39 protein-coding genes (2 of these 39 running past the window's edge) are annotated in these 57,671 nt (G+C 41.7%); 19 read left to right on the top strand and 20 right to left on the bottom strand.

Translation table 11 applies throughout. The annotated features are described in order from the left end of the window. The 7 genes from WC743_RS08125 to WC743_RS08095 all read left to right on the top strand — a co-directional run. A protein-coding gene (locus WC743_RS08125; RefSeq protein ID WP_373011407.1) for a hypothetical protein crosses the window boundary here: on the top strand, positions 1 to 45 show its final stretch. Its footprint begins 930 nt before the window's first position; the window shows 45 of its 975 coding nt (coding positions 931-975); its start codon lies beyond the left edge, outside the window; the stop codon is at positions 43 to 45. A gap of 4 nt (positions 46 to 49) precedes the next feature. Next, on the top strand, positions 50 to 3,649 hold the full coding sequence (locus WC743_RS08120) for a hypothetical protein (protein ID WP_373011406.1): 3,600 nt from the start codon (positions 50 to 52) through the stop codon (positions 3,647 to 3,649). A gap of 13 nt (positions 3,650 to 3,662) precedes the next feature. Beyond that, positions 3,663 to 5,330: a hypothetical protein gene (locus WC743_RS08115; protein ID WP_373011405.1), complete on the top strand. Its 1,668-nt coding sequence runs from the start codon at positions 3,663 to 3,665 to the stop codon at positions 5,328 to 5,330. Next, positions 5,327 to 7,249 (top strand): hypothetical protein, encoded by a 1,923-nt coding sequence (locus WC743_RS08110; RefSeq protein WP_373011404.1) that lies wholly within the window; start codon positions 5,327 to 5,329, stop codon positions 7,247 to 7,249. Before WC743_RS08115 ends, WC743_RS08110 begins: the two co-directional genes overlap by 4 nt. A gap of 329 nt (positions 7,250 to 7,578) precedes the next feature. After that, complete coding sequence (locus WC743_RS08105) at positions 7,579 to 9,399, top strand: tail fiber domain-containing protein (RefSeq protein ID WP_373011403.1); 1,821 nt, start codon at positions 7,579 to 7,581, stop codon at positions 9,397 to 9,399. A 23-nt stretch (positions 9,400 to 9,422) separates the two neighbouring features. Further along, positions 9,423 to 11,201 carry a tail fiber domain-containing protein gene (locus WC743_RS08100; RefSeq protein WP_373011402.1) on the top strand — a complete coding sequence of 593 codons (1,779 nt, stop codon included), beginning with the start codon at positions 9,423 to 9,425 and terminating at the stop codon, positions 11,199 to 11,201. Positions 11,202 to 11,283: 82 nt separating this feature from the next. After that, positions 11,284 to 11,520, top strand: a complete 237-nt coding sequence (locus WC743_RS08095) for a hypothetical protein (RefSeq protein WP_373011401.1) — start codon at positions 11,284 to 11,286, stop codon at positions 11,518 to 11,520. Between the two features lie 214 nt (positions 11,521 to 11,734). Here the strand turns inward: WC743_RS08095 and WC743_RS08090 are convergent, their stop codons facing one another. Together WC743_RS08090 and WC743_RS08085 are read right to left on the bottom strand one after the other, a co-directional pair. After that, on the bottom strand, positions 11,735 to 13,639 hold the full coding sequence (locus WC743_RS08090; protein WP_373011400.1) for a hypothetical protein: 1,905 nt from the start codon (positions 13,637 to 13,639) through the stop codon (positions 11,735 to 11,737). Between the two features lie 374 nt (positions 13,640 to 14,013). Beyond that, positions 14,014 to 16,755: a substrate-binding domain-containing protein gene (locus WC743_RS08085; protein ID WP_373011399.1), complete on the bottom strand. Its 2,742-nt coding sequence runs from the start codon at positions 16,753 to 16,755 to the stop codon at positions 14,014 to 14,016. A 353-nt stretch (positions 16,756 to 17,108) separates the two neighbouring features. On the opposite strand from WC743_RS08085, the gene WC743_RS08080 reads away from it, so the two are divergent. The 6 genes from WC743_RS08080 to WC743_RS08055 all read left to right on the top strand — a co-directional run bounded on the left by WC743_RS08080 (position 17,109) and on the right by WC743_RS08055 (position 27,632). Beyond that, positions 17,109 to 18,437: a sugar porter family MFS transporter gene (locus WC743_RS08080; protein ID WP_373011398.1), complete on the top strand. Its 1,329-nt coding sequence runs from the start codon at positions 17,109 to 17,111 to the stop codon at positions 18,435 to 18,437. A 1-nt stretch (position 18,438) separates the two neighbouring features. After that, positions 18,439 to 19,377: a carbohydrate kinase gene (locus WC743_RS08075; RefSeq protein WP_373011397.1), complete on the top strand. Its 939-nt coding sequence runs from the start codon at positions 18,439 to 18,441 to the stop codon at positions 19,375 to 19,377. Then, positions 19,378 to 22,518, top strand: coding sequence for a SusC/RagA family TonB-linked outer membrane protein (locus WC743_RS08070; RefSeq protein ID WP_373011396.1), 3,141 nt, complete (start codon positions 19,378 to 19,380; stop codon positions 22,516 to 22,518). An 11-nt stretch (positions 22,519 to 22,529) separates the two neighbouring features. Next, a complete protein-coding gene (locus WC743_RS08065) occupies positions 22,530 to 24,236 on the top strand; it encodes a RagB/SusD family nutrient uptake outer membrane protein (RefSeq protein WP_373011395.1) in 1,707 nt (568 codons plus the stop codon). Positions 24,237 to 24,420: 184 nt separating this feature from the next. Continuing rightward, positions 24,421 to 25,983, top strand: coding sequence for a glycoside hydrolase family 172 protein (locus WC743_RS08060; protein WP_373011394.1), 1,563 nt, complete (start codon positions 24,421 to 24,423; stop codon positions 25,981 to 25,983). Continuing rightward, positions 25,980 to 27,632 (top strand): glycoside hydrolase family 32 protein, encoded by a 1,653-nt coding sequence (locus tag WC743_RS08055; protein ID WP_373011393.1) that lies wholly within the window; start codon positions 25,980 to 25,982, stop codon positions 27,630 to 27,632. Before WC743_RS08060 ends, WC743_RS08055 begins: the two co-directional genes overlap by 4 nt. 317 nt (positions 27,633 to 27,949) lie before the next feature. Here WC743_RS08055 and WC743_RS08050 read toward each other — a convergent pair whose 3' ends face one another. Further along, a complete protein-coding gene (locus WC743_RS08050) occupies positions 27,950 to 28,300 on the bottom strand; it encodes a winged helix-turn-helix transcriptional regulator (protein ID WP_373011392.1) in 351 nt (116 codons plus the stop codon). A gap of 110 nt (positions 28,301 to 28,410) precedes the next feature. Between WC743_RS08050 and WC743_RS08045 the strand changes: the two genes are divergently transcribed. The 5 genes from WC743_RS08045 to WC743_RS08025 all read left to right on the top strand — a co-directional run bounded on the left by WC743_RS08045 (position 28,411) and on the right by WC743_RS08025 (position 32,550). After that, positions 28,411 to 29,163 carry an SDR family NAD(P)-dependent oxidoreductase gene (locus WC743_RS08045; protein WP_373011391.1) on the top strand — a complete coding sequence of 251 codons (753 nt, stop codon included), beginning with the start codon at positions 28,411 to 28,413 and terminating at the stop codon, positions 29,161 to 29,163. Between the two features lie 64 nt (positions 29,164 to 29,227). After that, positions 29,228 to 29,851 (top strand): NADPH-dependent F420 reductase, encoded by a 624-nt coding sequence (locus tag WC743_RS08040; protein ID WP_373011390.1) that lies wholly within the window; start codon positions 29,228 to 29,230, stop codon positions 29,849 to 29,851. A 192-nt stretch (positions 29,852 to 30,043) separates the two neighbouring features. Next, positions 30,044 to 30,466, top strand: coding sequence for a nuclear transport factor 2 family protein (locus WC743_RS08035; protein ID WP_373011389.1), 423 nt, complete (start codon positions 30,044 to 30,046; stop codon positions 30,464 to 30,466). Between the two features lie 300 nt (positions 30,467 to 30,766). Next, the gene (locus tag WC743_RS08030; protein ID WP_373011388.1) at positions 30,767 to 31,354 is read left to right on the top strand and encodes a Crp/Fnr family transcriptional regulator; all 588 of its coding nucleotides are present in this window, start codon (positions 30,767 to 30,769) and stop codon (positions 31,352 to 31,354) included. Positions 31,355 to 31,791: 437 nt separating this feature from the next. After that, complete coding sequence (locus tag WC743_RS08025) at positions 31,792 to 32,550, top strand: SDR family NAD(P)-dependent oxidoreductase (protein ID WP_373011387.1); 759 nt, start codon at positions 31,792 to 31,794, stop codon at positions 32,548 to 32,550. Positions 32,551 to 32,847: 297 nt separating this feature from the next. On the opposite strand, the gene WC743_RS08020 is transcribed toward WC743_RS08025, so the two are convergent. Genes WC743_RS08020 through WC743_RS08010 form a run of 3 tightly spaced genes read right to left on the bottom strand, consistent with a single transcriptional unit; the run spans position 32,848 to position 34,143 of the window. Next, positions 32,848 to 33,288, bottom strand: coding sequence for a VOC family protein (locus tag WC743_RS08020; protein ID WP_373011386.1), 441 nt, complete (start codon positions 33,286 to 33,288; stop codon positions 32,848 to 32,850). 46 nt (positions 33,289 to 33,334) lie between these two features. Continuing rightward, positions 33,335 to 33,826 carry an SRPBCC domain-containing protein gene (locus WC743_RS08015; protein ID WP_373011385.1) on the bottom strand — a complete coding sequence of 164 codons (492 nt, stop codon included), beginning with the start codon at positions 33,824 to 33,826 and terminating at the stop codon, positions 33,335 to 33,337. After that, positions 33,823 to 34,143 (bottom strand): ArsR/SmtB family transcription factor, encoded by a 321-nt coding sequence (locus WC743_RS08010; protein WP_373011384.1) that lies wholly within the window; start codon positions 34,141 to 34,143, stop codon positions 33,823 to 33,825. Before WC743_RS08010 ends, WC743_RS08015 begins: the two co-directional genes overlap by 4 nt. Before the next feature lie 249 nt (positions 34,144 to 34,392). Between WC743_RS08010 and WC743_RS08005 the strand changes: the two genes are divergently transcribed. Beyond that, positions 34,393 to 35,094 (top strand): hypothetical protein, encoded by a 702-nt coding sequence (locus tag WC743_RS08005; RefSeq protein WP_373011383.1) that lies wholly within the window; start codon positions 34,393 to 34,395, stop codon positions 35,092 to 35,094. Here the strand turns inward: WC743_RS08005 and WC743_RS08000 are convergent. The 14 genes from WC743_RS08000 to WC743_RS07935 form a co-directional block, all read right to left on the bottom strand. After that, the gene (locus WC743_RS08000; RefSeq protein WP_373011382.1) at positions 35,056 to 37,377 is read right to left on the bottom strand and encodes an alpha-L-rhamnosidase C-terminal domain-containing protein; all 2,322 of its coding nucleotides are present in this window, start codon (positions 37,375 to 37,377) and stop codon (positions 35,056 to 35,058) included. The two genes, WC743_RS08005 and WC743_RS08000, sit on opposite strands and share 39 nt — an antisense overlap. Continuing rightward, positions 37,355 to 39,238 carry an FAD-dependent oxidoreductase gene (locus tag WC743_RS07995; protein ID WP_373011381.1) on the bottom strand — a complete coding sequence of 628 codons (1,884 nt, stop codon included), beginning with the start codon at positions 39,236 to 39,238 and terminating at the stop codon, positions 37,355 to 37,357. The genes WC743_RS08000 and WC743_RS07995 overlap by 23 nt, the downstream gene beginning before the upstream one ends. 101 nt (positions 39,239 to 39,339) lie before the next feature. Continuing rightward, positions 39,340 to 39,918, bottom strand: a complete 579-nt coding sequence (locus tag WC743_RS07990; protein ID WP_373011380.1) for an RNA polymerase sigma-70 factor — start codon at positions 39,916 to 39,918, stop codon at positions 39,340 to 39,342. A 132-nt stretch (positions 39,919 to 40,050) separates the two neighbouring features. Then, positions 40,051 to 40,974: a DUF5017 domain-containing protein gene (locus WC743_RS07985; protein WP_373011379.1), complete on the bottom strand. Its 924-nt coding sequence runs from the start codon at positions 40,972 to 40,974 to the stop codon at positions 40,051 to 40,053. A gap of 24 nt (positions 40,975 to 40,998) precedes the next feature. Continuing rightward, entirely contained in the window at positions 40,999 to 42,558 is a 1,560-nt protein-coding gene (locus WC743_RS07980; RefSeq protein ID WP_373011378.1) for a RagB/SusD family nutrient uptake outer membrane protein, read from the bottom strand. A gap of 24 nt (positions 42,559 to 42,582) precedes the next feature. After that, positions 42,583 to 45,963, bottom strand: coding sequence for a TonB-dependent receptor (locus WC743_RS07975; RefSeq protein WP_373011377.1), 3,381 nt, complete (start codon positions 45,961 to 45,963; stop codon positions 42,583 to 42,585). A gap of 154 nt (positions 45,964 to 46,117) precedes the next feature. Continuing rightward, a complete protein-coding gene (locus WC743_RS07970) occupies positions 46,118 to 47,299 on the bottom strand; it encodes a FecR family protein (RefSeq protein WP_373011376.1) in 1,182 nt (393 codons plus the stop codon). 344 nt (positions 47,300 to 47,643) lie between these two features. Further along, positions 47,644 to 48,426 carry a hypothetical protein gene (locus WC743_RS07965; protein WP_373011375.1) on the bottom strand — a complete coding sequence of 261 codons (783 nt, stop codon included), beginning with the start codon at positions 48,424 to 48,426 and terminating at the stop codon, positions 47,644 to 47,646. Positions 48,427 to 48,726: 300 nt separating this feature from the next. Continuing rightward, the gene (locus tag WC743_RS07960; RefSeq protein WP_373011374.1) at positions 48,727 to 49,308 is read right to left on the bottom strand and encodes an RNA polymerase sigma-70 factor; all 582 of its coding nucleotides are present in this window, start codon (positions 49,306 to 49,308) and stop codon (positions 48,727 to 48,729) included. Positions 49,309 to 49,365: 57 nt separating this feature from the next. Beyond that, positions 49,366 to 50,481, bottom strand: coding sequence for a glycoside hydrolase family 105 protein (locus tag WC743_RS07955; protein ID WP_373011373.1), 1,116 nt, complete (start codon positions 50,479 to 50,481; stop codon positions 49,366 to 49,368). Between the two features lie 34 nt (positions 50,482 to 50,515). Beyond that, on the bottom strand, positions 50,516 to 52,330 hold the full coding sequence (locus WC743_RS07950; RefSeq protein ID WP_373011372.1) for a beta-L-arabinofuranosidase domain-containing protein: 1,815 nt from the start codon (positions 52,328 to 52,330) through the stop codon (positions 50,516 to 50,518). 68 nt (positions 52,331 to 52,398) lie between these two features. Then, positions 52,399 to 54,483 carry a glycoside hydrolase family 2 TIM barrel-domain containing protein gene (locus WC743_RS07945; protein WP_373011370.1) on the bottom strand — a complete coding sequence of 695 codons (2,085 nt, stop codon included), beginning with the start codon at positions 54,481 to 54,483 and terminating at the stop codon, positions 52,399 to 52,401. A gap of 23 nt (positions 54,484 to 54,506) precedes the next feature. Then, positions 54,507 to 56,072 (bottom strand): glycoside hydrolase family 28 protein, encoded by a 1,566-nt coding sequence (locus WC743_RS07940; RefSeq protein WP_373011369.1) that lies wholly within the window; start codon positions 56,070 to 56,072, stop codon positions 54,507 to 54,509. Between the two features lie 58 nt (positions 56,073 to 56,130). Continuing rightward, positions 56,131 to 57,671, bottom strand: the 3' portion of a protein-coding gene (locus WC743_RS07935) for a BNR-4 repeat-containing protein (RefSeq protein ID WP_373011368.1). It continues 820 nt past the right edge of the window; 1,541 of the gene's 2,361 nt are visible here — the last part of the coding sequence; its start codon lies beyond the right edge, outside the window — the gene reads right to left on this strand; its stop codon occupies positions 56,131 to 56,133.

Genomic DNA, 57,671 nt, shown 5'->3' with positions numbered 1-57,671 from the left:
TCCAAGCCCCTAAAAACCAAACTTAAAATCATTCGCAATCAATAAAACAATGGCTACAGTTGATAATTCTTTAAACCTGCTTGTACCCATCCATCTGGAGGCGATGGTGGTTAATAATAACAATACTTACTGGAAAAACACCTCGCTCGATTTAACAAAGCTTGCCGTTAACCGTTATCCTATCAATGGCGCGCTGGGGTACTATCTCGAAAGAAATATAAACGATATCCCGGTTAAAGACGACGATGCGACGATACTGGATACAGGGGTGCACCTGCATTGGGTAATGCCGGATGCACTGCGGAAGGGAAAGCATGCAGCTGATGGGACGTTTGATTTTCCGGCCGTGCCCAACAGGTGGCTGGTTTTACGTACAAATGAAGCCGGGGAGTTTAAAAGCTGGGTAGTGCAAAGCGATTGCCTTAACACAAGTGCATCTGCCAAATACAATTACATAAAAGAAGACGGTAGAGACAACAGCCTGAAACCGATAAAACTGGGTAAAGACAAAGAGTTGCAAGGTTGGGAAGAAGACTTGAGCAAAAAGGCTATTGATAAGCTTACTATAATGGCACCGGGCAACCCCGAGTTTGCGGCATCGTATTTAAATTGTAAAGGCGTGTTTGGTTATCATGATAAAATGCTTGATGAAAACGGCAACTTTCCAGAAAACGGGGCCGAATTTAGCTACCAGGTTTACGGATGGTATGCTGATAAAGAAAATCAGGACCCATTGCGCGGTGTAACAAACCTGTTTATGCTTAATGCGAGGTTGAAGGAACTGGCATGGGCGCTGGACGATGTTTCGGCATTAAAAGGAGAAGTTACAGGCAGCACCGTATGCTACGCCATGGTAAACACGGTAATATGGAAAACCCCCGAAAGCCGGATACCGGATACCGGCATAAAAGTGGGTATAGGCAATACCGCCTCAGAGGCGCTGGCTTCATTGCTAACAGGCGAAACCAAAACTATCAGCTCAAACATCCCTGAAAAACTCCTTGCTGCTTATCAGTTTAAATCATTGTCTGATAATGGCGTGGAGAGTAACGGATTGGATATTTTATTGAAAAAAGTACATGCAAAAACCTTTTTGCCGGTTGAAGCAGGGGTACAATGGGTGGTACAGCCGCCCGAAAGAAAGGCGGGAGATAACTCAAAAGAAACAAATGATAAAAGCCTGGAGCCGTTCGATCCGGCAGTATCCAACAATTTGCAGGTATTAAACCGATTACAGGATGAATATAACAGGATGGCGGATGAACTCGCATCGCAGCAGGCCGAACTTTACGCATTAAAATTTAAGCTGGTATTCAGTGGTACATCAGAAAGCGACGAGCGCAGCTATGAACCGGTAAAGTGGACTGCAATAAAGGAAAAGATAACCGCAGATATCTCCGGCACTAAAGCCGTCATAAATAAACTGATGGAAACACTGGTGTCATACTTAGGTATAGCTGCCGGCAAAAAGGGAAAAGTAAATGATGCTGTTTGGCCGGTCGATTACACAGGCAGCATTACCACGCAATATAATAAGTTGTTAAAATCAATAGAGGCTGCCGGAATGAAGGATTTTGAGGTGAAAAAAATAGCCGCCCCTCACTATTACGAACCTGTTGACCCTGCTATAGTAATAACCGGCCTGGACCGGTCAGAATCAACCATAAAAAGAAGCTTAGGTAATTTGAAAGCCGAGAACGATGCGAAAAATGCATTGAAATGCCGCACACGGCGCCTGCTGGCCAATAAATTATTGCTTACTAATAATCAGTTCATCAGCGCGGGGGATATATTTTCTGCAGCAGTTAGCACTTTGTTTAGCCGGTTAGATGCAAAGAAGATCCCTGCCGGCATTAAGGACCTGATCAGCGAATCGCTGCTGTTAAACCCGCTGATGGCGCGCCAGATAATCGACGTATCCAAATCGGGTATTAAAATAAAGGATCTTAAGCAATTAATAACAAAGTACAGTGTAAACGCTGCGAAATACAAGCATACCGATGGTGCGGACCTGCCCGCCTGGTTACCGCCGGCTGCTGCTGTTTCATCGTGGCAGCAACCATGGAAACCCCTTTACCTGGAGTGGGCGATAAATTGGCAAAACATCCAACGACCGGGGCGGGAGGCATTATTAGACTGGAAATTTGGCGATGCCAAAAACCGTATCGACTTTAAATACAAGGGGTCGTTAAAAAACTACAAAGGCGGTGATAATGCTACAGCCTATTATGGCCGTACTTTACTTTCTTCGCAATTTTCTGATAAGGTAAAAAGCCTTAACGCAACTATTAAAAACCTTTTTCACGAAGACCTTTTTAACGAGTTTAGGCCAATGGCGCAATCATTGGGCGGGTTTACCACGCAACTTATACAACGTTACAATGGCGTACAATTGCCTATTGTAGATATTGAAGCGGAAAAACTAAAGGTAAATAGCGATTATAGGCTAATGGGTAATCAAAACTCGTGGCGGCCCATGATAGTGAACCAGCCTTTTATACCGTTGCGCTGCGGCTTAATGCAGGTTACCATGCTGCGTGTGATAGACGCCTTTGGGCAGGCGTTAAACGTGTGGCCGCCCAATAAACTAAGGGGGTTAAAAAACCAGGTGTTTAAAAACTCGGCGGGTTTAAGGCGGGGCGGGGATATCAACAAGTTTGAGCTGGAGCCACGTATTATACAGCCTTCGCGTTTGAGGTTTGACTGGGTAAGTGCAAACGATGCCACAAGGGTTACAGATTCTGACCCGGCCACCAGCCCGGTATGCGGCTGGCTGTTATATAATGACCTGGATAAAAATATTGTGATGTACGAGCAATCGGGCGTTGAGGTGGGCTATTTTGTAAAAAGGGATAACGAAACTAAAGTGCGCTTTATAGAACCAACAAAAAGCCACCCTATTAGTGATACTTTATGTAAGATCAAAGACTTTATAAAATCGAACCCTAATAATTTTAAAGGCATTTGCACGCAAATAGATTTGGTCACCAAAAGGATCCAGGCAAAATATTCGCGGCAGCAGTTAACCATGGCTTTGCCTACAGGTTTCCCAATGGCAATTGTTAGCGCACAGTTCCTGATCGAGCTGAAAGGGCGTGCCGCACACGACCAATCGTGGCTGGGCGGCGAGCAATCGTTAAAATTCGAACCTATCAACTATGATATAACGGTGGGCAATGCAGCCAGTAAAACGGATGGCCTTGTGGGATATTTTCTGAATGGTAATTACTCTAGCTTTATGGTACCGGCGGGCGAAAAAAACGTGCCGATTAAATTTAAGAACTCAACGGGCCAGAAGTTTTTAATAGGCGAAACGCAAAAGTTAACCATCCTGATGGACCCGCGAACAATGATCACCATCACATCGGGCTTGTTGCCAATGGGTAATTATGAAATGCCGCAACACGCCATTTCAAAGGCTTTGAAGAACATCAACATCAGGATCCTGGCTGCGCCGATACTTACCCCGGTAGGCAAATTAAAAATGCCATTACTAAAAAGCAACGATGTTAACTGGGACTTTATAAGCCCGCTTAAAACCCAGCTGCCCTTAGTTGCAGAGGAAGCTACAAGCCCGCTAACCTATGAAGAAATACAGGCATCTGAAGGCTGGTTAACACTTGTAAACAAAAACCCCGACTCGAATTAATAAGCCACAAGCTATGAACGAACCAAAAGTTGAGATATCAACAGATCAAAAAGAATGGGGAAGCTCCGTAAAGTTTATCAAGAACCAACAGGTAGTTATTTATTACAGGATAACATCCTGCGACATAAATTCAATAAAGATACTGGTGCCGGTGATAGGGCTTGATACCATAACCGATGCCAACGGTATAATGACCGTAGAAGGCTGGAAAAATTTGAAGATAAGTATTGTAAAGAAGGCAGATGACCCGGACGATTTTACAGTAGAGAAAGAGAGAACACCGGGCAAAACCGGCGTTAACATTGTGATATTTACAGATGAGCCCTGCATTTTTTCAATGGCTTTTAAAATAGCAAACAACTCGTTAACAACAGATTTCGGGTATGAATATAAGGATGGCAGTACCCTAATGCCAAAGCCTGTGCCGGGGCAATTTTCCATAGTAATAAGTAACGAGCCTGTATGCCCCACCATTACCAGGTACACCACTACCAGCGCAGCGTTGCTTACCAACGAAGAATACAAGCTTTCGTGGGAGGTGGCCGATGCCGACAACCTGTATATTATTGATGGAGGTGCCAATAAGCAGGACGCCGATCCAAACAAAATGTATCATCCTAGTTCGGGGGAAAAGGAAGTAACATTACTTGCCACCAGTGGTAAAAAAGATAATCCGGCCTTCTCCGCCAAAAAAACCATAACTATTTTAGGGTTGGAACGAACCGGGATTAACCCGGTGCCCGAACCTTTTAACGGTGGTATGCTTTTAAACCTTATTAAAAAAGATGAGCAGACCATGTATGGCCTGGTAATGAACAAAGATACCGGTGTTATATGGCTATGGGAAACCAACGATGGTGTAATATGGACTAACAAGGAAATAGCTTTTAATGATAAGATACCAGCGGTTGCAGCGGGCAGCAGCGGTATTTACTATAACGGGAATATATACCTTATTGCAGGTAGCAGGTTTGACCCTAATGAGAAAAGCTCAAGTGTATATTATTTGAATTTTACTAACAGGCAGTGGCAGGAAATTCCAAACACCGTGTTTACCGAACGCATGGGGCAGGCGGTTGTGATTGTAAAAGATAAACCCGAAGACGTTGGAGATATTTATATGTTGGGCGGGTATGGGCCGGAAGGAACGCTGAACGAAATATTCACCTTTAATATCGCCGATGGTTGGAAACGAGTATTTAACATGAGCCAGCCCCTATGTATGCACACCGCAGTTTTTAAAGACCGGCAATTGCAGATTTTTGGCGGCAGTACCGATGGGCCAAGCAATGCTAACCAGCGCATGAAAGATGCCGTGGGCAGCGCTATCTTATCCAACGATAAAAGCTGGAAGAGCCTTGGGTTTGAAGATTCGCAAATGGTTGAGGCGCTTAAATACAACATTGTTAGCTGTGCTATGGATAAATGTAAAAGTGATACCTTCTTTTTTGGCGTTTACCAGTTAGGCAAATTCTTTTTAAACGTTATTTCACAAATTGAGGGGAGTAAATTAACATCAGTTTTGAGTGGAAAATTTTTAGAATCAGAATATTGCTCCAGCTTGCAGGTAATTGACTTTAAAAGAGCGATTTGGCTTTGCAATGTGTATAATAACAATGCCCTCACCAGCAGTGGCCTAAGATATTTCTTGTTTCAACCCACTAAACCATCCGCACCATGAAAAGCCTTTTTGCCAGCAAAGCGTCCCGTTATTTCTTGCTATTTGCCCTGTTTATTTGTCAGCATGCATCGGCCCAAATTAAAACCGTAATACCGGCAAATAACAAAGACAATATAGTGCCCTCCACTACAGATGGTGTAGAACTGACCTTTAACCTGAATACCCTGCCTGCAAATTGCGAAATTAAATCATGCCAGCTGCAGCTAACTTGCGAAGTGCCGATGAAAGATTACTCACCGCAACTCATTGTGTCATCTGCAACTGGTAAAATGATAACCAACCGTGCACTTAAACCGCTCGAAACTACTAAGGAAACGGTTATCTCTTTAACAATAGGAACTGCCTATTTGCCATCACCCGGCGATACAGGTTACCGGTTGTGGTTAAGGCTTAGCCACTCTATAGCAACAAGCGCCACCTTTTTTTCTGCAAAGGGCACATTGGGCAACAGGCAGGGGTTTGCACCCCGGCTGGTAGTTACCTACAATTATAAGGACGGGGAAAAACCGTCACCCGTTGCCGACTGGGCGTCTCTTTATTCAAATTACCAGCATACTTCGCAAACACCCGTATACATGAAAGGCGGGGCACCGCGAAGTTTTGAAAAAACAGAAGTTGGCGGTATGGGGAAGGTGATGCAAAACCTGGTTATGTACCGCGATCATATTTATATTATTGGCGATAACGGGCCAAATGTATACTCGGTAGATCTTACTACACTAAAAACTGCGGTTGTATCATCAGCGCTTTCGGGCGATAAAAACAACAGCGCGCCGGTTATCGATCAGTTTGGGCACCTGTATCATGCAGCGTTAAACGAATTTGCAGTAACCGATCTTAATAATAACCAATACTCGGGCGCCAGGCAGGCGGCCGGTAATATTAATAACGGGCTTACCGCAGGGCCGGATGGGAGCCTGTATGTTCCCTGCGATAATAGTATCAGCGCTTATACCCCATTTCCGCAAAATGCTTTGATGTGGGATGTGTATATAACAAGTAAAAAAAGCGCGGTAACACTGAACAATGCCGGTACCATTGCCTACGTTTTAACCTATAATAGTGGCAGAACGGCAAGATTGCTCGCTTTTAATGCCAATACCGGTAAACAGATCGGTAATGCGGATATCACCCTTGATGAAGAACCCGGCAGCGACGAATTTTTACCCGCCCCGGTGGTTGATGATAACGGGTACGTTTATATAGCTAATAAAGTAATAGGGGCCAGGCATTTGTATATACTTAAAGAGGGGTTAACTCAATTTAAAGAACAGATAGCCGGCCGGGTTTCAATGCCTGCCGCTATGATAGATGATCACCTTAAAATAAAGGGCATGTATTTTATAAAGGACGATGCCCTGTTTAAGTATGATTCTGATTCTTTAAAAGCAACGCGTTTGATAACGGTTGAAGAAAATCCTCAACAGCTGTTTTCAGTACGCTCATTTATAACCGATCAAAGTAACGGTATTTACTACTGCAGGGTTGGTGAAGCTGCTTTTTACTATAAGCCCGCAACTTCAAACACCTTTGTCAAAACAGAAGTGCCCGGTATTAACTTCGAAAAAAACTTAACGATAGGTGTTGATGGTAGCTTATACACTGCCGTAGGTAACAGTTTGATAGCGGTAAAGGCAACATCATACCGCAATAGCTACGAGCTAAAAACGCCTGGTGAGGACCAATACCGCAATAACATAAGTTTCACCGGAAATTACCTCACCATCCAGGATGAATTCATCTTTAGTAACTACAAATATTTAAAAGCGATAAACGGCATTACTTTTTTAGGTAAGACAACGCTTACTAAAAATGCCGAAGTATTATTAAAAGTTGGGAAAGGTGGCAGCGGCGTTAGTTTCGGCAACAATTTTACGGTAAACAAAGGAGCTGTTTTACAAATAAAAACCAGTAACTGATAATATTGAGGTTAGGGCGTTTTACGCCCGCCAATATAAAATTTGCTTTACGGGGCATGTGTTATTGTGCCCGATTATAAAAATATCCAATTAAATAAATCCAAGATGGAAAAGTTCGCGCTCAAAATGGCCGATGGGTCCGTGTTACTCGCAGGTAAACTCACCTTTATCGTATTAGTAATACTACTATAAGCCGGCACATCATCGGCGCAAAAAAAAACGCCTTAAAAGTAGTAATGGCACGCCTGCAAAAGGCAGAAGATATAAATTACAAACTACACAGCAGGTGGTAGCATCTGTAAACAAATAATAAGCAATCCCTTCGTTTTATGAAAAAGTTATTGTCAACCTCATCTGTAACAGCTGCAAAATCTGCGGCAGGCCTTAAATTTTTTATCATCGTTTTACTGATGGCGATGCAGTGTACAATTGTGTTAGGCCAAAAAAAGCCTGTAAAAGGTGCTTTAAAAGCAGTAAACGACGATGGTAAGCCGACGCTTTATATTAGCCCTGCCGGTAATGTTGGTATAGGCACCAGCGGGGCACAGCAAAAACTCGCCGTAAACGGCGATGTGGGCTTAATGGGCAATGCTTTATATTTTAACGAAGATCAAGGTGATCATAGTTCATTTATAAAAGCTAACTATGTTAATGAGCATACACAATTAACTGATTACCACTTAAGCATTGGCGGGTTTAACGGCGTTAACGTGGGTAATTTCTCCAGTAATAGCGGCCAATACTTCCCCTTTTTAAAAGTAGGCACTGGCAGGCAAAGCGGCGTGGTTGATATTATGACCGATAAGCGCGTGGGCGATAGCCACCCTACGGGCCTGATGCTTTACGCAACAGGCAATATGGAGAAAGGCCGTGGAGTGGAGTTTAGGACCACTGATGCTTCTGAGGGGGTGGGCTTTAGCAAAAATGCGATGTATCAAACCGGGATTGGCAGAAGCCTTAATTTTATGGTAAACGGCGATGGCAACGTGCTTTTTTTTACACGCGATGCCGAGCGGATGTTTATAAACAGCAACGGCCTGGTAGGCATAAAAAATGACCTTAATGTTGCCGGCCATCTGTCGTTGGGGGGCAAGATCTATTGGGACTGGCCCGACCGGTCAATATCACAGGTTACAGGTTTAGGGGGAGCGGCATATATTAATTTCTCAAATTCTAATGCCAATACAGGTAACAGCGATGGTGGTTTCAGGTTTAGCGATCATGGTGTAGCAGCGCCGGCAATGCGCATCAGGAACGGTTTCGTAGGTATCGGTACCGACGATCCGCAATTCCCGCTGGAGGTAAGAGGAGAAAGAAAAAGTGGTACCGGATATGCCGGAAAAGAATTTACCAGGTACGGTGTAAGTGATGTTATGAGCGGTAGGGGCTTTGGAACCTGCAGCGTTTTTGCCAGCGGTGATTTTGTTACACGGAATGCTTTTGTAGGCTCGTACAACAGCGATTTTTCTGATATCCGCCTAAAAAAAGATATTCATAAAAGTTCTTCGCAGCAGGATCTGGCAACGCTGCGACGTGTAGAGGTATCTGACTATAAGATGATCGATACCATCAATAACAACCACTCGTACAAAAAAGTGATAGCCCAGCAAGTACAGCATGTTTACCCGCAAGCGGTAGGCGTTAGCTTCAATACTTTGCCCGATGTATTTCAAAACGCGGTTTCGGTAACGCATCAGCAGGATAGCCTTTATCTCATCACCGTTGCTAATCCTCAGCATTTAAAAGCAGGGGATAAGATCGAACTAAAGTTTGCCGAACTGGCCGATGCAAATGTATCGGTTACCAAAATTAACAGCGATAGAAGCTTCACTGTGGCCTCGGCCATTGCGCTTGATCAGCAAAAAGGTGTCTTCGTTTACGGCCATCCGGCAACAGATGTATTAACAATTGATTACGACGCCATCAGTATGCTTAACGTATCTGCCACGCAACAACTGGCCAAAACTATTGATGAGCAGCAAAAAGAAATTGCACAGCTTAAAGCGCAAAACACGGCAATTATGCTGGAGAATGAAAAGCTTAAAAACGACCAGGCCGCAACAAAAGTCACAGTTAATGATGTGCTGGCCCGGTTAGCCAAAGTAGAAGCACTGAGCGCTGCTAAACAGGCAATGGCCCAGTTAAAATAAAATAAATATTGATTTAAAATAGCATGAAGGAATTTCTATTCGTTTTGCAGCAGGCATCAGTTAAGTTGTTGCTTGTTGCTTTGTTGTTGGGTTTGAGTGTGGCGGTAGTTTCTGCGCAAACTAATAAGAAACCGCTTAAAGCCAAAGGAGGAGCCCCGCCCGCCGCACCCGCATTATTCATTAAGGCCGATGGTAACGTGGGTATCGGTGTTGAAAACCCGATTAATAAACTCCAGTTGGGCGGCGACCTCCACATGAACGGTAACACTATTTATTTCAGGGAAAATGCCTCCGATAAATTTAATTACATCAGATGGAACAACCCGGATACCACATGGGTAAAGCGTGATGATAAAATGGATGTGGCTGGCTTCAAGGGTGTGCGCCTGGGCGATGTTTATGATAAGCGTAGTTTTTTCCCGGTGTTATCTGTTGGCAGGTGGCGCAACTTTAAAGGTAAAGATGAGCGGACGCCGGCGGTAGAAATTCAGGCAGAAGCAAGAACAGAGGGTAACCGGCCGGGCCAGCTGGCTTTATACGTATCAGGTAATTTTGAGAGCCGCGGGCAGGGAGTAGAGTTTAAGAATACCACAGGTACGTCGGGTATTGGGTTTACTAAAAACACCATCTACACCGCAGGTACTAACAATGGACAGGTAATTGACCAGGAACTGAATTTAGAAGTATTAAGAAACGCCGACATGAGATTTAAAACAAACGGTATCGAGCGGCTGCGGATAGACGGCAGCGGCAACATATGGACCAATGGCGGCGCTGTTTACCTGCGTGGTGGGTTTGATGATAAAAACCAATACGTTAAATGGAAACCCTATTTAAATAATACTGAAATACCAACTAACGACAGGCTGCAAATTGGCGGCTGGAACGGCGTAGAGATAGGCTCGAGCCGGGACAATGTAAATAATATAATGGTTGTGGATCAAAAGGGTTTTGTAGGTATTGGTGAATCAGAACCTCAGTTTCCGCTTCATGTAACCCGCCAGCGGGGAGGGGAAAGCAATCTTATTCGCGGCGGCGAATATGGTTATACCAGCAGTGGGCCAACAAACCAACGGTATTATACCAATGTGTCAATTTTGGCCGGCGGGCATATTGCAACCCATAATGCGTTGATATCAGCGTCAAACACCAATTATTCGGATATCAGGCTCAAGAAAAATATAACTGCAACATCCTCCCGCGACGACTTGGAGAAACTGAGAAGTATAGCGGTGATGAACTATAAAATGATTGATACCGTTAGCGACAATAACCAATATAAAAAAGTAATAGCCCAGCAGGTACAAAAGGTTTATCCGGATGCAATCAACACTACATTTAACACCCTGCCCGATGTTTATCAGCATGCTTTATCGGTAACAAGCCGCGTAGACAGCTTGTACATCATAACACTTGCAAAAGCTGCCCCGATAAAGGCAGGAGATGTACTGGAGTTTAAATGCTCGAAAACAAATGATGCCAGGGGGACCGTTATTAATGTTAGCGACGGCGGGAAAACATTCACCATACACTCTGCAACCATACTAACGGGCCAGAAAGATATTTTCGTTTACGGCCACCCTGCAACGGATGTGCTTACGGTTGATTACGATGCCATCAGCATGCTTAACGTATCGGCTACCCAGCAACTGGCCAAAACCATTGATGAGCAGGAAAAGCGAATAGCGGCGCTTGAAAAACAGGTGGAGCAGCTTTCACAAATGGTTACCGCGCTTATCCCGAAAACAAAGGATAGTAAAACTGAAATTGCCGCGCAGGTAACTGCATCTGTTCCCAAATAAATTTGGCCTTCAAAATAAACTGACCCCATGAAAAGAGACAACATCAGACGCAAAAAGGTCACAAAGAACAAAAGCAATAGGCATGCATTTGGAAGAAATGCTATTTATCACCTCGCATCAGATGCGTAAGCCAGTTGCCAACATCCTGGGAATTATTGAGATAATCAACGGTGATTGTGCCTGTCTTTCGGTGGCAGAATTAAAAAAGCGAAGCAAGTACTTTCAATCTCCAGCTGAAGAACTGGACGGGTATGTGACAAACCTTAATGGCTTTATCGAGCAAGCGGGACAGGGCTATCACTTAAAACAGATGAGTTAAAATTGGTGAGTCCTAAAAATCTCAAATCCACTCACTGGATTACGCACTTCTTTATGCGGTTCGGTGGCTTTTATGTCGTTTTGATATCAAACTTGGCGGAGAGCTAGGGACTGCAATCGAACACTTTATATCCTTTTTAATATTTTTGAACGACTCAATTTATGCGCAGACACGGGGAACACAGATGCGGAGGCCAAACCGAATGTGGCCTAATTCATGGAGTACTTTTTATAAGAATTAGGTTTTTGGTAACGGTTATTTTTAAATCGGTATCGATAAATTTTTCAAACTCGCCTATGGTTAGTACCCGAGGAAGTTTATCGTTTAACCAGTACTGATCATCCCAAGAAGGCATAAATTCTGTAAATGGGGATACCGTCACCCCAAGAATATATTTAAAATGGGAAATATTATAATTCGTTCCTTCTTGGTGCGTTAAGAACCATTTTACTTTTTCGTCAACATCATTAAGACCTTTATGAATTACGTTCTTTAATCTATGTTGGAGAGCTTTCGTTTGACCGCCAAAAATTCCAAATGAACGGGCTACAGCTTTACACTCTATTAATATTAAAATATCACCTTTGGCAACTGAAAAATCGACCTGCTTTGATGTGCCGTCCAATCCTTTTGACTCTGTTGTTGGAAGGTAGCTTTTTTGATATTTTAAAGCATTTTCAAGTAGCTCGCCTTTAAAGTTGCGTTCTTTTAGAGGTAAGCTATAAAAAAGATTATAAAGAACATTGCCAATGATAGAATGGTCTACAAAAATATCTTTTACGTCTTGCGCAGGAATGAAAACACGTAGCGGGCCAAAGTTATCCAAAAATATCTCGCGCCTGTTTACCTCACTTAAGGTTAAGAAATTAAAAGCTTTCTCGATCTCTGTATTATCATAAGGGATAGCCATATTTAAATATTGAGTGGTAACGGCCCAGTTTTCTTTGATTCCGTTCATGTACTCAGCCAAATGATATATTCTATAGCTTTTAAACATAAGGTTCGCTGCTGTTACCAAATCTTTATCATTGATGATTTCAACATTAAGGGTGCTACCGATATCTGTAATCAGGGCTATAACGTATTCGAGCTTTGCACCCCACCTGGTATGAAAATCATTTGCAAATTCAAGATGCGCTGACAAATAAGTTTTTATATCGAAAACATTAAACCCAAAATTCGGAATGCCGCCATCGATAAACTCTAACCCCAATAATTCTGTAATAGGGTCTGAATAGCCTTCCTTAGTCCGATCAGCGATTATTTGTGTCAAAAGAATCAGACCTTTACCCGAAGATTCGGGTATTTTAAACACAGTTCCAGTTGCAGAAGCTGTCATGGAATTGGATCGACTGTCATAGTTTTCGATTAGGCTTTCCAGTTCTCTGCTTCGGTCATCTAATAAGATTTTATCATTTTTGTGATCAACCACTAAATTAGCACCTTTGGCAGTGATACGGCTTTTTGATCCGGTAAGCCAAAGTTCATAAGCTAGTATCTCAAGTTCATAATACTCTAATAAGTTCTGTTCGTCAAATTTGGTCAAAACCAATTGAGAGGGAAGCTCCAAAAATCGTTGTTTTTCCGTTTCGAATTTCGGCTGCATAAATAAGCCGTTAAAGACATCATCCACTTCGATATCTGTAGATAAAGAAATGTGGTCGCATTTTTTCATTAATCCATATTTCTGGATGGCGGCTACAATAATATTTCGACATACCATTATTGTTTCAGGGCGGTGGTCATCACCTAAGGTATTTGGCGCAACTCGTCGAGTAACATGTAGCCAATAATATATGGAATATTTTTCAACGATAGTTTTCATTTTCCCTTCTATAAAGGATTTGAAATCTTGCAAATATTGCGAGGCTTCATCAAATGAGTAAATGCCGTCAGGTATTTGTTGCCAAAATTCTTTTCGATATTTATTTGATGGTCTAATTAAATGGCTAACTATTGCGTGAAAATAATGAAAAGCTAAAGTATGATAATTGTATAAAAACGTTTTGGGAACATTTTTATACCTCATTCGCTCTTCAAGTCGTTCACGATAAGTTTTTGGGCGCTCTGTTAAACGCCTAGCAATCGTTTTAGGTTGTTTTTTTCTTTTTTTAGTCATTTTATATGACGAGATATTTTTAGTTCTCGCGAAAATAAATACAAGCTACGATTCGTGTCTTATCATAAGAACGGTCATTGCTTATATTTTGCTGGTGATAAAAGAAATATATTGTTATTTTTTAGAAAAAAAGGGATAATCATACGATTATCCCTTCAGCGGAGAGGGAGGGAACAATGATGGATGTCAAATTCCTTATAAATCAATGCTTTATATATCTGCATTTTCCAAAGGTCACCGAATAGGTCACCTGAAAATAGTTCAATTATCGCTAATGTTTATAGTGTGAATTTCGATGACTTTTTACAACATTTCCAAATTAGTGGCTTAATTTCTTTTAAAAAGGCATCCGCTTACATTGTAATTTTTTCCAATCACACTACTTTATTCAAGTTCTTAAACTCAGTTGGAGGACAGCCATATTTTGCTTTAAAAGATGTGGAAAAATAATTAGCACTGGAAAATCCTACCATATATGCTATTTCGGATACAGGTAGATTTTCATTATTTAACAAATACACCGCCTTTTTAAGTCGGCGGTCCAATAGGTAATCATTGACAGTGTAACCTAATAGTGCTTTAACTTTTCTGTACAATTGGATTCGGGATATGCCGATGCTCCTGCAAATATCATCTACGCTGAAATTTTCATTGGATATGTTCTTTTCTACAATCCCGGAAAAATCATTAACGAATTTTTTATCAATTGATCTCGATATACCGGATTTCACCGGAATAGGCAGGTCACTGGTAAAATGCTCCTTTAATATCTTTCTGTTTCGAATAAGATTATTTACAGCAGCCAGTAAATAATCAAACTGAAAGGGCTTGGAAACATAAATATCTGCGAGCGATTCTAAACCGGAGATCTTTTGATCGTTACTTGATTGTGCGGTGAGCATAATCACCGGAATATGCGAAGTCCTCAGGTCGGTTTTTAATTGTTCGGTAATTGTTTTGCCGGACAGCCCAGGTAAAACTACATCGGTTAAGATAAGATCAGGCACTTTTTCGTATGCCTGAATTAAAGCGTCATTGCCGTTATTGGCAGTATAAACGTCGAAGTGTTCACTGAATTTTTGATTAAGATAATTAAGAAGGTCCTGGTTGTCCTCAATAATAAGAATTGAGAATTCGTTTGGGGTTTGGGTAAATGCAGGAGTTTCCGTAAATGAAAACATCTCATTATCCATCAGGCAGGAATTACTCTGCTCATCCATATCCGGCCATTCATTTTTGAAATAAGTTTTTTCAGATTCTTTTAAGTGGGCATCGCCAAGTGGCAGTGTTATTGTAAATGTAGTGCCTTCCCATTTTTTTGTCGTTACAGTAATATTACCATGGTGTCGTCCCACAATCTCTTTTGTAAGCGCCAGACCTATTCCCGAGCCAACACGCGGGTGGTTGTCAGCCTGGTAAAACTGGTCAAAAACCAATGCCGCTTCCTCCTGGGTCATTCCAACACCATTGTCCTGAACATCAATGTATACTTGACCATGATCCCGTCTTAGATAAAGCTTAACTATACCCGCATCCGGGATAAATTTAATAGCATTGGAAATAAGATTAAAGAATACCTTATCCAGCAAGTGTACATCAAACCATACCTGGATATCTTTTTCGGATGGAACCAGGTATAGCTGAATCTTAGATTTTTTGGCGTGCAGTCTAAAACTGTCAATAATTTCCCGGCAGAATGCTATAATATTGTTCTCTGATGCCTGTATAGTCGTTTTGTCAATCTCTAATTTGCGATAATCTATTAACTGGTTGACAAGTCTTAACAGGCGATATGCATTTTTATTCACCATTTTTAAACTGTTGCCTATAACTTCCACCGCTTTTTCATTTTTGAGCATATCCTGAAGCGGTGAGATCATTAATGTTAAAGGTGTTCTGAATTCGTGGGTTACATTAGTGAAGAAGTTTAAACGGGCCTCTGTTGCGGCTTCGACCTTTGCAGACATTTCTACCAGCTGTTCACCTTTTCTAATGATCTCCTCGTTCTTTAATGCAAGGTGACGGTTTATTTTTCTGTTTTCCACCAGGAAGTAGAAGGCTAAGCCACCCGATATGATAGCAAGCACAAGTGTAGTCACTATTATATTCAATACAGTTTGCTGGCTTTTGTAAATTAACTGCTGCTCGGCTAATAAGCCCTGTTGTTTAATAATATCATTTTGCTGGCTGTTGATCTTGTTGGTCTGCATTTTCATCAGCCTCACATTAGATGTATCGATCACGAGCGATTGTAATATATTTACTTTCGAAAAGGGCTCGTTATTAAGAATTTGAAATGCAGTTAAAATTGCTTCTTTACCTAAGGTAGGGTATACCAGGCTGGCCGCTATAGATCTGTCATACACCATTTGCATTCCACCACCCTCTCCCGGACAGGCATCTACCCCTATAATTGTTATTTTTTTACCTGGATAAAGCTCTTTAAAAACGGCTTCAGATCCAAGAGCCATATCATCATTGTGAGCGAAAACCGCATTTATATTTTTCAACTCCGGACGTAATTTTATCAATTTTTTTTCTGCGTCCTGCTTCACCCAGTTGCCCTGCAGCCTGGCTTTGATTTGAATATTTGGAAATTTTTTAATACCATCTGTGAAACCCCTGTCGCGTTCTGAAGCCGGGGATGATCCAGGCAACCCCAATACTTCAATCAGGTTAATTTGTCCCTTTGAAATTGTCCCCAGGTATTTTGCAGCAAGTTTTCCTATTTCGTAGTTATCAGCGCCTATATATGCTGTATATAAGGAGGATTTGGTTTTCCGGTCAATAACAATAACGGGGATACCTCTTCGATAAGCCTCCTCTACAACTCCGGTGAGAGGTTCCGCTTCGTTTGGCGAAATGATCAATAAATCGAGTTTGTCAAGCATGGCGGAGACCTGCGCTATCTGTGTTTCGCTGTTGCCGTGTGCATCAGCATATACAAAATCTACACCGGGATGCAGCGATAGTTCAGTTTTCATTTCATCCAGCATCGTTCTCCTCCAAAGGTCAAGGCCTGTGCATTGCGAAAAGCCAATGGTGTAGCTGTTTTTCCGCAGGGATGAGGTGCAGTTTATATTACAAAAACTGATGAAAGCTAGTATAGCCGTCATTAAAAAAGCGCACGAAGGTTTTTTTTTAAACATTAGGCTCAAAAAATAGGGCGTCAATAATTGATTCAGCAGGATGCTGTTATAAAGGTATGCAATATGTTCTCATTTAAAAATGTAAATAGGCCTCCTTACCAGCACTGTATTACTAAAAGGATACAATAACGAAGAATTACTGGTACAAAATTATAGCATATTGATTTCGATTAGATGTTTTTTATTATAAGTAATTGATAACTAATGTGTTGTATTTGGGTACAATTTTGAAGGATTTTGTGTCGATTTCATTGACATCAAACCTTTGGCCGGCAATACCTTGCGGCTTTATAAACCAATAAAAACCATTTCTTTCAATTATGAACAAAAATTCTGTCATGGCATGGTCCATGGTCGTTGCTCTTGGCGGCTTCCTGTTTGGATTTGATACCGCGGTAATTTCCGGCGCGGAAAAAGCAATACAGCAGTATTGGCATCTTTCTGTATTTGAGCATGGTATTACCATATCCATAGCTCTAATCGGTACCGTTTTCGGTTCACTTTTCGGCTCAAGGCCCTCTGACCAGTTCGGAAGAAAGAAAACCCTGTATTTTGTAGCTGTCGCATATTTGCTGGCATCTTTAGGAACAGCACTTACTCATAGCTGGATTTTTTTCTTACTATTCCGTTTCCTTGGAGGGCTGGGTGTAGGCGCATCATCAGTCACAGCGCCAATTTATATTTCGGAGGTCTCACCTGCAGAAAAGCGCGGCAGGCTGGTGGGCTTGTTCCAATTCAATGTGGTACTGGGAATTCTCGTATCCTATTTATCCAATTATCTGATTAGCCAGTTGGGTGATGCATCCTGGCGCCTTATGCTTGGTGTACAAGCCTTACCGTCTCTGGTTTTTCTTTCACTTATTTATTTTATACCTGAAAGCCCCCGTTGGCTTATTCTTAAAAGGGGAGATACAGAAACTGCCTATTCCATACTCAAGATCATTGATCCTGTAAATGCCGACCAGGAGCTGATCGCGATCAAAAACTCCGGCTCTTTAAATGCGGATAAAAGTGATTCTACCCTTTTTTCCATGCGTTACAAAACACCAGTGCTACTGGCCATAGTTTTCGCGGTTTTTAATCAGGTTTCGGGGATTAATGCCATTATTTATTATGCTCCTCGCATTTTTGAAATGGCCGGTTTAGGTGCGCATTCTTCGCTGCTATCAACGGTTGGTATAGGGGCCATTAATTTTATTTTTACCCTGCTTGGTATCAATATTATTGATAAAGTAGGCAGGCGCATCCTCATGCTGGTAGGCTCGGTAGGGCTAATCGTATCCCTTTTGCTTGTATCGTTTACCTTTTATTCCGGAAGTTTCAGTGGTTTTTCCATCCCGGTATACATGATGATATTCATTGCCTTCTTTGCTTTTTCCCAGGGGGCCGTCATATGGGTATTCATCTCCGAGATATTTCCAAACCAGGTCCGGGCAAAGGGACAAACACTGGGCAGTTCCACACACTGGATCATGGCTTCTCTTATCGCTTTCTTTTTTCCATACCTGGCAGAAAAGGTTGGTGGAGGGGCCACCTTCTGTTTCTTTGGAGTAATGATGATTTTACAGCTATTCTTCGTGCTGCGTTTCATGCCGGAAACCAAAGGCAAATCTCTTGAACAGATAGGATCAACTTTTAATATCCACTAAGATGGCTGATGAAATAACAAACTTATTTAACCCGGTGATCTGCTATGGCGAGGTTTTATGGGATATGTTGCCGGATGGGCCGCAGATTGGCGGAGCTCCATTAAATGTAGCTTATCACTTATCTAAGCTTAATGTAAAAAGCAGCATTATTAGTAAGGTTGGAAATGATTTAAGTGGCTATAAAATAAGTTCCATTTTTGATAAATGGGGTTTGGACAAATCTTATTTACAAGTTGACGAAGAACACTCAACCAGCAAAGTTCTTGTAAAGCTGAATGAGCGAAACGATGCGCAATACGAGATTCTATACCCCGTGGCCTGGGATTTTATAAATCCTGTTTACGCTTTTCCATCCGGTATTACAAATGCCCATTATCTTATTTATGGGAGCCTTTCATCCCGTAATGAAACATCAAAAGCCACTTTGTTTAACATGCTTGACCATGATCTGATAAAGGTGCTCGATGTTAATATGCGTGATCCTTACGTGAAAAAAGCAGACTTAGAATATTTGTTGACCAGGGCGGATATTGTGAAAGCCAACAGAGAAGAGTTAAAAAGAATCTCCCTGCTTTTTGGTGGATGCTACGAAAGTGAGAAAGATAAAGTGAACTTTCTGGTAGACAAGTTTAATATCGCTGAGGTAATTATAACGAAGGGCGCAAATGGGGCTTCCTATTTTATTGATGGCGGGTGCTTTTCCACTACTTCTCCTCAAATCAGGGTAGCAGACACGATTGGAAGCGGCGACGCATTTTTGGCGGCTTTTATAGCAGGCAGGCACTCCGGTCATAATCCTCAAACCACCTTATATAATTCAATTGCGATGGGCGCATTTATATCAACTAAGAAAGGAGGTTGTCCCGAGTACGAAATCAAAGATTTTGAAACCTTTAAAACGAAATCAAAAACCAAATCCAATAATCTAAAAACCAATTAAATGAGAAAATTATTACTTATTTTTTCTTTGCTCTTTTTAATAATGTGCAAAGGATATGCGCAATCGCGCATCATTAAGGGTATTGTCACCGACAACACATCCAAACCACTTGTTGGCGCAACAGTAACGATTATAGAGACACAAAAAGGAACCATTACTGATGGAAGCGGAAACTTCCAGCTTGCAGTGGAAAATGGCCAGACTGTTAACGTATCGTATATTGGAGCAAAGCCTGTATCGGTTAAAGTGACGGGTGAAACCAAATTCCTGCAAATTAAAATAGAGGATACGAACACCTCGCTAAGCGAAGTAGTAGTTACAGGGTACACCTCAGAACGTAAAAAAGATCTTACTGGTGCTGTTGCAGTGGTAGATTTAACACCCGTTAAAAATAACAGTTCCGGAAATACCATGCAGGCACTTCAGGGACGGGTTGCAGGTCTTTACATTGAGAAAGATGGATCAGCCAATGGCGCTACCAGCAGAATATTAATCAGAGGAGCCAATACATTAGGAAATACTGATCCTTTATATATAATTGACGGTATTCCAACGACCAGGCCTGAAGTTTTCCAAAATCTATCTCCGTCTAATATAGCTTCCGTACAAGTACTTAAAGACGCTTCGGCCGCCTCTATTTATGGTTCACGGGCATCCAACGGCGTAATCATCGTTACTACCAAAAACGGGGGCAACACCAACGGCGCAGTTCAGTTCCAGCTAAACAGCAGTACATCTTTTCAGACAGAGAAGCCGTTTAGGTTTAAAATGCTGAACTCCATTGACAGGGGCAAAGCGCTATGGCAGGCCTCCGTTAATGACGGACAGGACCCAACGGCTGGTTATGGCGAGATCTATAATTTTGACTGGAATAACAATTTCACAAACCCGGTATTAAATGGCGTTACCTTAAAACCATTAGTTGGCGGCGACCCTAATACACTTGCAGGCGATACCGACTGGCAAAGCGTGGTTTACAAAACGGCCGTTGTAACCAATAACGATTTTACCGCCTCGGCCGGCAACAAGAATTCATCAGTTCAGATCAATTTTTCAGATATCAGAAATACCGGTCTGGCACGTTTTACAAAATATAAAAGAACCTCCGGGAGCATTAACGCTATTACCCGTGCCTTTGAAGGTAGGGCCAGTTTTGGTGTTAATTTAAAAATAGCAAATTCTAATGAAACCTTAACAGGGAATGATTTAGGGGGCGCACCTGTGCCGGGATTGGCCATTACACTTGCCCCAACCATACCTGTCTTCCAAAAAGACGGCGTAACTTATGCGGGCGAATCAGGGGCCGGCTATTCAGACAGAAACAATGCATTACACGTTTTAGACCTGGCTAAATGGAATAACGCGAATCGTGTAAATACTTTCGGAAATGTATTTTTAGAAATAGAACCCGTAAAGAATCTTTTTTTCAAGTCCAATTTCGGTGCTGATAACAACAATTATCTAAATAAAGTTATTTCACCCACTTTTACAGAAGGAGCTTTAAGCCGTACCACAAACAGCCTGTTTTATGACCAGAACCACTTTTTAAGTACGACCTGGTCAAATACGCTGCGGTATAATTACGATCTTAATTCAAGCAATCACTTTAAGTTCCTTGTCGGAACTGAATACGTAAAAACAAATATTGACTTTCAAACTACGCTAAAACAAGGTTTCGCGATCCAAACCGAGGATTACTTTACGATTGATGCCGGTACAGGTAATACGTCAGTCACCGGCAGATCAACCGGTAACCGGCTGTTTTCACAATTCGCCCGTGTGGATTTCAGCAATTCGGATAAATATCTTGCCTCAGTGACCGTGCGAAGAGATGGATCTTCTAGGTTCGGAGCGGATAAGCAGTATGGTATTTTTCCGGCGGCTTCAATCGGTTGGAGATTAGGGCAGGAAGAATTTATAAAGAAAACAAACATCTTTTCTGACCTGAAATTACGTGTAGGTGCGGGCCGTGTAGGAAACCAGGAAATCGGGGATCTGTCGCGCTATATTTTATTTAATACGCGTTATGGCACTACACAATCTCAGTTAACGCCTGGTTTTTGGGAGGATTACATGAACATCGGCACAGCATATTCCTTATCGGGTGCAAATACGGGGACCCTGCCATCGGGTTTTGTACAGACACAGGCAGCAAATCCCGCGCTGAAATGGGAAACGACAGATGAATTGAACGCAGGCGTCGACTTTTCTATTCTCAGAGATAAAATAACCGGCTCATTCGATTACTTTACACGTAAAACCTCCGGAATATTGATAACACCTCCGGTAGCTTCTGCTTTAGGCGAGGGGCAGTCAAAAACCGTAAACGGTGCTGAAAAGACGAACAGGGGCTGGGAATTTTTAGTTACCTATCACGGTCAGCAAAGCGGTGATTTCAATTATAATGTAACATTGAATTTGTCGCATTTTAGGGATAAGATCACCAGCTTACCGGAAAACGTAAGGCCGGCTTACCCGGGCAACCTGGTAAATACCATACTTGGCCATTCTCAATTTGATATATTCGGTTACAAAACCGATGGCTTATTTCAATCCCAGGCTGAAGTAGATGCTGCGCCAACACAGATAGGCGCCGGGCCCGGGCGTATCAGGTATGTAGATATCAATGGTGATAATGTAATCAATGACCTGGACCAAACCTGGATCGGCACAAGCCTGCCTTCTTTAGAATACGGTTTGAGGATAGACTTAAACTACAAAAAGTTTGACCTGTCAATATTTGGCTCGGGCGTATCAGGGAGGAAAGGCTTTGATATCTATACATCGTTTAATAGTTTGATGAGAAGCCGTGAGAATGTTGGCCCCGGCGTACTTAACGGCTGGACACCCCAGAATACAAGTTCAACCATCCCGGCAATCACATTAAAGGATAATAATAATGAAATGAGGACATCGGATTACTTCATCCTCAATACTTCCTATTTCAAAGTGCGGAATGTGCAGCTGGGATATTCGATCGAGCCAAGGAAAGTATTTACAAGGTTGCGGGTATTCGCTATGGCTGAGAACCTTTTGACCTTAAAAAGTAAGGAATTTACAAGCCCCGATCCGGAACGGACCGACCTTAACCGTGTCCCGATCCCCCGTGTGTTCACATTTGGTATCAATGCATCATTTTAATTTAAAGAATCATGAAAAAGAAAATATTATTATCAGTGGTGATTGCCGGCCTATTATCATTCGGCGCATGTAAAAAAGCACTTGATTATACGCCAACAGGAGTTGTTTCAGCTGATGACCTCAAGACACCTGCCGCTGTTGATGGTTTGGTAACCGCCGCTTATGCCGCGATAGGAAACGGAGACATGATCGGTCATATTTATAGTAATTGGGTATATGGCAGCGTAAGGTCAGACGATGCTTACAAGGGAGGCGGAGGAACAGGTGACCAGGGATGGGTGGACGATATGGAACATTACAATACAGTAAGGCCTACGATGGATGCCTTCGTGCCCAGAACATGGAAAAACCTTTTTAAATCGATTTCCAGGGCCAATGTAGCGCTCAGGGCGGTCAATGCATTAACGGACGCCGAATACCCTAATAAAAAGATCAGGACGGCTGAACTGCGTTTTTTGCGGGCCCATAGTTACTTTACCATGAAGCGGCTTTACAAAAACATCCCGATCTTTGATGAGAACGCTACTGAGGATGAGATAGCAAAAACTTCAAACACTCTTTCAAATGACGAGGCGTGGAACAAAATCGCGGAAGACTTTCAATTTGCCGTAGAGAATTTGCCAACCACTCAGGCCGAGTTGGGAAGGGCAAATAAATTGTCAGCGCAAGCCTATTTGGCAAAGGTTAGGTTGTACCAGGCTTATGAGCAGGATGATAAACACCAGGTAACCAATATTAATCAAACCAGGTTGCAGGAAGTGATAGCGCTCACACAAGCTGTTATTTCATCAGGAAAATATTCACTTAGCCCGGATATAGCTGACAATTTTTTAGCCGAAACAGAGAATGGGCCGGAATCGATATTTGCCATTCAGTTTACAATAAACGATGGTACAGCGGTAGGAAGGCTTAGCTTTGAAGACGGAACTACTTATCCGAGCGGTGCACCGCAGTACGGTTGCTGCGGTTTTCATGCTCCCAGTCAAAATATGGTGAATGCCTTCACTACAAACGCCTCTGGCTTGCCAAATTTCGACTCGTTCAATAATAGCATTGCCGATCTGGTAAATGGCACCTTCGATGTCAGGTTAGACCATACCGTGGGTATTGAAGGGCACCCTTACAAATACGACAACACCAAACCCTTTAGCAACAGTTGGGTGCGCGACCCCGGAGTTTACGGTAATTTCCATGCTATGAGAGAAGAGCAGTTATCTACCAGCGGATCTTACTATAAATTAGGGCCATTCATGGGTACCGCTAAAAATTATGATGTGCTCAGGTATGACGATATTTTGCTGATGCAGGCAGAAGCCTATATTGAAACCGGACAGCATGTAAAAGCGCTGCCGCTTATCAATCAAATAAGGGAGCGGGCTGCACAAAGCACCGGCCGTTTAAAGAAAGCAGATGGGACATTCCCAACAAAATATAATGTCAAACCTTATTCAGCAGCAGATTGGACGCCAGATTATGCAAGAAAAGCTTTACAATGGGAAAGGCGCCTGGAGTTTGCAACAGAGGGCTCCCGCTTTTTCGATCTGGTTAGATGGGGCATAGCCGAAAAGACATTGAACGCCTATCTTGCTGTTGAAAAGAACAGGCGCACCTTTTTAGCAACTGCAAAGTTTACCGCCGGCAGGGATGAATATCTACCAATACCCCAAGCAGAAATTACCTTTACAAACGGTTTATATAAACAAAACCCGGGCTATTAACCAACATATTTTATAACCTGCGGTAATCTTTATTGCACTTTGTGCTGATAGAATTACTGCAGTTTCAAAAATCCGGAATATTTTGGGCCTGTTTAAACCGGATATATACAATTCCAGAAAAGGTATATTACAGCATTGATTTATGTAAAAGAAACGCGGACTGATGAACAATTACCATTCAAAAATGAAGAAGCTTAATTTAATTTACTGTTTACTACTTTGCGCGTTTACCTGCCAGGCACAGCCAAAAGTAACGCTCACAACGCTGCTAAAAGAACTTACAGATCCGGCCTCGGTAGCCCGTTTACCAAATCCATCTTACGTTTTAAAGCAGGTAAGTAGTTACGACAGACATTCCGTTTCATCGGGACAGCCCGGTTGGTTCGCCAACGAGGATCATACCAATTTCCTCAGAACCGAGACCATTGACGGCCGCAAAGAATATGTGATGATGGATGAAAATGGCCCTGGGGCGATAGTGCGTTTTTGGGAAACCACCTTTAAGCGGCCGGGAACGCTGCGAATATACTTTGATCATGAAAAAACGACCCGGGTAGTTATCCCTGGATACGACCTGATGAAATTTCCTTTTCCTTTGGGCAAAGGCCTTCTTGCGCCTCACTCAAGTTATGAAGCAGTAGCCAAAGGTGGAAGCACCTTGTACCTGCCGCTACCTTATAATAAACATTGTAAGGTGACCTGGGAGGACCCTGAACAAAACATTACGGAGAAAAGATATTATCAGATAAACTTTCGCCGGTATAAGCCGGGTACTGATGTAGAAACTTTTAGTGCTCAATTATTTGAATCCAACAAAAAACTGATAGTAAATACCGATGCAATTTTGCTAAATCCGCCTTTGAATGATGCCGGGAAAAACAAAACCTCAATTCTGACTGTGAAAAGTGGTTCTGATGTTCAACTCTCGCTGCCCAATGGCAGCAACGCTATTACCTGCATAGAACTAAAACTCAACGGCGCTGGCAGCTTTAGCGACAAAACTTTGAGGTCGGTTTTTTTAGTGGCGGAGTTTGATGGCGAACGCACGGTTTACTGCCCGGTAAGTGACTTTTTTGGCAGCGGTGCAGGTAATAATGCGGTAAATAGCTGGTACCGTACTGTAGTTCCCAAAGATAAAATGATAGCCCGCTGGTTTATGCCTTATCAGCATAAAGGTTCAATCTCGATAGTGAATAAAAGCGATACCACATTAGATGCTACGGTAATTTTGTCAACCAAACCATGGAAGTGGACGTCGGAAAATCTTTATTTTCATGCTGACTGGCGTCCGGAAAACAATGTTACTATTAAACGAACAGAAGAAGATAAACCTATTGAATGGGATTTAAATATTATACGGGGCCAGGGAATATTTGTAGGGGAGACATTATCTGTTAACAATCATATGCATAAATGGTATGGCGAAGGAGACCAGAAACTCTGGGTAGATAATGAAACTTTTCCGTCTGAATACGGTACCGGACTGGAAGATTATTACAATACCTCCTGGGCGCCTGTTGTATTGTATCAAAGCCCGTTTGCCAATGCTATCCGGGCTGATAACGAAGATTCCTTTGGTGAAAATACGTTTACGAGAACACGAAACCTAGACGTGGTGCCGTTCAACAAACACTTCAGGTACAATGTTGAAATGCTTGGCTGGGCTAATGGCACCGCCGATTTCGCAGCTACAACCTATTGGTACGGAAAAAAAACATCAAAAACCTTAATCGTTCAAAAACCATGATGAAAATCCAATTAAAAGCAATCATAGCAGCATATTTTCTGCTGAGCATTTCAATACCGCTACTGGCGGCTGATATCAATATCAAAATAACCAAACGGTACCTTAATCTCCCTATATCTCAGGTGCAAGCCAGAGGGACAATGCAATTTAAAATAGGGGGTAAGCAGGAGCGGTCTTTCAAGATCAGGCTGGCTAACAACGAACCACAATACTGGGTGTTTTGTGATATGATCACCTTAAAAGGCAAAACCATCAATATTAGTTATGATGGCGATGGTGCCGGCCTCAGCAAAATTTACCAGGATGATAAAATTGCAGGTCAGGACTCCATGTACAAAGAAAAAAATCGGCCGCAGTTTCATTTTACCACTCGTCGCGGATGGATAAATGATCCCAACGGGTTAATTTTTTATGAGGGGGAATATCATCTTTTTTATCAGCATAACCCGTATGAGAAGGAGTGGGAAAATATGTCATGGGGGCATGCAGTGAGTAAAGATATGATTCGCTGGGAAGAGCTACCGACAGCTTTGAGCCCGGATAATTTGGGTACCATGTTCTCTGGTTCGGCAGTAATTGATTATGATAATACCGCGGGTTTCAATAAAGGCAATATCCCGGCCATGATTGCTACCTATACTGTTGATTCTGATGAGAAACAAGTGCAATGTATGGCCTATAGTTTAGACAAGGGCCGTACCTGGACAAAGTACAGTAAAAATCCACTCATTGATTCGAAAGCCAAATGGAACAGCAAAGACACCAGGGATCCGCGTGTATTTTGGTATAAGCCTGGCAAGCACTGGGTATTGGTGTTGAATGAGCGCGACGGGCATTCCATTTACAACTCTACGAACCTGAAAGACTGGACATTTAAAAGCCATACTAGCGGTTTTTGGGAATGCCCCGATCTGTTTGAGCTGCCTGTTGATGGCGATAAGGGCAAGACTAAGTGGGTGATGTACGGTGCATCAGACACGTACATGATCGGATCGTTTGATGGTAAAAAGTTCACGCCTGAGTCGGGCAAGTACTATTTTACTACCGGAACCATTTATGCGGCGCAAACTTTTACTAACATCCCGCAAAGCGACGGGCGCAGGATACAAATAGGTTGGGCACGCCTCTCGCACCCTGGCATGCCCTTTAACGGCATGATGCTGCTGCCTACCGAGCTGACATTAAAAACAACTAAGGATGGAATAAGGTTGTTTAGTATACCTGTTAAAGAAACCGAACAACTATTTGGCAAGGTAAACCAGTGGAGCAGCCTCAAAGAAAACGATGCGAATGATAAATTAAAAGATTATAATAATTACGACCGCCTGCGTATAAAAACAACCATTAAGCTTTCGCACGCAACCAGCGCGGGACTTAATTTGTTTGGGCAGCACATTCTTGATTATGATATGAACGCCAATCTCATTAACGGCACCTTTTATTCACCGGAGGATATGACCAGCATGGAACTTACAGCAGATATTTATATAGACCGCACATCAATAGAAGTGTTTATTGATGGTGGCGCTTACTCATACTCGATGGAAAGAAAACCGGGCGGAAAAAACACGGAAGGATTCCATTTCTGGGGCAATAATATCGATATTAAAAACCTGGAAGTTTATTCTGTGAAGTCTATATGGGAGTAATCGTCTTTATGCGTACATATAAATGCAGGTTGTCCGTAAGGATCGGTATCTAATACACGGTCTGTATGAACAATTCTTGTGCTGTCTTCAAAGAAAGCATTACCCGGTGTATTGCACTGGGGCTGATACGAGGTTGTTGGCAGCAATGGTAGGACGACACCCAACAAAGAGCGAACATTATTTCCCGGTAATTTTCTTTCGGTGTACAATCCCCCAATCTGTAAGATTGCTGATTATGGTTTACAGCGTATTGCTATGTCACGTAAGTTCATATTGAATCGTTATGGGTTGTGTATCCCTATCTGGCATAATTTACGCTACTTATAATCAGGCTCTTCGAGTATTGGAACTATTTCATATTTTGAATTCCATTCTTTTATGTATTCTAAAATTGGCAAAAATGCTAAGCCTTTTTCAGACAACTTATATTCTACCCTTGGTGGTAATTCCTTATAGGCCAATCTTTCCAATAGTCCATCTTCTTCCAACTCTTTTAACTGTTCGGTTAGTACTTTCCTTGAAATATGTGGTATTATGGCATCTAACTGACCAAAACGAATGGTACGGGTGCCAATTACATTTATAATTATCGGTTTCCATTTATTACTAATAGTGCCAATAGCTCTCGTAAATGGGCAATTCGAATTGCAAAACCTGTCGTCCCTCATATTTTTTAAATTTTGTAGTTACCTAATAGTAACCAAAATACACTATCAATAGTTACAAAGATAAACTATTGATGGTATCTTTGCGAAACAAATTTAAATATAAATTAAAAATGAATAGATTAAAAAATAAAGTTGCAGTTATTACGGGTGGTAATAGCGGCATTGGATTTGGCATTGCCCAGGAATTTAAAAATGAAGGTGCTAAAGGAGTTATTGTCGGCAGAAACCAGGAAACTTTAGATCGTGCTGTGGCCCAGCTTGGCGATAATTTCATAGCTATGAATGCCGATGTAACCAACCTTGACGATTTGGAAAGAGTGTTTAAAGCAACATCTGAAAAATTTGGTAAAATAGACGCGCTTGTAGCTAATGCGGGCGGTGGAGCTGTAGGAACTGTGGCAACTCTTGGCGAAGCCGACTTTGACAAGACAATTGATTTAAACCTGAAAAGTGTTTACTTCACTGTTCATAAAGCACTGCCTTATTTAAATGATGGTAGCTCTATTATTTTGATCGGGTCAAATGCAGCACATCGGGCATATCCGAATTTTACGCTTTATGGTGCTGCAAAAGCGGCTGTGATCCATTTTGCAAAAGGATTTTCAAGCGACCTTTTAGATAGAAAAATCAGGGCAAATGTAATAACACCAGGTACAACAGATACACCGGCATTTGAAAAGTTTGTTCCCGCAGAACAAATTGAAGGTATAAAAAAACACTTTGCAAGTGAAATGCCGATAGGCAGAATCGGCCAACCATCTGACATTGGTAAAACGGCGGTTTTCCTGGCCTCTGATGATTCTTCATTCATGCTTGGTGCTGAACTCCTTGTTGATGGTGGTATGACCTACCTGTCTAAATAATTAACCTTACACTGGCACGAGTTTATAATTCGTGCCACATTAACTAGTTAAAATAATTTTCAAAATGAGTAAATTAAAAAACACAGCAGCGAGCTACGCAATTATCGGCTTCGGCAATATCGGCCGGGCTTTGGCTAAGGCGTTTGCCCGCACAGGCATAGAAGTATCCGTTGCAACCAGGCACGATCCGGAAAGCTTTGCATCCGATGCGGCCGCGATCGGGCCCGGGATCATTCCCACAACACTGGCGGAAGCCGTCAAGGCGGACGTTATCTTTTTGGCTGTCCGTTTCGAGTCGCACCCGAATGTCGCGAAAGTGCTGCCCACCTGGCAGGGGAAGACCATCGTTGATGTGACCAATGCCTACGGCGTGTCCACCGATGAGCTGAGAGGACAGTCTTCCGCCAGGTTCGTGGCGCAGGCCTTCACAGGTGGAAAACTGGTCAAGGGTTTCAACCATTTGATCGCAGCTGTCCTTGAACAAGATCCTGCCGTACATGGTGGCAGGAGAGTCGTGTTCCTGGCGAGCGACGATGACGGGGCTGCGTCGGAGATCGCTGCGCTTGCAGAAAATCTCGGTTTCGCACCGATCAAACTTGGCGGGCTTTCGGAAGGCGGACTGCTTGTGCAGGCGCACGGAAATAGCTGGGGTCAACTGATTTTTAAGGACCTGGTCAAGTTCGACTGATGAATCTTGAACATAAATTTCCATGCGATCATGCCTCACAAACGAACTGAACAACAGTTTGATTAAAACGAGGGAGACGCCGACTGTGGTGCAGCCAAAGCGGGCGTCATGCCGCCTGGATCACAGGATAGGGAATTCAGTTTCGGATGGGATGTGTAGTTTTTAAATTTATAACATTTATAATCTAATAAAATGAAAAACGAAGTAACACAAGAGAGTCTCCAGGTTGTAAAGGATTTTTTTGGGGCACTGGGCGGCGATAAGGAAGAACTGCTGGCGCTGGTTGCCGAAGATATTGAATGGATCATTCCGGGCGAGGACTGGCCGCTGGCCGGCACGCACCGCGGGCACGCGGGATTGGCGGATCTGCTTCAGAAGGCCTCTGACGAGGTGGAAACGACCTACCCGAAGCCCCCTGAATTCGTGGCGCAGGGAGAACGGGTTTTCGTCATCGGCGTTGCAACTGGAAAAATCAAAGCTACAAATAAGATGTTTAAAGACGATTGGGTCTTCGACATCACGGTTCGAAACGGCAAACTGATGATTATCCGGGAGTATATTGACACACAAGCACTGGCGCGGGCCTCCGAGATGCCCGCGAGTACCAAGCCCTAACGAGCGAATCGTCCGGTTTGTTAAACTCATGCTCAAAACATGAAAGACGACTGGGAGGAGGTGTTAGTTTGCGTAGGTTTCAGACATACGCACTAAAATAATTGCTTTAACAGTATAATCTTCTTTCAGATCCCTGTTTTCTTCGGCAAGCAGGGATCTTTTGTTACTTCAATTAGCTTTGCCAAAAGAGAATGTGATTATGTAGCATTGAAAATATCCTGCAGGCGATACACATGAATATTTTTTTTAGTCTTTTATCAGGCAGCTTGAGTAAATTGCGAATAATTACATACTTGAACGATGTCCAATTTCGAAGCGTTTTTCAATTACATTCAAGAAATATCAGGCAAATTGCTTTCAGAGGATGATAAGCATTTGTTGATGGCACATTTCAAACCCAAAAAACTTCGAAAGCGGCAATACTTTTTACAGGAAGGAGACGTATGTAAATATATAGGGTTTATTGTAAAAGGATCTGCCAGGACCTTTACGGTAGATGAAAAAGGGCATGAACATATACTGAAATTGTCTTTGGAAAACTGGTGGCTGGCCGATTTTGAAAGCTTTTATCTTTTAACGCCAAGCCGCTTTAATATTGAAGCGCTCGAGGATCTGGAGGTTCTGCAATCAACCAATGCTCAAATTGAGGAGTTTCTCAAGCACATACCTGCCTTTGCAGCGATGTCGAACGTAATCAGTCAAAATTACACTATTGCAAACCAGAAAAGAATGCAGGCCGCCATGAGCTACACGGCTGAAGAGCGTTACGAGGATTTGATCAACAACTATCCACAATTTCTAAAGCGGTTCCCACAAAACATGATCGCTTCTTATCTGGGTTTATCCCCGGAAACTTTGAGCAGGATAAGAAAAAACTCTTTTAAATAGCTCTTATACAAAGATGAAATTCGGTATCAAATAAAATATTAGGTTAGTTTTTTACCCGAACAGGAACATCTCATAACATGCCCGCAAACAACACGCTTTAATATAGCTTTTCCACAAAGCGGCCGGCTTTTCAATTGCCGCTTCAGAAACCCCCATCGATATAGATTTCTGAATGCAAAAAGTGTTCAACAATGCAAAATATGCCGTCGTAATCTTTCTGGCTTTCTGCTTCCTGGTTTTTCCCCGCTATCGTAAGTTGCTTTTCTACAATTAGTTACCCGATTAACTTGATTTAGGTCAAGACCATGAGTTAACCTAAATCAAAGGTACTTAATGATTCATGTCAATAAATAATCCGTCACGGGTCTGCATCTTTGGATATCCTTCAGAACGGAAAATTCACCTGAAGAATTCGACTATATTAACAGATAAAAATAATGAGTAAATTAAAAAACAAGGTAGCGGTAGTTACCGGTGCGGCAAAAGGAATAGGCGCATCTATCGCCAAACATTTTGCGGCAGAAGGCGCAAAGGTAGTTGTAAATTATGCATCAAGTAAAGAAGGAGCAGATAGCGTGGTTAAGGAGATAACCGACAAAGGAGGCATAGCCATTGCGGTACAGGCCGATGTATCGAATGAAGCCGATGTGATCAGGCTGTTTGAAGAAACACAAAAGGCTTTCGGCACGTTGGATATTTTGGTAAACAACGCGGTCTTTCAGCAATTTTTGCCTATTGATCAGGCAACGGTTGAGGCTTTTCATCAGCATTTCAACGTTAATGTTTTGGGCCCTGTACTTACTATCAGGGCATCTCTGAAAGCTTTTGGCGATAAGGGCGGCAATATCATCAACATCAGTTCGGGTGCAAGCAAATCGCCGATGGCGGGAGTCTCTTTGTACTCTGCAACTAAAGCAGCATTAGATGCCATAACGATCTCTTTGTCGAAAGAACTGGGTGCACAAAACGTTCGTATCAATTCTATTTTACCGGGCGCTACGGAAACAGAAGGTGCAACTAGTGCGGGCGTCACTCCGGGCAGTGAGTACGAAAAAATGTTTGTTGCCAATACACCGCTAGGCCGCAGAGGTCAGCCCGAAGATATCGCGAAAGCTGCCGTTTTTCTTGCTTCCGATGATGCAGCCTGGATAACAGGGGAGCAAATTTCCGTTTCGGGTGGTATGTATGGTTTTTAAGATCATAAACTCAAAACAAATGAAAGACAATGGGACGGAATTATTGGTTGACGGTGGTTTCACTGGTCACCAGAACAATGCGATTTATTGCATATTTTAGGTTGGCCTAAAAACAAAAAACGCCTTAAATGCATCATTTAAGGCGTTTTTGAATAATTTAAGATATACTTGGCGGAGAGGGAGAGATTCGAATCGAACACCTGATGCTACCCTAAATTCAATCTTTACGAGCAAATGGTTAGCTTAACTTTATGACATTGGACCCGGCACCAGATAAGGGGCCGCTTTTTTCTTCGGTTAAATTTGCCCGTTATAATTGGGGTCAAATTCCACAATCCATTCAATGCCATATTTATCCCTAAACATCCCGGCGTAGGTACCCCAGGGACCGTCGCCAATGGGGCCTTCAATATCCCCACCTGCCGATAATCCGTTAAATATTTGGTCGGCCTCTTCCTTACTTTCGGCACTAACAACTATTTTCGACCTGTTCTCGCTTTCGTTTACCCGCCCCATAAACTCGGGAACATCGTTGGCCATCAATACATTGTGTTTGCCAATAGGTAAAGCAATGTGCATTACTTTGTTAGCCTCATTTTCCGCCACCGGAAATTCAGCGCTTGCCAGGTCCTTGAAACGAATGACCTTTGCGAACTCGCCGCCAAAAACTAATCTGTAAAAAGTGAATGCTTCTTCGGCATTGCCGTTGAAGTTGATCCAGGGGTTAATTGTTCTCATAATTTTTAATTCTTAAAAGTGATTGTAAATTTTCTTTTTATGTTTTCTACGATAAGGTGGCCAACAGTTCTTCCAAGTTTTTTAAGGTCATGGCGAAGCCTATTTTGAAGCCCTCTAATAATTTCTCCAATCGCTCAAACGATTCATTAAAAATGGTAATGTCTACTTTGGTTATGCCATTTTGCTCGCTGAAATTGTAATCCCATTCAGAACCCGGCAGTTCACGGTTTTCGTCTTTATCTGCAAACGCGTTGTACATCTTAAAATTGGTTTTCGGGGTAATGGATGTAAATTCCTGCACCGCCCAACGCTCCTGCCCGTCGGGGCTTATCATCGCGTAAAATCGCCGCCCGCCTACTTCAAAATTCATATACTTGGTTTTGGCGCGCATAGGTGCGGGTGCCCCCCATTGGTCCAGTAGTTCGGCTTTGGTAAAGGCATCCCATACTAAAGACTGTCCAGCATTAAATTCCCTGGTTATATAAACCGTTTTCGCTGCTTTGTCAACATTAAAATCAAATAGCAAATCGTTGTTCATTTTTTCTGTTCTTTAATTGTTGATAATAATTGGTCAAGTTGGTTAAATTGAGTTTCCCAGTTTTGCCTGAATTGGGCTAACCAATGGTCAAACTCCTGCATTTTTTTCGCATTAAAGTGATAATAGATCTCCCTGCCGCTCTGCTCAGGTTTAATCAATTCGCATTCGTGCAATACTTTAATATGTTTTGATACTGCTTGGCGGGTCATATCAAATTTTTCCGCCATTGCATTTGGTGTTAATGCCTGGATAGCGATTAACGTTAAAATAGCCCTGCGTGTTGGGTCTGATATGGCCTGGAATATATCTTGTTTCATTCTTGATTGTTATTTGCGCAACCTTCAGGTTGCAAATATATATGCAACTTTTGAGTTGCGCAAATATATTTGCATTTTTTTTCGAGGTATAATGACGGAAGGTTTAGTGGTAATTGTGGTATTCGTTACTGTCGATGCAGTTTATTTAACTAAACACACGATGGAAACATAAGCCATCTTGTGTTGTTGACTTTTAATCAGTGCTAAAAATCAAGGGTGAAGTTTGTCCGCATGTAAAAATTAATGAATATGAATGCTGAAACAGTAAAATATCTCGAACGTTTTTCGCCGATAGCACAAATTATTGAGTTTACCGCACTTGAAAAAGGCGTGACGGCTACTTTACCGCAATATTGGGCAGGGGCTTTTAGCACCCCCGAATTTGAGGCCCGTAAGGCTATATTATTAAATGAATGGGCTAAGTATCCGTACCAGTTGCGGTTGACCACTAAATTTCTGAAAAATAATTTGTTTGATATCGACCTCATCAGCAGGGGCGGCGAAATATCGATGCTGTATTCCATTAAAAACCTTGCAGGCAAATCCGTGTACTACAATGGCCTCAATCCTAAAAATCGGGTACTTACGCCAAAATTGGAAGCTGTATGGGGTTTACTGCCCGAGGCGGTTACAACGTTATATGAAAACTTGCACAACGGCTGGTTTCATTATTCATCGCACGCCACGGGGTATTCAAGTACAGAGGATATGATTTTCTGGGCGATTTGGAATGGGGGATCCTTGATGAAATTGATGAAGGATCCGTTACCGTTTAAGCTGGAAGATTGCGTGTCGTTATTCCAAAACGGCGGTGGTGGTTATGTATGTTTCAACCTAAAGGAGAAAGATAAAAAGAAAAGTTTCATTTGGTGGAAAGAAGAAGAGCCCGAACTGAATGAAGAACTATGCCCCTTAATTGATGAGTGGACAGTTATAGGCCTGGAAGAGTAAATAAGTCACCTCCCATTCGTGATTGCCAGAACCAACATTATTAATCTTCCAAAATTTCCCCTCAGAAATTGCTTTGATCTCAATACCGTTCTGCGTTATCACACTTCGAGAATTTTTACGAGGCAAATAGATAATGCTACTCATATTTGCGGGAAGGTCAATTTTCAATTTGAACTTTTGGGTTGTATTCTCAAATTTCACAACAATATGCCCGCGCAATGTTAAGTAGTTAAGTGAGGCTGCACCTAACGTATCAGGTTGCGGTTTAATTTGTACAGTCTCAAATGCAGCCGTGAGCGGCTCTACCCCCATTAATTTTCTTACAATAATATTTGCCGGGGCGGCCCCCCAAGCATGGTTCCAATCCTGATTCGGCTTATACTTCATATCCCAGGCTTCTGTAGTTATGGTTGAGCCGGAACGTATCATATTATACCAGCTCCGGGTACCTGTCGATGTTAATAGTTTTAGGGCATCTTTTGATTCGCACGCGTTATACAGCGCATCCAGTAAAAATTGCGAACCATAAACACTGCAGGCCATTCCTCTTGAGCGCATATATGACAGAACGGTTCCCTGATATTTCTCTGGAACCAAACCAAAAGCTAACGCGAACATATTAGCATGTAACGAGGAATGTACTATTCCTTCTCCATCACTTATAACACCTCTTTTTTTATCAATAAATACAGTCTGAAAAGACTTTTTTACCTTTTGTGCACGCTCTTTATAAAAAGCAGCATCCTGTTTCTCATCTAAAGCATATGCCAATGCCGCCATGACTTGTAAAGCCTGATAATGATATGCATTTACTACTGAGTTATAATTACCGAAAACAAATCCATCGGTCTCACCAGACTCATTTTTTCCTAATCCTAAAACTCCTTTCTGCGGCCAGTCAACAATATCCTTTAATTCTGTATTCCCGTTAAATGTATCAAAGTGTATCGACCTTATAAAATCAGATGATTGTTTTCCCGTTTTGGTGCTAATAAGGCCGTCTTTTCTCGCCAAGGCAAGCAATAACTTTGCTTTTAATTCGGGGTACAGCAACTTTACTGTACGGATATCGCCCGAATACAGATAATCATTCCACGCGATTAGCAGATTTTGCAATGACCATTCGCTTGGCCAGGTTGCATGATATATCAAATAGCTCAGTGACCGCTTTGCCATATTGTATTCTGCATCGGAAGCATAGTGTGAGAGTTGATTAATCAAAACATCCGCCTCGTAAGGTATACGTTCACGATCACCATCTACATAATAGCCGGTGAAGGATGTTGCTTTCATTGAATATTTTGAAAGTTCCCATACTTTATTGAGTACTGTATCTGAGCTTGTAAAAGTTGTTGATTCCTCATCAAATGGGTAAGAGATAGCGTATCGGTTAAGGTTCTTAATAATTACTGAATTAGATGAATTCATCAATTCAATGTATCGGAAAGGGAATACCTCGCCAATATAATCGGGCATTTGTATTGCTTTAGGCCCGGTATTCCTCTCATCCGGAGTAAATTTCAATTCATAGGTATGTGTACCCTGCTGCAAAGCAACCGGTATAAATCGGTATCTTACACTTCCATTTGGATGTGATTCGACATGGCCATCTGGTTGACAGGCTTCCCCAACACTGATGAATGCAGTATCTCTGCCAGAGGGTGTATAAGCTGTAAAATGCAGTTGCGCAAACGCGTCCTTTCCGAAGTCGTAAACTACGTTCCGATTGGTTAAGTGCTTTTCCGAAATAGGTAATTGCTCCGATTTGATCAATGGATAGTATGCCGTTTCATAATCCGAAATTTTTGCTGCCGTTTGAAAGGCTTTTACATCTGAATATAAGCTGGTACCTCCTGTATTATCCCAAATTCTTACTTTCCAATAATAAATGCGGTTTTGAACTAAAGGAGTTCCCTTAAATACATTGGTACTTTGATTGCCTGAAACTTTTCCTGAATCCCATATGTCTCCCACACCGGCATCTGTTTTTTCCTTTGAGGAAGAAAGTAAAATCTGATAAGCTGTCTGTATGCTATTCGGGGAGGCGGAATTCACTACCCAGCTAAACGAGGGGTGAGTACTCCGGATATATGCAATTTGATATAGGTGCTTTGAAAGCTTTGCTTCTTCCAATGTTAGGCTCGTTAAAAAGCCATTATCCCACACTTTATCCGTATAAAGCAATAGATCTACACGAGTGGATGAAGGTGCTTGCGGTAAACCAGCGTTTACTCTAAAGCAAATGAATAAAAGTGTCAGACTAATTAAGATATTTTTTTTCATAGATTTTTAAAAGGAGGTCTTTTCTTGATAGCTTAGCAAATGCATCATTTATTTTTAAACCTGACAGCTTTTTCCATGAAATTAAAGTTTCCTTACTCACCGGATCATTTAGCCGGGCTTCCCAGTTTGGCAGGTATCCTAATAAACCCATATATTGAATCATTTTAAAATCAGGGTTTTCTGTGTTCACATCCTTGTAGTAAATTAAAGTGACCTTTTGATTTAACAATTCATTTTGGATAGCCTTACAATTAAGATGTTGCATTTTAACCTTTGTTTGGATAGCCTGAGATGCGGCAACCCCAGCCGCTTGCCCCATCGCCATCCAGCAAGGCTCCATTCGAAGCGTCGAAAAGCCGATATGGCTACCAGAAACCGGTACAGGCATAAGTAAATTATCTATTTTCTTCGGAATCAATACGCCTATGGGTACAGTGTAAACTTCGGACGGATAGCTTACAAAACCATCCAGGTGTACACGTCCAGGCTCTCTTTTTCTCACTGCATGTGAATCCAGTGCATAATGGCTGGCGGTAATACTTTGTCTATGAATAGGAGGCCGCCCGTTTGGGATTTCCGTAGTTGCATCATGTGAGGTAAAGAAATACATCCCTTCAAGACGCCGGCCTTCCCGCACATAAACTTGCCTGGGGAAATGATCGTTATCTATATACTCATCTTTCGCATACCCCCATTGCAAAGCTGCGTTACGAAAAGAAACAGGCAATTCCGTATCATTTTGAGCAAAATACAATAAGCCCCGTGTGTAATCTCTCAATCGTTTTGCAAATGAATCGCGCCAGCTCCAGCCAGATGTAGGCCAGGGCCAGTTTTCTTCCGGAAGATCGGTGGAAATGAATGCCTGATGTTGATTATTCGCATCTGCTTTTTCATTTGGCAAGGTAACCATACTCACAATTTTTGGCATTCCCCACCCACTACCGGGCAAATTTGTCTGTTCGCCATTTATAACCCGCTTTCTGTTTTCTTCCTGCATTTCCGGAGTAATATTTTGCATAGCCACTCCGGCATAACGGCCGGTCAGTACGTCGTCTATTAATGAAATATATTCTTGCCGATTATAATTAGCTGGTTTGGTAACCTGAATTCTATTTAAAGGATAATTAGTAAGGCATAAACGATAGTTATAAGCCTGAACTGCATTATCCCCCTGAAAGGTGCTTCCATCGCCCTCTGGCCCAGACCAATATTTATATACGCGGCCGGCTCCTGGCTCATTAAATTCTTCTTTGCCTTCCCGTCCGGTACGAAACGGGACTTTTGCTGCTGCACCCAGGTCTCCTTCGTAAGTAGCATCAATAAAAACTGAACCTGCGAATTCTTCTATCTGATTATTCAAACGATTTACAACTCTAATATTGATGATATGATTATTTAATACCGTGACATTTTTATCCTCGGCATCAAACTGTCGCATTTTTAGTATGGTGATTTTGCTTTTATAATCAGCCAGCATTTGTTCAAATATCAATTCAGCTACCGAGGATTCAAAATGATATCCGTCACTACAACTCTCAGCCTGTTTTGAGTTTAAGCCATACTTGTCTATATAATATTTTTTTATCCTTTCAACAAATTCTGTAAAGAGGCCAGTAGTAGCCCCCCTGGTTGCAATATCAGTTGCACCCAGGCCATTTGCCGGAAGCCCTCCTATATGATTGGTTCGTTCTAAAATAACGGAACTTTTACCCAATCTGGCCGCTGATATTGCAGCCATAATCCCGCCTGGGTTACCTCCTACAATAACCAGATCATAGTTGGCATAACTAAGATCATAGTTGGCATAACTAACGGAACATAGACCAATAAAAGCCGTAATTAAACTTATAAAAAATTTCATTTTTTGTTTCTTTAAAAATCAATATTAGCGCCTGCCTGCAATAATTAAAAAAGCGGGACTCCAATAAATGCGTGGTGCTTAATGTATTGTATTTCAATTATTTACAGATAGATTAATATCCAAATGATACATGCAATAAATTCAGGGATCAATTTTACCCTTAAAATTTTAGCCCCACGCTGTTTCTGTGTTTTCACAGTATTTACAGAAATACCTAATTCACTTGCTATTTCATGGTTTTTCATTCCATCAATATACCCCATCCGGGAAATTTTCTGACAAGCAGCAGGCAGTGATTCAATTGCATTGTGAATTTTTGAAAACACCTCTGCTTGAATGATTTTATGAATAACGTTTTCCTCATCTGTTAATCTGATAAAAAACTGTGTTTCGAACCCCTTTACTACCTGCTGGTGACGGATTAAGTTCAAGCTAATATTTTTTACCGTAGAATAGAGATAGCTTTTAATTAAAGCTTTGTCATGCGCAATGTTATTCCTGCGTTTCCAATATCTCACAAAAGATTCCTGAACGATATCTTCAGCATCTAATTTATCTTTTACGATCTTATATGAAAAATAAACGAGCCTATCGTAATACTCATTAAAAACTGACTCTACTGAAAATGCTTCGATTTTCAATACTCTGTTAAAGTCGTTCGTCTCTTCGATGATGCTCATTAAAATAATATCAAATTCTTATCTATTTTATTAACTTTCTATGAATTTGCGTTTAAACTCATAGAAGGGTAGAGCGTACTGCATTACTAATAATATAGACAATAAGTTTTGGCGTTCCGTGGTACCATTCATTTAAGGTACAACTGTAATATTGACCTCCTTTTGTATAGCCTTACTATCGGTAACATTCGCATTATATGCGGTAAAAACCGCTTTAATACTACCAGGTTTTGAATAGGTATAAACAGATGATTTGGGCATCGCATCAGCATAGCCTTTAATTGGGATGGGCCTGTCTGGCCCATAATCTATGGCGTCGGTATCAAAAGCTTTAGTTACGGCCCAGCTTTCAGTTTCAACTGTGTTAGTTGCTGCTGTGAGCGTGGGAGCGATGAGCTGGATCCTGGATGTGGAGATATTTGACCTTGAAGGCGCGATATCAGGTTTCTGATCAAAAAGTTTGAATCCACCAGTAAGTATATCGCCTAATGTGAGTAATCCAATGGAGGTATCAGAAGTTAAAAGAAAGTTCTGAACTTGCCATACGTTCCCTGTTCCATAAACCGAGGGGTTTTTAACTATATATTTGAAAGCGATATATAATGGCTTTCCAGGCACCTTCAGATCTGATATATCAACTTCTCCCGAAGGCTTATAAGTAGCATTTGTACCCAGGGCAAACCTGCTGGTAATATCTCTCCAGGTTGCTGATTGTATATCCTGAAATAAATTACCTCCGTTAAAATCATTAGAAACCACAACGCTAAATTGTTTAGTCTGTGTCCCAAATTGAAAGCTACTTGAAAACGACACTTTGAGAGCGCCCGACTCTACGACCCTCCCATTCATAAATGCATAGTCATTGAACACTTCGCCGGAATAAAAAGATATCAGGTCGGGATTTCCTGTAAAGTTAAATTTAACCTCTTCTCCAACTTTATAAGAAGCTTTTTCTGTTGTTACATTAAATTCCGGAGCATTAACTTTCAGTTCTTGTTCTTTTTTACAGCCGGTTAGTATAAATAAACCGAGAATTATTAGATATATAAATTTCATAACGTTATTTTAAAAATCAAGATATTACCAGCCTGGATTTTGAACCAATGCCGAATTTAAACTCATGTCTTTAGAAGGTATTGGGAAAAGAAGGTTCCGGTCACTTACATTTCTATAAGCCAGAGAATAAAAGTTTGTAGCATTTTGCTGGCTCATTAAACTGGCCACCCCCTTCATTGTAGGAACAAAAATCCCCCAACGGATAAGGTCTGGTTTCCGTAATGCTTCAAAGCATAATTCCCTTGATCGCTCATCAATGATCTTATCGTGGAAATCGCTTTTGCTTGTAATTGTATTTGCACCTGTATACAAAGTTGCATGGGCCCGTTGTCTAACAAGGTTCAGTGCATCCAATGCAGGCGGGGTAGGGCTTCCATTAACTTCATTTTCGGCTTCGGCATACATTAACAGCACATCTGCAAATCTCAGTATCGGGAAGTTTGTAGGCGTTGCATTTGCAGATCTTGGTGTAACCAGTTCCCATTCCCTTCTGTACTTCCCAACATTACGGGTATATAGTGATGCATCGGTTGTTGATGTATAATTGGTTTTTCCGCCGGCAGCAGTATAAACATAAGGCGCTATCGAAAGATCTTTTCGTATATCCTGAGCTTCATAAGATTTGTATAATTTGGATGTACAGTTCAGAAATCCGTAAGCTTGTCCTATAATCGTAGTATTTGTTGAAGTAATACCTATCCAGGCTCCAACCTGGCCGGTTTCATTATACGCTCCGGCTACGTTTCCCCAGAACTCAACTTCCCAAATACTTTCTTTGATATCGTATTTGTCTTGAGCATAGTTCATGAAAACCTGCGTAAAATTGGGGTTTAGTACATGACCAGCATCTCCATCATCCATTACTTTTTTTGCCCAAAAGCTGGCTTCTTTGTATTTTGAGAGATCGTTGACCGGGTTTCCCGCCATATAAAGACAAACCCTGGCCAAAATACCCCGAACGGCAGATTTGCTTACCCTACCACCAAAACCCAAAGTATTAATTGATGCCACCAGTGGCTCGGCCGCCTCCATATCCGCGATGATTTTCTCGTAAACTTGTTTAGCTGTGGATCTGGGGACAGATACATTCTCGGTTGACAAGGTTGGGTCGAGGATCAACGGGACGCCACCAAAATTTTGAACAAGCAGAAAGTAATAATAAGCCCGGAGGAATAGGGTTTCTCCCCTAACCTGATCCCTAAAAGCCTGGGCTATTTGAGTGTTGTTATTAACACTCGCCAATAAATTGTTTGCCCGGTTAATGCCTACATACAAATCGTTCCAAAAACCACCTATATAGGTATCTGAAGGAGAAAAATTATACACTTGGGGGCCGGTAACTACAGCATCTGTATTATAGAATCCTTCATCCGCCTCCATACCTAATCTGGCTATATAATGTCTTGCATAAACATTGGTTGAGCCTAAAATATCATAAACACCAACAAGCGAGGCCGTTAGCTGACTTTCGTTTTGGTAATATGTAGTTGGGGATAAAAAGTCGGTAGGTTTTGTATCTAAAAATTTGGTGCAAGAGCTAACACTTAATAAAATAAGTGTAAAAAACAGGTAATTTCTTTTCATGGAATTTCTGGTTAAAAATCAATGTTAAAATGAAGCATTAATACCGAAAACAAGGGTTTGGGCCTGCGGGTAAGCCGAAAAATCGAAGCCTGGCGTCAGTATAGAATTTCTGGATGAAACCTCAGGGTCCATGCCCGAATATTTGGTCCAGGTTAGTAAATTTTGAGCAGCAGCAGTTACCCTTAAGCTTTTAATATTCAGCCTTTTTAAGATATTTGACTTAATGCTATAACCAAGCGAAATGGTTTTCAATCTTAAATAGGAACCGTCTTCTATAGTCCTGTCAGAATATCTGCCAAGCGGACCTTGCCCGCCAACCCTAAAGATGGTATTGCTTGCATTAGTAGGCGTCCACCGGTTATTATAACTGGCAAACTGGTTCATTTCTAATCTTAAAGTGGAGTTTCCTTCAAAAAGAATTCTATTGGCATTATATATATTATTACCGTATGACCATTGCATTAAAATGTTCAGGTCAAAGTTTTTATAGGTAAAATTATTGCTAAATCCTCCCGTATGTATGGGCAGAACTCTACCTATTATTGTTTGATCATATCCATTTACAACACCATCGTTGTTGATATCTTTATATTTAATATCCCCTGGTTTAATATTCCCTCTTTCATCACCATTTGTGGGTATTGATTTTTTTAAGACATAATTGCCGGGAGAGGGGTTATCAAAATCGCCGTACTGATAGATCCCATCAAAAATATACCCATAAAACATGGCCACCGGTTTACCGATTTGGGCAATGTATAAAGGTGTTGTGTTATATTGCGATTCAAACCCCACAAACGAGAAAAGCTTGTCCTGCCCTTCGGTAAGCTCTAAAACCTTATTTCGGTTAAAACTGATATTGAAGTTACTGGTCCAGGTAAACGATGGGGTCCTTACGTTAACTGAATTAATACTTAGTTCTAAACCCTCATTTGAAAGTTTGCCAATGTTTTTAAAGGCGGTACTAAAACCTGTTGTACCTGGCAACTGTGCATTTAATAGAAGGTCTCTGGTAGTTTTCCGGTACACATCAGCTGTCAACTCAATTCTGTTATTAAATAAGCTCAAATCATATCCAAGATCTATTTGTTCTGCAACCTCCCATCTTAAATCCAGGTTGCCCAAATTAACAGGTACAATCCCCTTAGAAGGAGTGGCGTTATTCCACGAATAAGAATTAGCTACAGGCATACCCAGGTTTGAGAGATATGCAAAATCGTTTACGCGGTTATTACCGGTTAAGCCATAAGTTACCCTGATCTTTGATTCAGAGATAAAAGACAGGTTTTTAAAAAATGGCTCCTGCGCCATATTCCATGCAAAAGCGGCTGACGGAAAATACCCCCATTTTTTGCCTTGTGCAAACTTTGAGGAACCATCTCCTCTTATAGTTGTAGTAAATAAATATTTGGATTTATAACTATAATTTACCCTTGCATAAAGCGATGCTAATGTAAATATACTGCTGCTTGCAGGGCTTGAATAGGGGATACCCTCGTCAAACCCCGAGTATCCTAACTCTTCGTTAGGGATATTTTGCACGGCTACACCAAATAAATTACTTGAGCTGCTTTGCATTGAGAAACCCGCCACAGCGTTGATACGGTGTACCTTGTTAAATGTTTTTTGATAACTAAGCGTGTTTTCATTAGACCAGTTATTCAATTCAGAATAACTAATATTGCCATTTACACCCCTAACATTCACCGGATTAAATGGTGATCCCTGTATTGTTTTTGAGTTATAAAAATTCTTATTTACCGAGCTTCTGTTATTTACCGTGCCGGCAATTCTTAAAGTAAAATTTTGGTTAATAGCATAATTTAAATATGCGTTTGCTAACAATTCTTTGGCAGTGCTTACGCGGTTTGTATTTTCAACGGTAACAACCGGGTTAAATCTGGCATTGTCAGCACTGGTTACCAATGGGTCGAAATCTGCATCAAGCAGGTCAATATTAGGATCGTTGTTTATTGGCCTGTAACCCCAAATATTAGAAAACAGATAGGTAGTTGTGTTGCTTCCGGCAGAAGAAGCCGCTATGATCCCTGAATTTGAATTATTACTGTAATTAGCATAAACTCCAACTTTTAACTTGCTGTTGATCGTTTGATCTAAGGATATTCTTCCCTGGTAGCGCTGGGTACCTGTATTTGATATAATTCCGTGTTGGTTATTTGTGGAACCTGAAATAGAATATTTAGTTTTTTCAGTGCCTCCTCTAATGGCAACATTATTTATCAAATATGGGCTTGAAGTAAATACCTCATTGGCCCAGTTAATCCCTTTCACATCTTTATATGATTCCAGGGTCCTTCCATCTGTTAGATATCTTGCCGTTGTGCTTACGGGGTTTCGTTCATATTGATAGGATACATATTCAAAGGGGTCCATTAAATCCATTTGCTTTCTGGTTGCCTGGAAACCATATAGGCTATTAAGGGAAACAACCGGTTTCCCCAATTTTCCTTTTTTTGTCTCGATAATTATAACGCCGTTTGAAGCCCGGGCACCATAAATAGCGGTTGCAGAGGCATCCTTTAATACGTTAATCGATTCAATATCTTCACTGTTTAACGACCGGGCATCAAAGTTTTCACTCGGAAACCCATCAATCACGTATAAAGGGGCTGTACTTTGTGTTAAGGATCCAGCCCCCCTTATCACAATTTCCTGCGCAGAGCCCGGCTGGCCATCGTTTGAAGAAACTTGTACCCCTGCTACCCGGCCTGCCAAAGCTTCAGTGAAAGCAATTACGGGCGCTTTTCCCAAATCGGCCATATTTACCTTGCTTATGGCCCCTGTTAAATCTGATTTCCTAACCTGGCCATAGCCAATTACAATCGTTTCTTCCAATTGCCTTATATTCGGTTCAAGCACAACATTATAAACGCCCGCGCTGTTAACCTGAATTTCTTTTGTTTTGTATCCTACAAAAGAGAAAACAAGTATATTATTAGTTCCCGGAATGCTGATCGTATAATTGCCTTTATTATCTGTTACTGTGCCTGTAAGGGTGCCTTTTATTTTAACACTTACACCTGGTATTGTTCCTCCGTTTTCATCAACAACAATTCCCTTAATTATTAGAGGCGGCGCTTTCACTGTGAGGGTGTTAGCCTTTACCACTATTGTTTTTTCAATAAGCTGATAGGTTAGCGGCTGATTTTCAAAGCACTTATCCAACACCTGCTCCAGTGTGCCTTTTGTAATATTTAAGGTTACAGGGTTTGATTTTTGAAGTATTTCATCACTATAGATAAACAGGTAGCCACTCTGTTTATTGATTTCCTTAAATACATTTTTTAGGGAAAGATTTTGTCCCACAATGGAAATGTCCTGAGAGAACACTTTGGCGTTTACCTGCAAACACGTGACTGTTAATAACAAAAAAACAAACTTCATGCAAAGAAAATGTTTAGATAAAAGAAAACAGGAAGTCTTATTTCTATTGAAAAATAGAATTAAATTCATAATTTAGATTGGTTTAAAATTGGTTCGTACTTATTTTGACCTTTTACCAATAGTGCTGGCACACTATTGGTATTTTTTTGGTTTATTAAATTGCGCTTTTTACTATTATTTTTCTTCCTCTAACCTCAAAGTGTAGATTTCCGGAAATATTTATCATCTTTAAAACGTCTTTGATATCTGTATTTCGTGAAATAATTCCGCTTAAATGCACCTCTGGTATCTTTCCTTCATAAACAACTTCTACGTCATACCACCGTTGCAATTGACGCATCACTAAGTCTATTTGAGCATTATTAAAATGGAACAAACCTTGTTTCCAGGCAATTGATTCTGTCAGGTCAACTTCGCTGATTTTAATGTCATTCATTACAACAGCCTGTTGTCCCGGTTTTATTACCTTGCTCAGGTTTTCATTATTCACCTTAACCGACCCTTCCAATAAGGTTATTTTTTTTGCCTTTTCGTTAGCATAGGCCATAACGTTAAAGTGAGTGCCGAGCACTTCAACTTTTGTTTTACCCGACCGAACAGTAAATGGCATATTTTTATTTTTAGAAACTTCAAAATATGCTTCCCCAATTAGTTCAACGTTCCGCTCTTTCCCTGTAAATACTGTTGGAAAGCGTAAAGACGACATAGCATTTAACCATACCTTACTTTGATCTGGAAGTATCACCTCATATTGCCCCCCAACAGATGTGCTTATAGAGTTAAATGGAATATCCCGAGTACTTTTATTAGGTTTAATATGATAAACTAACTGCCCTTTTACTTTAGTTATCTTTGATGCATCATCTTCAAATAAAGTACGATTAGTAGTTTGGTCAAGAATCACAACTTTGCCGTCAGACAGTGTAAGCTTTGCTGTATGAATATCCCTTCTGATCTGTGTTTTTGCATAATCATGCGCCCCCTTACCCCTCCTGTCAACAAGGAAATTTTCGATTAGCACGCCGGAGAGCATACAAATCGAAACGATAACCGCTGCATACATCGCAACCTTCCTTCTTCTCCAAAAAGGAATGACATTTTCTGTTTCTTTGGTTTGTTCTATAATTCTTTGCCAGGCTTTACCTTTATCAACTGATGAAAATAGCCTGAGCTCTTCTTCAACTGTCTGTTCATTTTTAAACTTATCAATCAGGAGCTGATTTTCTTTATCAGACGCAAGCCATTTATTAATCAGTACAACCTCTTCTGCATTACACTCATCGCGTAAATACTTCCATATTAAATCTGCTTTCTCGAAGGGGTTTAACTTTTCCATATTCTGTTCTATATACTAAGACACTTAAGTATCTATAGGGGGTGACATTTTTTATATAATTATTTAAGTTGATATCGCGACCAGCAGGAAAAGATGCTTTTACAACGGTTGGGGATCAGCGCTTGATCGCCTGGCTGAAGCCCTAAACTGATTGTCGATGATAGAAGTTGCTAACTACCAAGCAAATCCCTGAGTGTGACATTAAAAGATGTAAATGTGGGACATCAAAAAATATCATTTACAGCTTTACACCTTTTGATGGCCTACTTTTACGTCGCTTACTGGCTCAAAAATGTAACTATGTAGCTCTATACCCATAAATCAACCCCTTCCTGATAAAGTTTTCAGTCAAAATAAAATATTTTCCAGTGTTGATTAGGTAATTGCACAACCTTGTGATGTCCATGAAAAATATTATTATAGGGTATCCTAAGTAAATCCTGATTGTGGACAGTCATTTCCTGTTCATCCAATTTATTGTACATAACTATTTCCTCAGTACCCAACATCGTTGAAATTTGCTCAAAATAAATATTGTATGCATTGCCTTTGAGTTCATAGTGGAATCGTGGAATACCCGAAATTAGCGGTTTGTAATCTTCAATAGTTGAAAGTAAGGAAATAGGGTAATGGCCATTAGCTCTTTTGTATGCTTCAATATCCTGTATTAATTGTCCGCACTGTTTTATTGCAAATTCTGTTGTATTATCCTTTACTTTTTCAAGTAAGGTTATGCGAATGCTCAAAACTGTCAATGGAATAACGACGAAGTAATAAGGCATAATGTGGTTTGGAACAGCCTGAAAGTTCATTTTTTTACGGATGATGAAAAGAAAAATACCTATCCCCAAAATGGCAATTGCCGAAAACCTGTTATTCGATGCAAAAGCACCAAGTCCGGCTGCCAGAACAATAATCATCGCTATAACCAAAGCGGTTCTCCTAAAATACAATGGATATTTAGCGGTCTGTTTATTCCGTCCATTGGAGATGTTCAGTATCAGCCAAACCAGTCCCGTCGGGACAAGAAGCAATGATGCAAAACTTCCAAATTGGAAAATATAGGAAAGCCCGACGGCAAAATTGTCGTAGTCTCCGTGAACATACGGCAGGAAAATTCCTGTCATGATGATGGCTATTGTAAGTAAAATAAGAAAGATATGTTTCATTCCATCTGTTATTTTAAGCAAGTGTTCTTTGGGCCATTAAACGATGTAAAAGTACGCCATCAAAAGGTGCAAACCACAGTTGATTTTTCTTTTCAAAGGGAAGACTTACATAACGAATAACGCTTTACCAAACAGGTTTACATTAATGACGGCATACCCGGAAATAAAAAAGTATTGTAGCTATTTTCGAACCACAATCTCTAATTTAAATCTGCGACGTATTAATAATGTATTACGCACAAAGGAAGCCGTTGATAATTAGTGTCTTTCTAAAAAAAGAAGTAGCAGCTGAAAAATCAGTTGTGTCAAAAATTTAAGCCGTAAAATTTTAATTGCACGTTGTTTTTGGGTTTTTACGGTATTTACCGAAATCCCAAGTTCCTTTGCTATTTCCTGGTTCTTCATCCCGACAATGAAGCCCATATGAGAAATCTCCCTGCACCTCCCTGGTAACAAATCAATGGCTTTGTGGATTTCATTAAATATTTCTGTTTGAATAATAATATTATCTATGGTATTATCATCTATCTCGGCAATGACGTGCTGCTCTTCGAATTTTTTAATAACCTGCTGATGACGTATTGAATTTATACTAAGATTTTTAACCGTTGTATAAAGGTAGCTTTTAACATAAGAATGGCCATCGGATATATAGGCTTTGTTCTCCCAGTATTTTATCAGAGCTTCCTGAACAATATCTTCTGCAACGGTTATGTCTCTTACTATCTTATCAGAAAAATAAACAAGCCGCTCATAATATTCATTAAAAACTGACTTTAAAAATAGTCCGGCCTCCTTTGAATTCTCCTCTGAAGCCGAAGACTCATTTACAATTTTCATTAAATCTCGCCTATAGTTTATAGAGCAAGTTAAACAAATAACAAATTGGCTACAATATTATTTAAGCAAAGCCGCAGCACACCATAAAACCGGGGCCTGGCCATGTAAGTCTCCGGTGATACGCTTGCGATCAAGGTAATATTGCCTATCGTTTTTTTTATTCGTGCCAATACACACTTCTGTAACATCATGGTCCAAATTTATTTTCGCAACAAGAACCAACCAGGCTTTTCGTGCGGCGGGGCCGTATAACTTTTCGGTTAGCCATTTATTTTTGACGCCGGTTATCATGGCATAAGTGAACATGCCCGTGCAGGAGGACTCTTCCCACGATTCAGGATCATCAATTAGTTGCCCCCACATTCCTGATGGCTTTTGATAGTTAAGTAGCGAAGACATCATGATTCTATAGCTTTTTAAAATAAATTGTCTGTCTGGGTCATTCTTCGGCAATGCACATAATAGTTCAGTCATCCCCGCCGCCATCCAACCATTTCCCCTTCCCCAGAAAAAAGGGGCATCTGGCGCATGATAAAATAAGCCATTGGGTTTTTGTAACTCCTTTAGATAAAAGACCATTTCTTTGACAGCCCTATCTAAATATGTTTTCTGTTTAGTTGCACGATAGGCTTGTATTTGCAACATTGTTATCATGTACATATCATCAATCCATAGCCGGGTTTGCCAGGAAAAACCTTTTTTAATAAAATCACTCGTTTCCGTACTAATTACTGACTTCGGAGGTATTTCCCATTGATGTTCAGCATAGGATTGCCCTATTGATAAATAACTTTTTATACCAGTTAACATATAAAGTTGAAGTGGAATAGCGCCAAAAACAGAATGATCAACATTGTCATGAGCTGGCATTATTGCGGAACTTCCGGCTAATAATGGATAAAATCTCTCTATTAATCGGTTTCTGAGGCTGGTGTCCTGTGATAGCCGGGCAAAATCGAGGGCACCATGCCAGGTACATACATCGGCATAGGCTAAGGTTGGGCCAAAGGTAACATAGGGTTTATCCAAATAACGCTCCACAATTTGTTTGCCTATCAATTGTGGTTTGGCTTCTTCCGGCCAATTATTAAGGCTGGGTTGTGCGCAAACCGTTAGGCTTGATATCAGTCCTATGCCTGAAAAGATCCATATTTTAATGTTATACTTTTTCATCGGATTTCAATGAATATCATCCTTCTTTCCATTTTTAGTTGGTCTTCCACGGTTCAGTCATGGATTGATCCTGTTTTAACCGTGCGGTATCATCGGGAGCGAACAACAAATTATAAAGCACATAGCCATGCTTGTCAAATGTCAATTCCGATACTGGACGGATAATGGTTTGCATGTAGGAAGGGTAGCCTCCGTGTTTATAAAAGACGGTTAAATAACTATCCTTGCTTTTCATAATGAGGGATGCGTTTTGAGTGGTTTTGCTATAAATGATGTTGGCATTGGGTTCGGCTGTAAAGTTGGGGTCTGTCTTATCGTCCACACCAAGCAGATAAGGGCCATACAATAGATTTCCTTTGACGTTTGCTGGGATCGCATTTAAAGCGATCAAACCTTTGTCTGTTTTAACCCGGATAGCATACCTGAAACCAATTGTGATCACATCGCCTTGTTTTATTTTTGCTAAGCCGATGTATCTGCTGCCCGGTTTAATGGCAACAGGTTTTCCGTTCACTTTCAGTGTGGCCGCTTCAGACCAGTCTGGGATGCGCAGGCTCAGGGAATCCTTTTTCAACCATTTATTGATGCCGATCTTATACTCATGGATACCATCCTGGAAACTGCTCTTCCTAATTGATAGGCCACAATTGCTGTCCTGGTAGTCTGTTTCCAGGTATAGATTTAATTGGCGCCCCCGTTTGCCCTTGCTCAGTAAAAACCGGTCTCTCACTTCATACATTGCCCTTAAACCGTGCATGGAGCAACACCACCAGGATGCATGCATATAATCCGGTCGGGAGCCCTGTTCACTGATCAGGTGGTGCCCGAAATCGCCCGTATAGTATTGGTTAAAGTACAGCGCGTTCAGCAAAGCGAACTCGCCCTTTTCCAGGTAGGTTTCCTCACCGCACAAGCTGTAAAGCTCCAGGCTTAGCCGGACAAAATCTGCTGTTGAGCAGCCTTCGTCCCGCTCCCCTTTAGACCCGAAGTATTCGTTAACGCTTCCTAAGGCATTGTAATCCCCGGAAAGCACCAGCTCGTCATAAGCCTCTTTAACATAGTTCAGGTGTTTGATATCATGGTCATATTTATACAGGTACAATACGCCTCGCAGCGTCGTTAAATAGCCATGCGAATGCTGTACGCCCCTTTCGGGAAGTACGGTATAGGCTTTGGCTGCAACAGCCGCGTACCTGGGGTCATTTACCGCCTGGGAAAGCATAACAAGCCCTTCTACATATTGCGTAAAGCATATAATCCCGTTGGCTCCCAGGCCGTTTAGTTTTTCTACGACCAAAGGATCGGAACAGGCTTCATAGGTATTCAAAAAGAAATCGCCCAGGCGACGGGCGGCTTTTAATGCCGCCGGGTCTTTATAATGATCATAATAGGTCATTAAGCCAACCAGTAACCTCCCGTTGCCCCACAATAAGGCCATGTGTTGGGGGCCGATCTGCCCGGCCGTAAATGCCAGGGAGTCATTACCAAACCTGCCGTCTTTTTTTTGATAAGTGAGCAACCGGTCAACCAAAGGCTTTATTTTGATATCCGGATGATCCCCGTTAATGAGGGTCATCACTTCGATAAACCTGCCCGAGAGATCTCCGCTGAAATTGTAAAACCGCCTGGGAGCCTTCAAATCGACATTGACATCCGCCAGCACAAAATCATCGGTAAATACGGGGGCTATCGCCCGCCCGGTAAGCCGCTTTACGGCCATATTCATCCGGTAGGCAAATTCAACATTCGTGGTGAGTTGCTCCTTTTTATTTTTTACAACAGGCTTAACCTGGCCCATAACCATAAAGGGTGCCAGCAGCAGGATTAAATAACTTCCGGTTTTTTTCATCTTATTCTTCATATACAAAGTGGTATGCACAATAGCATTATAAAACAATCTCCCTTTTTAACCGGATATTACAGGGTATCGGTTAGTGTAAGTGTTATTTCGTCCCGCAGATCCATTTTCAGGCCCCGTGTTTTTACCGCTATCTTATTCTGACCTTGTTTTAATTTTACATTTTTCCAGATCACCCGTTTAAACTGATCGGCTTTTGCTGCCCCAACTGAAAGCCCGTTGAGATACAATTCGGCATAACCGGTATTGGTATAAACTTTAATATCCATTAACGAGTCGGTCCGAACGGTATTCCGGCGGTCGGCCAGATAAAGCATGGGTTCGGGGTTCCAGTTGGCTTTATAGAAATAGAAAGCGTCCTTTTTTATTTTCCGGTCATAGGTTACCAGGCCTTTGTCATTGATGCCGGTCGTATCACCTTCGGAGCGTATTGACGACCCGAAATCGGCCAGTGCCCATACAAACTTACCCCAGATAAAAGGCCGGCTTGATAGTTCGGCCCAGTTACTTTCATGGAACAGGGTCTGCCATTTTTCAGGATGCCATTTGCCATCAGCCTTGGGTTTGAGAGGATGGTCTTCCTGCTGCTTAACGCTACCGCCCGCGCCGAATTCACTCACCGCGATGGCTTTGGCCGGATATTTGGCATGGGCATCGTCCGCCCATTTTCCGATATCTTCAAACTTTCCGCCATACCAGCCATAATATTTATTCCAGGCGATCAGGTCAGCGGTGTTATTGAAGTAATCACTATCCAGAAAAGTTGCCAAAACGGTCAATCGGCCGGGGTCTTCTTTTTTTGCGAGCGCATGCTGCTCTTTGATAAAGGGCAGAGGATCATCAAAATCAAGTTTCAACTCGTTAAACAATCCCCAAAACAGAATGGACGGGTGGTTGTAGTTCTGGCGGATCATTTCCTTTAACATTGTTCCGGCATGCGCTTTAAGTTCCGGGCTATTGATGAAACCCGGGCCGGTGTACCCTCCGGGGCCAACCATCGGGATCTCAGACCATACGATGACCCCGTTCCGGTCACACAGGTCAAGGAAATACCTGGAATGGGGGTAATGGGTCAATCGCATCGCATTAGCGCCTATTTCTTTTATCAATGCCATATCTGTCTCTTCATCGGCTGCCATTAAAGCAGATCCTTTGCCCGCTACGTCTTCATGTCGCCCCAGGCCATGGATGTCCAGGTGTTTACCATTCAGGGAAAAGCCTTTGTTCGGATCTACGCTATAGTTTCGTAAACCCAAAGGCTGGTTAATTACGTCTACTATTTGCCCCCGATCTAACAACTCGACCTGTACCCCGTATAAATAGGGTGCGGCAAGCCCGTTCCATAGGACCGGATGAGTGATAGCTAATTTCTGAACAACTCCTTTGCTATTCTGGCCGCTAACCGCGGTTTTGGTTTCTGCGATAATCTTTTTATCGCGATCGAGCAGCCTGGTTCTTACAGATAGATTTTTATTCCATGCTTTGATAGAAAGCTTGGTAGCTATAGTAACCCTAGCTAATTGCTCCGTTAAGGATGTTTGTGTCAGGTATACGCCGGAAGAAGCATAATCAAGCGGCGAAATGCAATTTTTGCTGGTGATGATGAGCGACACTGGCCGGTGAATACCGCCGTATACATTAAAATCACCTACCAGGGGCAAGACATCCGTCCGGTACGCATTGCTGACCATTACGGTCAGTAAATTATCCGCATCGTCCTTCAAGAAATCAGTGATCTCCAGGCAAAATGCCGTATAGCCCCCTTTATGGCTGCCAACATATTTTTGATCAATATAGACATCCGCTACTGAATTTGCCCCCTCAAAAAAAAGGAACTTTCGCTTGCCCGACCATGCCTTTTTTGCAATAAAGCTTTTGGTATAGATGCCGGTTTGTCTTTTATAAGCGGACTTACCGGACAGGATTTCCGACGCGTTCCATGTGTGCGGGAGGTCAACCTCCATTTTCCTGGGTTTTATGCGGATATCATCCGAATAATAGAAACCCCAGCCTGGGTTCATATTTACTATCTGCCGCCCTGTATCAATCGGATCGTCGACGCTGGGGGCATTGGCGTAGGTGTTTATTGAGCCTGTAGTAAGGATAATCAATAAAAATACACCCACCCGGTTTATTCGATTCATAAATGTCTGTTTTGTTGGTTTGATCAGTTTGCAGGCAAAAGATTGTTTGCTGTGTTGATTACGGCAGGCTTATCCGGGCCCTGATAGATCCCTTTCAGTTTCCGAAAGTCATTATTGATTACCGTTACATCTTTAACCGTGCCTTCCATAAACAAATAAGGCAGCGCAACCGCTTGTGGTTTATTATTCCTGATGAAAACATCATTTACATTTTTGAGCCGGATAAATGCCATTGCGGCCGGATCTATCCGGGCCTGGAGATTATCGATAACAAGACCGGTTACTTCTTCAAAAAACAGAGCAGGGCGCACATCCTTTTGAATATAATCCAGCTGCAAATTGGAAAATTTAAGGTTCTTGACATACCGGCAATTAAAACCGTAAGCCGGCGTAATGCCATAATTTGAATATTCAGGATACGGCGCCGGTTTATCAGGCATAATTCTGTCGGCATCTTCTTTTTTACCGCCACCGGCAAACTGCATATAGATATTACTTAAGGTTACATTTTCTACCGGAAAGCCGGACTGCCCGGTGATGGTCATGCCAATTCGCTGATCGAGCGGGGCCTTGTGATAGTTGTCATCCACATCAGGGCGCCAGGAGCCAACACCATCGGCAATTACATTAGAGATGGTGATATTCCTTAATATCCCCGGTTTACTGCCCGATCGCTGGCCCAACTTAATAAAGATGCCGCCGTTAACGCGGTGCATCGTGATGTTGTTTACAACAATGCGGTCCATGGTACCGCCATCAACCATTTCAAAGGCTAAGCCGGATAAACGTGTATCATAGATCACACAATTGGAAACCGTAACGTCTTCAAAGCCGCCAACCCCGGTGGTGCCAAATTTGATTCCGTTAGATTCACTTTTGATAATGCAGTTGGTGATCACCAGGTTTTTCACCCCCATTTTCCCGTCGCTTTTAGGGCATATCCCATCATCACCGCAATCAAAAAAGCTATTGGACACCGTTACATTATGGCAGTCTACAATATCAAGCCCATCATTATTGGCAACAACCCGGCTCCTCACCTTGATATCATCAATGGTTGCCTGGGTACATTCTTCAATTTTCAATGTCCAGAAGGCGCTGTTCACCGCGGTGAACTCTTTCATCCGCACGCGGCTGCATTTCCGGAAATGGACCAGGTGCGGCCGGCCATCCAGGCCATTAAATTTATCACCGCCCTGGAACACTTTATTATCGCCGCTCCCGTCTATCTTCCCCGGGCCCAGAATAGCAATATTATCCTGCTCAAAAGCGTTGATCAGCGCGGATCTTTTGCCGGTGGGTACTGCTGTATATTGCGCCATATCTGCCACGCCTTTAAGTACAGCGCCCGCGCCCAGGTACAACTCTACATTGCTTTTTAAATAAAGTGTGCCCGATAAAAAGGTGCCGCTATTAAATACAACACGCCCGCCACCCGCTGACGAACAGCGGTCTATCGTCTGTTGAATAGATAGCGTATTAACCATCTGACCATCGTTTTTGGCGCCATTGTCTGCTACATTATAGATCTGCTGTGCACTAACATAATTGATAGAAAGTAAAAAGAGTATTATGGCAGGTAGCTTCATAAATAATTATTAATTGGTATTGTTTAAGACACCTACTTATAAAAATGAGGTGACAGCGTTATCGCATAAATTTCACGCTCTGAATTTCGTTTTCTATATTTAAAGTAGCTACCAATATGCCAGGTACCATCCGCGCGGCATATAATTTGACTTTATTGGCGCCTTTTTCAAGTTTGAGCATGGTATTTAGTATGGGTTTCCCATAAATATCAGTTACTCTTAAACCTGCGATAGTTGAAACAGGTGCATTTACCGCTATATTAACATAATTACCTTCCGAAGACCACGCTTTTAAGGAACTTGCAAGACTTTCATTAACGGTTATTACAGCAGATTTTTTTGATGTTCCGATAGAATCCACCTGATTTAATTGATAATAATTTGTTACAGAAAATGGGCTATGATCTGTATACGCATAATTTTGGGCGTGATTAGATTTTCCGGCGCTTCTGATGTTGGCAATGGATTGAAAATACTGGCCATCTTGTGAGCGTAGTACTTCAAAATAAGATTTGTTCTTTGATGAAGACGTTACCCAGTTTAATTTGACGTCCTGGGTTTGTTTCTTGCCGGAAAAAGAGAGCAGGCTTACATTTAATTCCTCCTCTGAAGCAGGATTTTGTTTTACAAACCGTACAGCGTCAGCAATTACGTATTGGTTATTCCCCTGATCGGTTAGCATAACCACACCATTACCAGTGGTAAGGGTTGTAAATGCATGTGTCCCCAAAAAAACCCATTTACCGCCGGGTAACGATTGGTCTACGTGATAGGTGGTATTTAAGCCGCTATGATAAACCACATACGTTGCATTTGTTGCACGGGTTGCCAGTCCATCGGGCGACCAAACATATACTGAATAATCGCCAGCTGCCGGGATAGTAGCCCGCCATTTAACATAGTTTGTGCCAGTGCCTCCTGAGGCCCTTACCCGATAATTAGTCCCATAATAATTCTGTACTGCTGTAGAAGTAGACCATGTTCCGGTTATTTCTGCAGATGTATTGTCCAAAATAAGTGAAGTATCGGCTGTTGGCTGAAAATCAATAACATGTATTTTAGTGGGTTGACCAGCTGTGGTATATTTTTCCTGAACCATTATAGAAAGTACGTTATCACTTTTCATTCTTTCTTTATCTATAGCTATTGTTTCCTCGGCATATTTCGCTGTTGGGTCGTACCGGTACAACATTGCCCAGTTAGTATAACCACTGGCAGCTGTAGCCGCCCATATATCTATTTTATCGCCGGTAATTGCGTATAATGTTTTATTTGCATCAGAAATAAAATTTACCCTATAGGTATTAAATGGTAATAAGGTGGCTGTCCAGTTGCCACTGGTATCGCGCATATGATGATAGAGTTTTGATTTTGTTCCGGCATCTGCCCAACTGGTTGAATTAGCCTCGGTTGCCAGCATATGTTTTTTAAAAACATGTACAACGCCGCCATTATCTACGTCCATAAATTCCTGATTGAGTAATCCATGCTGTTGGCCCAGCTTGTATACAATAGCTGCCGTGTCGGTAATTTTTATCAGGTCTGTACCTGTTGTTGCAAACGATACTTTGGAATTATTTTTCCATGTCCTTCCCTCAT

The organism is Mucilaginibacter sp. (assembly GCF_041660805.1).
GTDB lineage: Bacteria > Bacteroidota > Bacteroidia > Sphingobacteriales > Sphingobacteriaceae > Mucilaginibacter.
This window is presented reverse-complemented; position numbering and strand designations above follow the sequence as displayed.

Coding starts and splice junctions, on each gene's coding strand:
- WC743_RS08120 (WP_373011406.1), top strand. CDS start 50: ATGGCTACAGTTGATAATTCTTTAAACCTGCTTGTACCCATCCATCTG.
- WC743_RS08115 (WP_373011405.1), top strand. CDS start 3,663: ATGAACGAACCAAAAGTTGAGATATCAACAGATCAAAAAGAATGGGGA.
- WC743_RS08110 (WP_373011404.1), top strand. CDS start 5,327: ATGAAAAGCCTTTTTGCCAGCAAAGCGTCCCGTTATTTCTTGCTATTT.
- WC743_RS08105 (WP_373011403.1), top strand. CDS start 7,579: ATGAAAAAGTTATTGTCAACCTCATCTGTAACAGCTGCAAAATCTGCG.
- WC743_RS08100 (WP_373011402.1), top strand. CDS start 9,423: ATGAAGGAATTTCTATTCGTTTTGCAGCAGGCATCAGTTAAGTTGTTG.
- WC743_RS08095 (WP_373011401.1), top strand. CDS start 11,284: ATGCATTTGGAAGAAATGCTATTTATCACCTCGCATCAGATGCGTAAG.
- WC743_RS08090 (WP_373011400.1), bottom strand. CDS start 13,639: ATGACTAAAAAAAGAAAAAAACAACCTAAAACGATTGCTAGGCGTTTA.
- WC743_RS08085 (WP_373011399.1), bottom strand. CDS start 16,755: ATGACGGCTATACTAGCTTTCATCAGTTTTTGTAATATAAACTGCACC.
- WC743_RS08080 (WP_373011398.1), top strand. CDS start 17,109: ATGAACAAAAATTCTGTCATGGCATGGTCCATGGTCGTTGCTCTTGGC.
- WC743_RS08075 (WP_373011397.1), top strand. CDS start 18,439: ATGGCTGATGAAATAACAAACTTATTTAACCCGGTGATCTGCTATGGC.
- WC743_RS08070 (WP_373011396.1), top strand. CDS start 19,378: ATGAGAAAATTATTACTTATTTTTTCTTTGCTCTTTTTAATAATGTGC.
- WC743_RS08065 (WP_373011395.1), top strand. CDS start 22,530: ATGAAAAAGAAAATATTATTATCAGTGGTGATTGCCGGCCTATTATCA.
- WC743_RS08060 (WP_373011394.1), top strand. CDS start 24,421: ATGAAGAAGCTTAATTTAATTTACTGTTTACTACTTTGCGCGTTTACC.
- WC743_RS08055 (WP_373011393.1), top strand. CDS start 25,980: ATGATGAAAATCCAATTAAAAGCAATCATAGCAGCATATTTTCTGCTG.
- WC743_RS08050 (WP_373011392.1), bottom strand. CDS start 28,300: ATGAGGGACGACAGGTTTTGCAATTCGAATTGCCCATTTACGAGAGCT.
- WC743_RS08045 (WP_373011391.1), top strand. CDS start 28,411: ATGAATAGATTAAAAAATAAAGTTGCAGTTATTACGGGTGGTAATAGC.
- WC743_RS08040 (WP_373011390.1), top strand. CDS start 29,228: ATGAGTAAATTAAAAAACACAGCAGCGAGCTACGCAATTATCGGCTTC.
- WC743_RS08035 (WP_373011389.1), top strand. CDS start 30,044: ATGAAAAACGAAGTAACACAAGAGAGTCTCCAGGTTGTAAAGGATTTT.
- WC743_RS08030 (WP_373011388.1), top strand. CDS start 30,767: ATGTCCAATTTCGAAGCGTTTTTCAATTACATTCAAGAAATATCAGGC.
- WC743_RS08025 (WP_373011387.1), top strand. CDS start 31,792: ATGAGTAAATTAAAAAACAAGGTAGCGGTAGTTACCGGTGCGGCAAAA.
- WC743_RS08020 (WP_373011386.1), bottom strand. CDS start 33,288: ATGAGAACAATTAACCCCTGGATCAACTTCAACGGCAATGCCGAAGAA.
- WC743_RS08015 (WP_373011385.1), bottom strand. CDS start 33,826: ATGAACAACGATTTGCTATTTGATTTTAATGTTGACAAAGCAGCGAAA.
- WC743_RS08010 (WP_373011384.1), bottom strand. CDS start 34,143: ATGAAACAAGATATATTCCAGGCCATATCAGACCCAACACGCAGGGCT.
- WC743_RS08005 (WP_373011383.1), top strand. CDS start 34,393: ATGAATGCTGAAACAGTAAAATATCTCGAACGTTTTTCGCCGATAGCA.
- WC743_RS08000 (WP_373011382.1), bottom strand. CDS start 37,377: ATGAAAAAAAATATCTTAATTAGTCTGACACTTTTATTCATTTGCTTT.
- WC743_RS07995 (WP_373011381.1), bottom strand. CDS start 39,238: ATGAAATTTTTTATAAGTTTAATTACGGCTTTTATTGGTCTATGTTCC.
- WC743_RS07990 (WP_373011380.1), bottom strand. CDS start 39,918: ATGAGCATCATCGAAGAGACGAACGACTTTAACAGAGTATTGAAAATC.
- WC743_RS07985 (WP_373011379.1), bottom strand. CDS start 40,974: ATGAAATTTATATATCTAATAATTCTCGGTTTATTTATACTAACCGGC.
- WC743_RS07980 (WP_373011378.1), bottom strand. CDS start 42,558: ATGAAAAGAAATTACCTGTTTTTTACACTTATTTTATTAAGTGTTAGC.
- WC743_RS07975 (WP_373011377.1), bottom strand. CDS start 45,963: ATGAAGTTTGTTTTTTTGTTATTAACAGTCACGTGTTTGCAGGTAAAC.
- WC743_RS07970 (WP_373011376.1), bottom strand. CDS start 47,299: ATGGAAAAGTTAAACCCCTTCGAGAAAGCAGATTTAATATGGAAGTAT.
- WC743_RS07965 (WP_373011375.1), bottom strand. CDS start 48,426: ATGACAGGAATTTTCCTGCCGTATGTTCACGGAGACTACGACAATTTT.
- WC743_RS07960 (WP_373011374.1), bottom strand. CDS start 49,308: ATGAAAATTGTAAATGAGTCTTCGGCTTCAGAGGAGAATTCAAAGGAG.
- WC743_RS07955 (WP_373011373.1), bottom strand. CDS start 50,481: ATGAAAAAGTATAACATTAAAATATGGATCTTTTCAGGCATAGGACTG.
- WC743_RS07950 (WP_373011372.1), bottom strand. CDS start 52,330: ATGAAAAAAACCGGAAGTTATTTAATCCTGCTGCTGGCACCCTTTATG.
- WC743_RS07945 (WP_373011370.1), bottom strand. CDS start 54,483: ATGAATCGAATAAACCGGGTGGGTGTATTTTTATTGATTATCCTTACT.
- WC743_RS07940 (WP_373011369.1), bottom strand. CDS start 56,072: ATGAAGCTACCTGCCATAATACTCTTTTTACTTTCTATCAATTATGTT.